A 40616-nucleotide genomic window follows, 5' to 3' on the forward strand; every position below is an offset into this window, starting at 1 on the left:
GATCTTCATGGAAAGACAATCCCGGTAAAAGGCCGGATGCTAGCCGACATCGGCCACGATCACCAGCATGGCGGCTTTGCCAAGGCGCTGCTAACGTGCTGTCAGGGGTGAACGAAGCGCCGTGGGGCACCTCCAAGGCACTGTATGCCCATTCCAGGAGGACATCCCGCAATGCCCGAAGCCACAGTCGCCCAGGCCCGCATCTGCACGCTCGACGATGGCTACAGCCGCGAGGCCCGCTCGCTGCTGTACCACGCCTACCGCCACGAACCTACCTTTGCCTACATCTTCGAAGCCCAGCGCCCAGGTTACGAGCGGCGCTTGCGGGTGATGGTGCGCGAGTGGGTGCGCCAGCATTTCTACCTGCAATTGCCCGCCATCGGCCTGCTGCTGGATGACCGCCTGATCGCCCTGGCCCTGATCGTGCCGCCGCAACGGCGCCTGGGCGTGGCCGACAGTTGGGCCTGGCGCCTGCGCATGCTGCTGGGCACCGGCCAGCGCTGTACCCGCCGCTACATGGACTACCAGGCGGCATTGGCCAGCTGCCTGCCCACAGGCCAGGTGCACATGTTGCCGCTGCTGGGCGTGCACCCGCAGTTTCGCGGCGGCCACTACGGCGAGCAATTGCTACAGGCTGTGCACGACTGGTGCGCGCAAGACCCCAACACCCAAGGCGTGGTGCTGGATTCTGGCAACGAGCATTACCTGGCCTTCTACGAGCGCCAGGGCTACGAAGAAATTGGCGAGGTGGCGGTAGGGCCGATCCGCGAGCGGGTGTTCTTCCACCCCAACCCATTGCCTTCCATGCCCACTTCTGCCTGATGCGCGCCAGACGGCTCCCTTGAGCGGCTGGCTCTGGTAGCATGCGCGGCATGACGTATTCAGGAAGACTGACCTGGGGCCTGGTTATCTGGGCCGCCAGTTTCGCAGCATGGGGCCAGAGCGAGTTGCTGGTGCAGGTAAAACCGGCCAACAAGGCGCTCAAGGCCAATGTCGAGGGCTATATCGGCAGCCTTGGAGACCGCGATGAGGAAGCGCTGCTGCGCTTCAGTCGCGGGGCACAGGAGCAGGCGCGCAAGGCCGCGCAGGCACTTGGCTACTATCAGGCGCAGATCGACACCGAGGTCAAGCCGCCGACCAAGGCCGACCAGCCCGCAAAGCTCATCATTCACATCGACCTGGGCGAGCCGGTGCGCCTGCGCAACGTGACCGTGCGCATCGAAGGCCCGGCCAGCGAGATGAAGGCCTTTCGCGTTCCCGACAGCAAGGCCCTGCGCCCAGGCGAGCCGCTCAACCATGGCCTGTACGAGGACGCCAAGCGGCTGATCCAGAACCAGGCATCACGTTACGGCTTCTTCAGCGGGCGTTTCAGCCGCCAGCGCCTTGCGGTCGACCCGCAAGCGGGCGTGGCCGACATCGAACTGGTCTACCAGAGCGGCCCGCGCTATCGCCTGGGCGCGGTCCAGTTCAGCGGCGATTCACCGCTGGACCAGGACCTGCTGCAACGCATGGTTTCCTTCAAGCCCGGCACGCCCTATGACTCGGAGCTGATCGCCGAACTCAACAACGACCTGCAGTCCAGCGGCTATTTCGAAGGTGTGCGGGTAGATGCCGCGCCCACCGCCGCGGTGGACGAACAAATCCCCGTGGATGTGCGCCTGGACATCCGCAAGCCACGGACCATGGGCCTGGGCCTGGGCTTTTCGACCGACGTCGGCCCGCGCGCCAAAGCCAACTGGACGCGCCACTGGGTCAATGCCCAGGGCCACAGCTATGGCTGGGAAACAGAGCTGTCGGCACCCCGGCAGAACGTCGGGCTGTGGTACGACGTGCCGCTGGATCCGCCGTTGACCGACAAGCTGCGCTTCGCCGGCGGCTACCAGAACGAAGAAATCGCCGGCACCGACACCCTCAGCAAGCTGCTCACCGTCGGCCCGGAATGGCACAGCAAGTTGCCCAGCGGCTGGCAGCGGGTCATTTCCCTGAAGTACCAGCGCGAAGAATATCGCCTGGGCGACGACTCGGGGCTGAGCAACCTGCTGATGCCCGGCGTGAGCTTTTCGTACCTGCGCAGTGACAACCGCATCGACCCGCACAATGGCTATCGCCTGCAGTTCGACACGCAGGTGGCCAAGGAAGGGCTGGTTTCCGACACCAACCTGCTGCACGGCAATGTCCTGCTCAAGGGCCTCACCACCCTGGGCCACAACCACCGATTCCTGGGCCGTGTGCAGTTCGGTGGCAGTGCCACTAACGGCTACAAGAACAACATCCCGCCCTCGCTGCGCTTCTTCGCCGGTGGCGACCAGAGCGTGCGCGGCTACGACTACCAGACGCTGTCGCCGAAGAACAGCGACGGCGACCGCATCGGTGGCCGCTACCTGGTGGCCGGCAGTGTCGAGTACCAGTATTCGCTGAGCGAAAAGTGGCGCGTGGCGACCTTCGTCGACCAGGGCAATTCGTTCAACACCCTGGAGCTGCCCAGCCTCAAGACCGGGGTCGGTTTCGGCGTGCGCTGGGTCTCGCCGGTCGGGCCACTGCGCCTGGACCTGGCCAAGGCGCTCGATGACGACGGCGGTATTCGCCTGCACTTCTCCATGGGGCCTGAGCTGTGATGCGTGTGTTGAAATTCATTGTGCTGGGCGTGCTGGGCAGTGTGCTGCTGGTGCTGCTGGGTGTGGGCCTGTTGCTCGGCACCGAAGGCGGCAGCCGCTGGGTACTGGGCAAGGTGCCGGGCCTTGCGGTCAGCGACTTCAAGGGCCGCCTGGCCGGTACCTGGCAGGCCAGCCAGTTGAGCTGGGTCGATGCAGGCACCCGCGTCGAGCTGCAGGCGCCCCTGTTGAACTGGTCGCCAGGCTGCCTGCTGCGGGCCAAGTTGTGCATCGAACAGCTGCACGCCGAACGCATCGACATGGCCTTTGCGCCGAGCGATCAGCCTGCCGCAAGCGGCCCGTTGCAGCTGCCGACGTTGCGCCTGCCACTGGCCATCGAGGTGGGTGAAGTCAAGGTCGGCCAGGTGCGCCTGGATGGCAGCGACCTGCTGGGTGACCTGCACCTGGCGGCGCACTGGACGGCCAGCGGCCTGCGCATCGACAGCCTGCAACTGCAGCGCGACGATTTGCAGGTGAGCCTGCAGGGCGACCTGCAGCCTGAAGGTGACTGGCCCGTGCAACTGCAGGGCCAGGTGCAGTTGCCCAAGGTAGAAGGGCAGGCCTGGCAACTGGCGTTGACCGCCAAGGGCGCGCTGCAAAAGACCCTGGACCTCGATGCCATCAGCACCGGCTACCTCGATGCGCACCTCACCGGCAACCTGCAGGCACTGGCCGAACACCTGCCGGCCAAGCTGCAGATCCGCTCCGAGGCGTTCAAGCCAAGCGCATCGCTGCCCGACACGCTGCAACTCAACCAGCTCAAGCTCGACGCCGAAGGCGACCTGCTCAAGGGCTATCAATTGTCCGGCAGTGCCAGCCTGCCCGCCGGGCAGGCGCCGATCGCCTTGGCGCTGACCGGCAAGGTCGATGCCAAGGGCGCGCAACTGCAGGCCCTGGATTTGACGGCCAGCGACAGCCAGCGCATCAAGTTGCAGGCCAGCGCCGATTGGCAGAACGGCCTGTTGGCCGACGCCCAGCTGGACTGGCAGGACTTCCCCTGGCTGCGCCTGTATCCGCTGGAAACACCGCCCCAGGTCACCCTCAAACGCTTCAACGCCCAGGTGCAGTACCGCGATGGCAACTACCAGGGCACCTTCAATGGCGACCTCGATGGCCCGGCCGGTGCCTTCAGCGTGGCCAGCCCGTTCGATGGCGACCTGAGCCAGGTACGCCTGCCGCAACTGGCCCTGGTTGCCGGGCAGGGCAAGGCGGCCGGCAGCGTGGCCGTGCGTTTCGCCGACACCCTGGCCTGGGATGTCGACCTGCAACTGTCGGCACTCGACCCGGCCTACTGGCTCGCCGAGCTGCCCGGTACCCTGGCGGGCCCGCTGCGCAGCAAAGGCGAGATGAAGGGCGAGCAGCTGACCCTGGACGCCCAGCTCGACCTCAAGGGCCGCCTGCGCGGCCAACCGGCGCTGCTTAAAGTCGAGGCCCAGGGCGCCGGGCAAGCCTGGACCCTGGGCGCGTTGTCGGTGCAGTTGGGTGACAACCGCATCAATGGCAGCGGCAGCCTGCAGCAGCGCCTGGCGGGCCGGGTCGACCTCGACTTGCCGCGCCTGGGGCAGCTGTGGCCCCGGCTGCAGGGGCAGGTCAAAGGCCGGCTGGATGTGAGCGGCACGCTGCAGGCGCCGCAAGGCAAGCTGAGCTTGCTTGGCCAGCAACTGGCGCAGGCGGAAAACCGCATCCAGCGCCTGGACCTGGACGCCAATCTGGACAGCGCCCAGCGTGGCCTGATCGAGCTCAAGGCCAACGGCATCCGCCTGGGCGATACCGTGCTGGGCACCTTGAGCGCCAATGGCAAGGGCGACATCCGCCAGCAGGCGCTGACCCTCGCCCTCGATGGCCCGCAGCTGAAACTCGACCTGGGCCTGGATGGCCAGCTGAGCAAGGGCGACTGGCGCGGCCGCCTGGCCAATGGCCGGGTCCAGGCCGGCGGCCAGGACTGGCAACTGCAGGCGCCGGCGCGCCTGCAGCGGCTGGCCAGCGGCCAACTGGACTTCGGCGCCCATTGCTGGCGCTCCGGCCAGGCCAGCCTGTGCGGCGAAGATCAACGCCTGGCGCCTGAACCGCGGCTGCGTTACCACCTCAAGCAGTTCCCGCTGCAGAGCCTGGCCCAGTGGCTGCCCAAGGACTTCGCCTGGCAGGGCCTGCTCAATGCCGACGTCAACCTGGACATCCCCGCCAGTGGCCCGAAAGGCACATTGAGCATCGATGCCAGTGGCGGCACCCTGCGGGTGCGCGACAAAGGCCGCTGGATCGACTTCCCCTACCAGACGCTGCGTATCGACAGCAGCCTGGCGCCACGGCGCATCGATACCCGCCTGGCGTTTCGCGGCGAGCGCCTGGGCGAGCTCAGCCTCAACACCCGGCTCGACCCGCTGGGCAAGAACAAACCGCTGTCGGGCGACTTCCGCCTGGCCGGCCTCGATGTGTCGATTGCCCGGCCCTTCGTGCCGATGGTCGAGCGCCTGGCGGGGCAGTTGAATGGCAGTGGCCAGCTGTCCGGCACTTTGATCAACCCGCAGGTCAACGGCAACCTGGTGCTCAGTGGCGGCGAAGTCAGTGGCGCCGAATTGCCGGTGAGCCTGCGAGAGCTGTCACTAAAGGCCGCGATTGCCGGCGAGCAGGTGCAGCTCAATGGCGGTTGGCGCAGTGGCGATGCCGGGCGTGGCCAGTTGACCGGCCAGCTGACCTGGGGCCAGGCCCTGGGCATGGACCTGCACTTGCAGGGCGAGCAGTTGCCGGTGACGGTCGAGCCTTACGCAACCCTGGAGGTGGCCCCGGACCTCAAGCTGCAGATGATCGACGACAAGCTGGCGGTGACCGGCAAGGTCCAAGTGCCCAAGGGCAAGATCACCATCCGCGAGTTGCCGCCCTCGACGGTCAAGGTTTCCGACGACACCGTGATCGTCGGCCACCAGACCGAAGAGGGCAAGGCGCCCATGGCCATGGCCATGGACATCGATGTGGAAGTGGGGCGTGACAAGCTGTCCTTCAGCGGCTTTGGTCTTACCGCCAACCTGCTCGGGCACGTGCACATCGGCGACAACATGGACACCCGCGGCGAGCTGAGCCTAGCCGATGGCCGCTACCGGGCCTATGGCCAGCGCCTGACCATCCGCCGCGCACGCCTGTTGTTCGCAGGGCCCATCGACCAGCCTTACCTGGATATCGAGGCGATCCGCCAGGTCGACGATGTGATCGCCGGCATTCGCCTGAGCGGCAGCGCCGAGCAACCGACCACCAAGGTGTTTTCCGAGCCGGCCATGAGCCAGGAGCAGGCCCTGTCCTACCTGGTGCTGGGGCGCCCGTTGGGCACGTCGGGGGAGGATAACAACATGCTTGCCGAGGCTGCGCTTGGCCTGGGCCTGGCCGGCAGCGCGGGGCTCACCGGCAGCTTGGCGTCGAGCCTGGGGATCGATGATTTCCAACTCGACACCGAAGGCTCCGGCAACACCACCAGCGTGGTGGCCAGCGGCAACCTGACCGAGAAGTTGAGCCTGCGCTATGGCGTCGGGGTGTTCGAGCCGGCCAACACCATCGCGCTGCGCTACAAGTTGAGCAAGAAGGTCTACCTGGAGGCGGCCAGCGGCTTGGCGAGCTCGCTGGATATCTTCTACAAACGCGATTTCTGAGGGCCGTCAGCGACAGGTGGCGGCCTCGATGAACTCGTTGGTTTCCGGTGGCGGGGGGGCGGGCGTGCGGGTGGGGGTGATCAGCTTGGTGTATTCCTCGATCAGGCGGTTGAGCGCCTCCGGCGGTTCGGTGGCCTGGAACTGGATGCGGATCTGCACTTCATCGGGGTCCCGCGCCTCGCCCTGACGGCCCTGGGCACCGATGGTGACCTTGAAGTTGGCGCTGCTGGCGCTCTGCGACTCGGCCTCCAGTTGCTGGCGCGCCTGCGTGCCGTTGACGCGCACCGAGAGGTCGACCTGCATGCGCTCCAGGGCAAGGCCCTTGGGGGCTATCAGGGCGAACAGGGGCACGCGCATCACGTGCTGATCGTCCATCGCCACCTCGACCATCCTGGCTTTCATCGGCGCGCCGAGGGCCTCGCTGTCGCAATCGAAGAACTGGTCGAACAGGTTGATGTACTGCTGGGCGATCAGGCTGTTGGCAGCGGCGGCAGCCTCTTGCAGGCCGCGGGTGATATCGCGCAGGTCAATGGCAGTCATTGGGGGCGGCTGGCTGTTCCAATCAACGGGCTCCTGGTTTTTCGGCACCCCGCTGAAACCAGTGGGGTGCGCAAGGGGAGGGCTTTTACGCTTGGCTCGGCGCTGCTTCGAGCGCGTTCACGGCAGGCTTGCTGCTTGCCGCCTCATCTTTGAGGGTGTCGGCTGACGAGATCGTGTCCGGGCTCTGCAGGGCCGTACCTTTGACCACAGTGGGCTTGACGGCGGCGTCGGTGAGGAAGTCGATCACCCGCATCATCGCCTCGGGTGGGTCCTGGCGCCGCAAGGTGGTGCGGAAGGCGTAGCGGGCGCGGGTGTCGGTCTTGCGGGTTTGCGTCGATTTATGGCTGATGCTGCCTTTGGCATCCAGCTTGAATGGCCCCCAACCCAGCGAAGCAGCAAGCTCGCCGCTTTTGTTCGATTCACTGGTGTCTTCGGCCATCTGACTGATGGTCAGCTCGAACTCGACAGTGCCCTCCTCGATGGTGATGTTGGGGTGGGTGATGGCCGCTACCAGCGGCACTTTCAGGGTCTTGCTGGCAATGCCCTGGTATTCGCCCTGTTCGTTGACGATGGTCTCGTCGTAGTCGAACTGGATGGCGACCGCCTTGCCATCCTGTATGCACACCTGCATGAGGAAGTCTGCATAGGATTTGCTGGCGGTCACCTGGGCCTGGACCATGGCTTGCAGGGGGCCGGCAATCATCCGGTCCATGGGCAGGGCATTGACGACGGAACCGATCAGGCTGGAGTCGATGGACATGGTGGGGGTTCTCTCTGTGGGGGGCTTGGGCATGACCGTGGGCGGTCATGGCCGGGCGCTCAGCGAACGCAAGGTTCCTGTCGTAGTTATTCAAAATTCTCCAAAATCGCCGCGTTGAAATCGCTTAATTTTTTTTTCGATGTTCAAATAAAGCTGGAAGATTTTTTCAAAAAAAATGAAATGTTGGATGGTTATGTCAATTAAGTCTGAACTGGGTACTCTCAGAGTGAGGCGCTGAGGGAGGCTCGGCTTCGCAATCATAAATTTCTTGCGTAGGATCTAGAGAATCTAATGGCGATTCCGCAGTGGAATCGTCAAAGCTCTGGATTTGAGACTGATGATTTATCTTGGGTGAGGCGGATATTATTGAGAGTGCCTGCGTGAGGGAAACCAGGGCAACACACAATGCGCACTCAGAATCATGAGGTGTAGTGGCATTGGGCCAGGCGTAGCGTGAGTGCTTTGAGGGGAAAGTGAAGTGCCATCATCGTCTGGCGACGCAACATACAGTCTATGGAGTAAGCTTGGTATTAGTGTTATCCATGGAAGCATGGTTTTGCAGTGAATGCGAACGGCTGTGAGTCCGATGGCGTTCGTGGGCTTTTTGTAATGCGTCTTTTGTAATCATGGTCTCGTAGCATTTTCCGCCTAACGGGAGTTTGGCAGCCTTGATGAAACCCATTGTGACAAGGTGGTGAATGTAACCTCTGGCAGCACCGATGATTGCCGTAGCTTCCGCTAATGTATAGTGTGTGCTGTAGAACTTTTTGATAATGTTGAAGTCATCTGGTGTGATGTAGATGGCTTTGTTTATTATGATGTGGAAAAGTTTTGTTGGCTTTATGAAGATGTAATAAATTTTTTTCTGTTCTAGATTCGTTATTCTTTCTAGCTTGGCGAGGGGCTTAAGGTTTTTGATGGCGTTCTCGGCGATCTCCACCTCGGTGGGGCTTAGGGTGGTCTGGAATGTCAAAGTTCGGAAATGCGCTGGGCGCGCCAAGATTAATTCGTCAGTTATTTTTCGTAATTCAGTTGGGTTGATTTTGTACTTTCGGCACAATGACATGCTTTTGGTGAGTTGATTCTTGTCCTGAAAGTTTTGGTAGTCTGAGTGGCGGGGTTGAGTAATGCAATAACTTCGGGGGTGAAGTCTTTGCGATAATAGATGCTAAAAAAATTAGGGGTGGTGTTTGTTGTCTCTATCGGGAAGATTTTTAGTTGGGCAAGTTGGGTCGACGCCTGGCTTTTCCTACTGCCCATTAGGAGTTTTAGTTCCCTGCTAAGTAATAGATTTTCACGGCACATTAAGACAGCGGATATCGGTACTTGTAGCTTGCCATTTTGTCCGGAATAGCATGGGGTCAGCAGGTTGGAGTGAATGAGAAAGCGTACTTCATCTTTTGTGCTTTCCAGATGATTCACGATTTCAACCAAATCCATGACCTGGCTTTGCATCTCGGGCGGTAATGGTATGATTTTAGCGAGGGAGGTCTTTAGGTCGCTGTTAGGCTTTGCAAATAGCGGATGTTGACTGGAAATCCTTTCGACAGTGCTAAGGTCGTCGCTCAAGATAAATGAAGGGGTCGGGGAAATATTCCGACGTGTGAGAGCAGTAAAGATGCACTCAAGGTTGAGGTAATTAGCTATTTTCCGTATGTAACGAGTTTCTTTGTGGAGGTTCGCAGCAATGGACCACACGGATGTATATTTCTCTAGGAACTTCTCTACCAGTTCTCGTTCAAGAAAAGCTTGTCCTGGCATAATTTTCGTGAGCCTTTTTCCAAAAAAACCTTGGCTGATAAGTTGCGCGAAGTGAGGTCTTGGCACTTTCAGCAACATTGCCGCTTCAGAATATGAAATCTGATTGGTCGGTGCTGTCACTATAGTTGTGCTGTGATGGGGAGAGATAACTTCATGTGCAATTGTTTTTATGAGGATGATCTCCTTGCGGTGGTATACAGGCTTGGTTCTTGATGAGTGTGGGAAAGCGGGGTGTTTACGTATTTTATGCCAGTTATGCGTGCTAATTTTCAGAAAGTTGCGTGTCTGTTCCGTCGTCAAGGTCAAGCTTGGCGGAGGTGAATTGTCCGAGCGCTCCAGTGGTCGTAATTGGTCAATGGTCGTGCAGAGTGTTGTGTAACTTTTGGCGCTCAAAATAGGCAGTAACTTCATCAGAAACATGCGTTTTCTAACTGTGGAGAGTGGCCCTATCAGATAGCGGAGTGAGGGCGTGCCTAGATCAAAGTGCTCTCCCGCAAGGCTGATGGCAGTGATAAAGATGTGCCTATTCTCAATTTCGGACTTTGAGGCTTCACTATGTCCCAGCGTATGCATGATCTCTGCGAACAAATCGAAGTGCTCCTGCTGTTGGTTTTGCATCCACTTCAAGAGTAATTGCTCGGGTATTGCGTCCATTGCTGTAACAGATGGCGATGCCAACTTTGCACCGCAAAGGCAGCGGTCCACGATCTGGTTGGACCAAGTAAATTGCCGGTTACAGGCCGGGCAGCGGGTCAGATAACGTCTAGCATGAACAGGACACACTGCAGTCCCTCTGATATCTTTGAAGGCTTTTTCAACGCCGGTCTCCCAGCACCGCGTGCAAATAGCACCCTCATTAAACTTTAGCAAGGCAAGGGGGACAACGAGCGCGCCGATCTGGGCGCACAGAGCTCTCGTTTTTGGGTGTAGTAAAGTCGAATAGAATCCGCTAGAAACGGTGATCCCATAGTTTGCCGCGATATGGTCCAGATGCTGGGCTAGGGCCTGTGAAGCAAATAGGCAGTTTTTCACATAGCTTCTGCTAAGTAGTCGGTCGATGTAGACGGTACAGCTGGAGAAACCGTTATTCAGAGCCGCCCGCCTAATTACACTAGAGGGAGACTCGCCGGCTTGCGGGATGGGTATGAAACCAAGCGTCAGCATGTGCATGCCTCCAGCATCTCATCTACACGGGAAGGAGAAAGTTTAAACGGACTATTATCGCCTGCCAGGTTTTCGGCAATGTACAATTCATCTGTTGCATCACTTAGGTCACTGATTCTCAGAATTCCATCGCCGCGAAGAAGACAGAACTCTAAGGCATTGCAGATGATCAGTTTCAAGTACTCGAGATTGCCTTTTGTTGCCAGATAGAGCTGTGCAGAGATCATGTGGTCGCTGAGGTGTAAGCCACCGTTCAATTCTCCAATCGTATAGAGTTTTTTGTCCAGCGTGCTGAGGAGCGCTTGATAGTCCGATTTAGGGTCGACGCTGAACGCAGGGTAGTGAAGTTCAACGCGGAAAGGGAAGCGCCTGGCGAGGACATCTCTGCTGTAAATTAAGTCTAGGCATTCATCGGTTCCGATGAGGACAAACGGAATATTTGTCAAGTTAATGAGTGTGACAAGACAGTCGATGACACCTTCCCGCATCAGCACGGCATTCGCACGGGCTAATCGTTGAAACTCATCGATGATGATTACTTCCACCCCTCTGACTAGCAAAAGTCGAGTACAACGGTGGATGAGGTCGACTGTATCGCCTCCCGTATCGCTATTACCTAAGTTGATCAACAAGGTTTTAAGAAACGATTTAACGGTCACTTGGGCTGGGATTGTACATAAAAAAGCCGGAGTGATGGTATACAGTCCGTCGTCACGAATAACGGTCGATGCTGGGGGAAATGAATCGTTGAAGAATTTGGCTAGAGTGGATTTTCCTGAGCCCGCCGGCCCTGTCACCACAGCGCAACTGGGAATATTCCTGTTTTTAGTACAGGCAACAGACTTCTTCATGATCGCATAAGCGTTTCGGTATTCGCTGTAAAATACGATCTGGTTGGAGAGTTTAAGGACCTTTTCTGGCATTTCAATGTTCATGGTCATCTCCGGTGGTGGGTGGCGGTACATCAACAAGTATCACTTCTACGACTTCCGCGTTGCTGGGTATGCTGTCAGTAAAAGGCAGTCTTGCAGGCGCGGGGCGGCTCTGTGCTCGAGCTATTGCTGGGGTGTGCTCTGGGGTAGCAGTTGCTTTAGTCGTCTTCGATGAGGTCTTGGGCTTGTGGGTCGCCTTTTTGCGTTTGGCTCGCATTTTGAGGTTGAGTAACCGACGTTGTTCTTTTGCTTTGGCGAAGCTAAAAGCTTTACGGCGTTCAGACATAGCGGCGCGAACCTCATCGTGCATGGACATTGTCAGCCCGACTTGGTAGTCGGGATCAACCGCCTCAGCGGCATACAATTTATTTGAGTCCTGAGGGTCACAGATCCAAATGGTACCCAGTTCGCTGACGTCATAGAAAAACGTCAGTGTTACTTCGCCCCGACTGCGAGTGGACAAATACGGAATTGCGGGACAGGTCCATTGCAGGTGGTGGTAGCGCACCCGCCCATTGACTGGCTTGGCAGTGGCTTTGCTCAGAAATATCTGGTGAATGTCTTCTAAACTGTAGGTCTTAGGCGGAAAACAAGGGTCGACGTTATTGTCCCAAGCATCATTGGGGCTGGTGTCATCCAGTGAGGAGTGTGGCGTGGCATGGTAGATGTTCTCCAGCCAATGCTCAAATAACTCTTTGAATTGCTCCAAGGTGTAAACAGCTTCTTTTTTCGATTCATAATCGCCACACTCGATGGGGTTTGAAAATGTGGTGCCAGGTAGATTATGAGTCAATTGGGTGTTAAGGGTCTTGAACCAACGCTCGACGTGGGGTTTCTGGTCAGGCACGGCAGGCTCACAGAAAATGACCTGAGCGCCAATCAACGCCAAGCTATCAGCCAACTTTTTTTTGATAAAGTCCGGCCCGTTGTCGCAGGTATAAGAGACTCCCGCGCCTCGTCGATCCCCTGGTGTCAATGACACCTTGATGGCACGGATTGTTTTTTCAATGCTCGGATGGTTTAGTGAAAGATCCCAGCCGATAATTCTTCGCGACTTCACTTCCAGCATCGCTGTAAGCCAAGCCCTTCCGATATTGCGCCCTTGGTCGTCGACCAGCTGCAAGTCCACTTGCTGGCTGTCACACTCCACGCGTTCCAGCAGATAGTTGGGCGACTTGGCTTTTTTGCTCCACTTTTGCCGCTGCTTGGCAAACTCTTTGCCATGCTGACAACTGTCAACACGAAACTGATCCAGTTCTTTGATGAGCCGGTAGAATGTGGAGAAGGAGGGGATGCGCACTTGCTGGTGCATTGGTCGCTTGCTGTTGTCGACTTTCAGTTGTGCAGTGATGCTGTCGATCACCTCAGAAATGGGCAGGGGAGTCCTCGTTAAGTAGAACAGATCGATGTTGTAGTTGAAGACCGATCGCACTTCTTCAGTCTGACGCGCGATCCGACATTGACCGCGTCTCGGACGAGGTACGAGGGCAATGGCGCTTCCACCAGCCAATCGATAAGCCCTGCACCAGCTATACAGCGTTGGATAGGTCGGAGCGACAGCGTCCTTGCGCTCTAACTTGATCTCGTTGATCAACTGCAGGGTCTCAGCCACTGGCAACTTCGTACCGAAACGGGCTTCAGCGGCCCTGACATAAGCCAGTCGCTTATTGTGTACATGCTGATGTGCTTCGGACAGGCCAGACACAATCGTATTGGGTTGGCCTTTCAAGGGCGCCTCGGCGACCTTGAAGTAGTAGCCGCGGCTGCAGGCAGCCTTGAATCGGTCGATTGACTTGCAGGTGATCATGCCGGTGCGGCGCAAGCTGCGCAGTTGCACAGTACCTTGTTCTACAGACGTGACCTGGTACTCTTCGTCGCCACAGCGATAGTGTTCGCCCGGGGTCACAGTGAAGCTGGCGAGCGTGCGCATTTGGTATCTCCGCTGATGATCAATGATTCACGCCGAGGGATGCGGTGAGTGTTCAGGGTCTGGAAGTAACGTTCGACGCAGAGTTTCGATTTAGGCGCGCGGGGTGCATAGAAAATGACCTGAACCCCGTTCAAAGCCAAGCGATCAGCCAGCACTTTGCTGTTGAATTCTGCGCCGTTATCAAGGGTGTAAGACATTCCCGTGCTCCGTCGATTCGTGCGGTTCATAACTGTGCCTTCCAATCTATAATTCCGAAATCCAGAATCCAGAATCCTCTGACTTATCTGATCGACTATTAGCCACAACGTGATACCGCGACGAGTCAGAGGACCGATGAGGCGTAGGGACAAGAGAAGGCTGTAAGGCGAGCCATGGCTTAATAGCCATGGATAGCTGTCCTTGTGACTTCTGAAATGTGGAGCGGATGCGGGTAAAGCCACTCGGCCCTTTGAGTCCGTTTGAGAACCTTTGATGAAGTGTTGCACCACGCAGATCTCATCTACAAAGACCCAAAGCTCGTGCGGCGAGACACAGTTGGGCAGGGCCACTGATGCAGTTATCTCCAGTTGCAGTCGTAGACTCTGACGACATTGTTTTGCCTGTCCTGGGTACAGCTGTTTACCTTTATTCGGGGCAAAGGGATAGCGGAGAGTCTGGTTCATAAGAGAGCCTCCCAATCAATCTGGATCAAGTGAAAGCCGTCAGTGACTGATGATTTTCGAACCTAAATGTACTGGCCCAGTATCCACTCTAAAAAGCATGCGGTAAAACAGTGCGTAAGCAATCTCTTGCATTCGATATCCTCGGCCGAGAAGCTCGCCAATTGTTCGGGCTTCCTCGGCAGTCGTGGGAAGAGATTTGGCCAAGAGGTTGGCTTGAGCGGCAACGGCTCCGAACGAGTACCAGTACAGTTTTTTTAAATCACTATCGGCGCCGGCTTGTTGTATTTCGGTTTGTTTGATTGTTTTCAGGAAAGAACCGCACTCCGTGAAGATTGGTTCGTACAGATGGCGGCGAGCTACGTTGCGCGAACTATTGTATTTATTATCATGTTTTATTTCGTAGTGTGCTATCTTGCCACTCTGATATATGACCTCAAAGTCTGGCGTATAGCGCGAGCGCGGTGTCAGTAGCTCGATGGTACAAGGCTGAGTGGTATAACTCCTGATATTCGGGTTTCGTTCCAGGAGGAGACAAAAATCTGCTTCGAGCAAGGAATCACACCCCATGACACGATCATTTTTCCGCGAAGGGAATTGGGTGACACGCCTACCGTGGCGCCCTCGACTCGGAGCGACAGCTACGGTCACCTGGAGATTCAACATTAGTTTCGGCGGCACAATGAGCATGATTTTGCTCCTAAGAAGTCACACCGGTCTTAACGACCTATAGTGTTTCGGATTCTATATATAAGGCATGGCTTTCCGGTGGTATGAACTGGCCCTCGCAAAATGCTGACCATCAGTTTTTCGCTAGCGAACAAATTGAGCCGTATCGATAGCTCTTTTCAAATTAGGGTGATCCATTCATTGAATCATCCTGAGTTCACGTTGAACAATGTAAGGGATTTAATTTTTGGCCAAGGCCATGGTTTATTTTGAGGGGGCCGCAACCTTCGTTATGCATAAACCATAAACCATAAACCATAAACCATAAACCATAAACCATAAACCATAAACCATAAACCATGGACTTGAACAGCGTTGATGTCTGTGACTTACCTTCTGAGAGGCTGCGCCTCGCCGAATATTATTTACCCACTCTCCATCTGGGGCCGATCCTTGGGCTTACAGCTCCTATCTTTTAAATCGGCTATGGATAATTGATAGAATGCATTTTTATTTCCTTGGTGATAGATATTTCACATTCCTTAATCCAGCGGGCCTGTCAAAGGCAGGTCCAGAGCGAAGTGTTGACACTTCAAACTGGTGCTTTCCTTGGCTTTCATTATGGGGTGTACTACAGGCTGGGCCAAGAGTTGAAAATTGACACCATCTATTTTTCCGCGCAAGGCTCTAATGCGAGGGTTTTGTGCAAGCTCTTGAGGGCTTAATTTACGCGCAAGGGAGATCGCGTACTGATCATCATACAGGTGTACAGCATGTCTACTCTGAAACCTGGATCTGCAGGCTCTGCGTTTCGCAGCAGAATATTGTTTCACGCTACGGCACAATCGATAGGCTGCCCGCCCAAGCCATCAAGCATGGCAAATTACTGGCACACGCTCCGCCCCTGGCACGATAGTGTGTCGCTATGGAGGAGTATGCGGAGCGGTGCGAAACCATGGTTGCATAATCAGAAATTCTTGTTCGATCACTTCCCTCATCTGCGCGCGCTGTATGACAATCCGTTGTTCACGTTCGTCTTTCACCCCGAATGGAGCGGCGAGTGGGATGACCTCGCAGATAGTATTCGAATAGGTGGAGAGCCGTTGGATGGTTACAATGGTAAGTTAACCCGGCTGTTATACGACCGTGTCGATTGGCCTAGCTTGGCCGTTCATCTGGTATTATATCAGACGCACGCTCCTCGATTTTGTTCTCACCGGCTGTGGTTGAAGGATAACTTATTGGCCATGGTGCGCCTTAGTGGCATGCAGCGACCTATTAGTTTTGTTCGCAGCGAGTTTTATGATTTTCTCACTCCGATAATACTCGGTGGGGACGCATCGCAAAGTAATTGGCAGTCCCGTGTAGCCAAGTGGATGCCAAGTGAAGACCTTTTTAATTGTTTGCAGCAAGGGCAGTGGCTGCATGGCGATGATCAAGCTCTCGCCATGCTTATCTGGAACTTTCGCGAGGAACTTCAGAGCGAGTTGGATATTGGCCCTCAACAGCCATTGGGAGAAGAAAGTTGTGGGGTGCCTCGGTCCTTACAGAAAAAATGGTGCCGAAAGCTGGCGCAATGGCGGGATCACCCGCTTAGCCTGAATGGTATATGCTGCGAATACACGCATCAATGAAGACCGCTGAGTCCTCCGCGGATAATTGGAGCGCCATGAGCAGGAGGAGCAATGTTTAGTGCAACCGACCAATCAGGGAGGCGCGTCATTCGGGTCTGTCCTTTGTAGAAATCCAATCCCGGCTCTGGGCAGGCGGTACAAGAGTTGGTGAACTTGATGCAATTGTTGCGTCAGGTCACGAAGATTCCGCCGGTCTTGGCGGCGATCCAGCAGATAGCGGTGAGCACGTTCACGTAAGCCCGCGGCTTCGAGTAGCAGCAACTGTTCACGCTGGTGGAACTGGTTGACAACTGTTTTCAGTTGTTCATGAGCGTAGTTGAGTTGCTGGAGCTGTTTCTGCTCTGCCTGCAGGGCGAGGCGTTGGGCCTGGTGATCGGCCGTCTTTCGTTCAAGCTCTCGATAGACCTGGGTCAGTTCCTCTTGTTTACTGTATAGCTGCTCCTGAAGACGGCGCTGTTCATGTTGGAGCTGCTGCAGTTGTGCTTTATTACTTTGGATCTCCGCGTCGCGTTGTTGGCGAGCATGTTCACGGAAATGCACTAAAGAATCGTGCGCCTGCTGATACTTTCCCTCCAGTGACTGCAACTGATCGGCGCGATCGCGCATGGCTTGTTGCAGATGGGCTTCTGTGGCGAGCAGACGCTGTCGGTCACCTTCCAGATGTTGCACCTGAGTTGAGAGAGTATGCTCCCGCTCGCGGGCCTCCAAGCGCTCGTCGAGCAGCAATTGGTGGGCTTTTTTCAGTTCGTCGTGGCGGGCGCTATCGACCTGACGTTGCTGTTCGTAGGCCGCCTTCTGCCGCTCAAGGCGGGCTCGGTCAGCGCTGACTGCATCTTGCGCGTCTGCCGCCAGGCGCTGGACCAGACTTTCTATATAAGCCTGTACCTCTTCGTTCAATGTGACGGCAGGCGGTCGGGGTTCCTCGTCCATCAGTTCGCGCAGATAGCGGTTGATCGTCGTCTTCGAACCTGTGTTACCCAGTTCGACTCGCACCGCCTCGATGCTCGGCGCCTCACCCCGGGAAAGCAGTGCATCGCGCGCTGCCTGCACCAGCGCTTTGTTGATTCCGTTTCGAGCCATGGCATTGATCCGACAAGGTGGTTCCTACACAGTATGGTGCAAACCGATTGCGCTGTTTCGGCCGCCGCAGGCGCACGGTCGTCGGCTCATATTTTGGGATAAATGATTCCCTGACGAGTGGCCACTCAGCTGGCGAGTAGCAGTTCCAGACGCGCGGGCAGCACCTGTCCAGATTCGCCCAGCAGCATCAGCTCCCGCGGCCCGTCCATGCTGACGTCAATGGGGTTAATGTGGATGACTACGGCGCCTGCCGTCAGGGCGAGGTCAGGCAGGCTGGCCGCCGGGATGACTACGCCAGAGGTGCCGATCGACAGCATCACATCGCAATGGCGTGCCGCCTGCGCGGCGGCTTTCCAGGCCCCGCCGGCAGGTCTTCGCCGAACCACACCACACCCGGACGCAGCCGGCCATTGCAGTGGCTACAGCGCGGCGGCTCGACCAGCTCGCCCTCCTGGCAGACGGTCTGCTCAACGTTGCTGAGGGCGGCGGTACGGTGGCAGGCGAAACACTTTGGAGTCATCAGACTACCATGCAGGTGGACGACGCCCTGGCTGCCGGCACGCTCATGCAGGTCATCGATATTCTGGGTTACAACCGTGACCTGCCGTCCACTGCCAGCCAGGCGGGCAATCGCTCGGTGCGCGGCATTGGGTTTTGCCTGCAGCATTTGCTGGCGACGCCAGAGGTACCAACCCCACACCAGTGCCGGGTTCATGCGAAGGGCTTTTGCCGTTTCCAGGCGCTGCGGATCGTGGCGTGCCCACAGGCCGGTCAGCTGATCGCGGAACGTCGGGATGCCGCTTTCAGCGGAGATCCCCGCGCCGCTAAATACTACGATGTGGCGTGCCTGCCGCAAGGCGGTGGCGGCGTCTGCGAGTACGTCCATCGACAGTGGCCTCCTTCGCTAGGGCCTAAGTCAACTCAGCGGGGCTCGCGGGTCATACCCACCCACAAAGTGGACTGTCTGACGTGTCGTACTCGTCAGCCACCGTTGCGGGACCAATCGTTCCGGCTGACCAGGCCCAGTTCCGCTTCGCTGGGGTTGGGGTCACTGTCGAACAGGTGCACGGTACGCCGCTCCTGTTTGAGGAAGGCGAGGGTGGTAAAGAAGCAGCGCTCGCACAGGTGCACTTCATAGCGCTCGCCGTCGTGCGCCGCCCCATAACCCCACCGTGCCTCCAGCGTCCCGTACTGCAGGTTGTCGTTCGCCAGCCGAGTGGACGCATCGCAGATATCGCAGCGCACATCGGTCACGGCTTGCTGTTCCACGCGACCCAGGATTTTCATGGGGCTGTCTCCATTTGCCAGCATTCCTTTAAGCGTAGAAGTCGGCGGCTTGCGCAATCGGCCATCGGTCGCGCGGGGTCAGGTTTTGCGGGTGGCACTGTGCAGGGGGCGCCGCGACCTTTGACTACACTGAGAAGTGGATGCGCTCCTGGCGGAGTGACAAATGCACGCAGACTGGAGCGACCCGAGCGTCAGTCCGGGTTCGGCGAAGGCCGCCGCCGATGACGTGCTACAGCAATCCCAGCGGTGTTACGGCCGATTATTTCGTACTGATTGAGCGGTACGAAATTACAGATGTACAGCCAGTCGTCCTGAGCGCTCAACGGGCAGAATTCTGAGGTGTGAGAAGCCCAGATTCTCGAACGTGATACCGCTATTAGCAGCCTTTTGGCCGAATGAGGGGTACAGCGGGAGGAAGGTGTGGACACTTCGCCCGAGCGCTATCTCCGGGCTGCGCGTCGCGCCAGTACCGAGCGGCGCTATGCCCAAGCCATTGCACACTTCGAGGCGGAGTGGGGCGGGTTGCTGCCGGCGTCCAGCGAAAGTGTGGTGCGCTATCTGGCCGCCTACGGGGCGCAACTGAGCAGCGGGACATTGCGCGTACACTTGGCGGCCTTGGCCCAGTGGCACCGGGCGCATGGTTTTAGCGATCCGACCAAGGCGGCGCAGGTGCACGATGTCCTGCGTGGCATCCAGGCGCTGCACCCGCAGCCGCAACAGCAGGCCGAGGCTCTGGCGTTAGAGGATTTGCAGGCTTGCGTCGACAGCCTCGAGGAAGCGCTGCTCAGTACCGAGAAGGCGGTGTGCCTGCGCGCCGCGCGGGATCGCGCGCTGCTTTTGCTGGGCTTTTGGCGGGCCTTACGCGGCGATGAACTGTGCCGGCTCCAGACTGAGCACGTACAGATACGCCGGGGGGAGGGGCTCGTGGCATTTTTGCCCAGCAGCAAGACTGACCGCAGTAATCGGGGGCGTCAGCTGAGTGTGCCGGCGCTGAAGCGACTGTGCCCGGTAATGGCCGTTGAGCAGTGGCTGGTGTGCAGTGGCATCCAGTACGGTCCACTGTTTCGCGCTGTCGATCGGTGGGGGCACCTCTCGGCACAGGCGCTGAATCCCAACAGTATTTCGCGGCTGCTGCGGCAAATCATGGTTAGCAGCAGCGTTGATCCGCAGGGCTATTCGGGGCACTCCTTGCGTCGAGGCTTTGCCACCTGGGCGAGTGCGAACCAGTGGAATAGCAAGGCTCTGATGGACTATGTCGGGTGGCGCGACATCCAAACGGCAGCCCGCTATATAGATAGCAAGGCGCCATTTGGCGTGTGGGCAGAGTAACGCGGTGCGGTACTCTGTTGCTGGGCCACTGGCCCATCATTTCAGTGAGCACCACCTGGACTGGGACGCGCAATCTGGTAGTCGCCCTGAACACGGCTGGCGGATATGCCTCGACCCAGGCCGGCAGTCTGGAAGCGTGCAACTGGGCCAGGGCCTGTATTGCTCGGCGCTGTCTGCGTGACGCTCTCGCGGCAGAAACCTCTTCCGTTCGCTTGCTCGAGTGCATCGTCCTCCGTGTGGCGCGCAGCAGGGTAATGGCCGTTTTAGCTGATCCAGCTACTTGCTCAGAGGCAAGGGGGAGGGGTCGCTGCAGCCTTCTATTGTTCGTATACTCCTCGGCATGATTGTGTGAAGCAGTGTGCGACACTCACCCCTTTAGTCTGGATGCCTTTATGAATACAGTGGAGTTCACCCGAGGAACCAATGGCAAACCCGCTGCGTCTGCCGCCCTTGAGGATTGTTTGGCAAATACTATTGGTCTTGATGGTAGTTGTTTCTTCGGTTACCCATTGATCGCAACTCCCGAAGGCAAGTATTTCGTGGATGCGACTTTTTTGAATCCCGATAAAGGCGTCATTCTCTTCGATATAGTAGAAGGGCAGAATCTAGGGGACTATGCTGACCGTCAAGATGATCTCGTCAACAAGATCGAGTCGAAGCTGAAACTGCATAAAGACCTGATGAAGGGGCGGAAGCTCCTGCCGCAGTTGCATGTCATCACCTTTGCACCGTCGTTGATCAATCTTGCAAGTCATGCGCAAGAAGATTACCCGCTGGCGAATGAGCACAATCTCGCATCGCTGATTCAGAGCTTCGAATGGGACAATGCGGATGATGAGATTTATCGCCTGACGACGTCGGCCATCGAGAGCCTGTCGTCAATTCGCAAGAGCCGCTCTAAGCGTGAAGTGACGCGCGTCGACTCGCTCGGTGCGAAGCTGAAAAAGCTGGAAGACTCCATTGCCACCCTGGATTACCGGCAGAATCGTGCTGTCGTGGAGACGGTTGAAGGGGTGCAGCGTATTCGCGGCCTGGCGGGCTCGGGTAAAACCATTGTCCTGGCGCTAAAAGCCGCTTACCTGCATACCCAACAGCCCGATTGGCGAATCGCCGTAACCTTTAACACCCGTTCTTTGAAGGGGCAGTTTAAACGGTTGATCAACAATTTCTGTATCGAGCAGAGTGGTGAAGAGCCCGATTGGACCAAGCTTCGGATCTTGAATGCTTGGGGCGCTCCTGGTGGGGCGGAACGAGATGGGATGTATTACGAAGCCTGCCGTCAAAGTGGCGCTGATTTCTACGATTTTCGCACTGCCAGTAGCCGCTTTGGTGGGGGCCATTATGCATTTGACGGCGCCTGTAAGGTCGCGCTTAGCAAAATCAACAAGTCGTTAGATGTCTACGACACTATCCTGGTTGATGAGGCGCAAGATTTTTCGCCGAGCTTCCTGCAGCTTTGCTATGCCATGCTTAAGGCGCCAAAGCGGTTGGTTTATGCGTACGATGAATTGCAAAACCTGTCCGGTACATCGCTGCCACCTCCTGAAGATCTGTTCGGAGCCGATGATAAAGGCAATGCCCTGGTCTCATTCGCCGGAGATCACCAGCACCGGCGAGACGTGATTCTGCAAAAATGCTATCGGAATTCACGGCCGGTCCTGGTCACCGCACATGCCCTGGGCTTCGGTGTTTACCGTGCTCCCCCCAGAATGGCGGAGACTGGTCTGGTGCAAATGTTTGAGCAGCCTGCTCTATGGGGGGAGATCGGTTATCGCGTTCACTCGGGTGACTTGCGAAAAGGCGCTCCGGTTTCATTGGAGCGAACCGATGAAACCAGTCCTCTGTTCCTCGAGACCCACTCGTCCATCGATGAGCTGGTGCAGATTATCAAGTTCAACAGTGAAACCGAGCAGAATGACTGGGTCGCCCAGCAGATCGAAAAAAACCTGAATGAGGATGAGTTGCGTTACGATGATGTCATCGTGATCAACCCTAATCCAATCAACGCTCGTGAGCGCTGTGCCGCAATACGAAAGACCTTATTTGGTCGAGGTATTCAAAGCCACTTGGCCGGCGTCGATACTGACCAAGATGTCTTCTTCCGCTCTGATTTGGGCTCGGTGACCTTCACCGGTATCTATCGGGCCAAGGGTAACGAGGCCGGGATGGTGTACGTCATTAATGCACAGGAATGTGATGGCGTGGGTGCTGGCTTGTCGACGCTGCGCAATCGACTGTTTACCGCAATTACCCGCAGCAAGGGTTGGGTACGGGTGGTTGGTCATGGACCGGGCATGGATGCGTTGGTGCAAGAGTATGCGCTGTTGAAGCAGCATCAATATCGATTGGACATGGTCTACCCCACCGACGCGCAACTGAGTAAATTGCGGATTGTTCATCGTGATTTGTCGGAGCATGACAAGCAGCGCTTGGAGCAAAAGAAGTACAATGCGCAGGAGCTGACTCACGCCCTAGAAACGGGCGAACTGAATCCTGAGGATCTTGACGGTGAAACGCGAGCGAAATTGCTTGCGCTGTTGAGTGGCAATAAATGAGTCGACATGCACCGGCGCGTGAGAAGGTGAGGCACGATCTGGAGTGTCTGACGGCTGAGCTCATAGGCCTCGGGCTAGCGGATGATCAAAATTTTCCTGCGATGAGACAAATCGGCGCTGATGTGTGGGAAGTTACTTTTCACGGAGCCGAGGCGATTTCTCTCGCCATGGGCGATATTGACTATGGTGATCTGTATCAGGAGCTTTTTGCCAACCGATCATATTGCCTGAAGCTTATCGATGGTGGCCTGCTGCAGTTGTCGTATAGGTTTGATAAGGACTCTTTAGTCAAGCATCGGCTCGCCTACTATCCCTCGCCGAGCTTGCGTCCGTTTCAAGATGATCCGGAGGTCTATTTGCGCGAGGAGTTGTACGTGGATATTGTCAGTCGTCGCTTGGTTCCCTTTCCCATACGTTTCGATTATGACTTGGGCGCCACAAAGGATGTAGCGCATCCCTCCTGTCACCTGACGCTTGGGGATGTTGAAGGATGCCGTATCCCCGTGCACTGCCCACTCACGCCACGACAATTCATTGAGTTCATTGTCAGGAATTTTTATCAAACCGATAAGCACGAATTCATTTCGCGGTTTCCTGATCACAAGCATTTTTTCGATGTCAGTATCAGTGCCAACGAACAAAAGCTGATTCACTTGAGCGTACCGGGAGCAGAATAATCCGAAGGTTTTACTGCCCGTAGATGCCGGCAGCGTTCAGTTAGCTCTGGCCGTCTTCGGGCAAGATCGCATTGAGGATCCTGGCGCAGAATGATGCCCGTGCTCGGTCTGTCCTCAGGTGAGTGCACACCCAGGCGTCCTCGATGGGAGGCAGGTGGTGCCAGTGAAACGCAACCGGCGACCAAGCTCAACGGCAGGTCCGGCACGAGGGCAGGGTGGCGGTGCTGTTGGGCCAGCCTGCGTGAGGCTGCACCAGCCTTTCATGAGGCTCATTCGAAGGACTGTTTGGGTGACCCGAAGCGGTCAACAGGGTACTATCGCCGGTCATCTTATTAGCGGACGACCTGCCCGGTCTAGTCATTGTCTCGGGGCAATCGGCTACCGCAGTTGCCAAATTTAAAAGCGAGAATTTTCAGTGGGTGATGTAAGCACTCCGAATCCTGCGTTGGCGTTGCTTGCCCCAGCTAAGCAACGTTTGACCATCCCTGCGCTAACCCTTGCTGAAGCTGACGAAATTCCAGTTGAGACACTGATACGCTTTGCCATGCGAGATGGTCGGCGTCCGCGTCCTATCTACACCGCCCATAAGTGGTTTGCCCGCCGCCTGCCCTCCGTGTTTCGAAGCTTGCTAATCGGAGTGACGAGTGCGCCGGGGGCTGACTTTGAATCGCTGTATTACGGCGCTGCTGACTTACAAGGGCTTACCGTATTGGACCCGTTTGTAGGTGGTGGCACCTCGGTATTTGAAGCCTTTCGCTTGGGGGCCAACGTCCACGGCTGTGATGTCGATCCAGTCGCGTGTGCAGTCAGTCAACTCGAGCTCGATGCTGCCGACATGCCGGATTTGCAACCGGCCCTGGAGCAACTCAAGGCACGCGTGGGACAAAAGGTGCTCGAGTTCCATCGCTCCGGGGATGATCTCGTACTGCATCATTTCTGGGTGCAGCATGTCAGTTGCCAGCAGTGTTCGACTACCTTCGATGCTCACCCCAGCTACATCCTCGCCGATGACGGAAAAGTGCGTCATGCCGTGTGCGCGCACTGTGATGAAGTCGCGACGCTAGCCTCTGGCACGCGGGCGTTTGATTGTACCTCCTGCGGTCAACACACAGTGTGTGACGACGGTCCGGGCAAAGGGGGGCGAGCGGCGTGTCCGAACTGTGGGCATGCGGAAGCGTTGATTGACCACGGTCGTCGTAGCGGTGTCCCCACTTGGCGGCTTTTTGCCGTCGAGACCATTCCCCGCACCGATGACCGCCGGGTAGTGCCGATTGCCAATCGGGTGCTCAGACGCGCCACTGACGATGACCGTCAGCAGTACGCGGAGGCTTCCATGGTATTGCGCCGCGGTCTGGCCGAGGGCAGTCTCGCCTTACCGGCGGATCCGGTTGAAGCTGAGGGTTGGTCGGATGAACGCTTGACCGCCTATGGCTACCGTCAATGGTCGCAGCTGTTCAATGACCGGCAACTTTTGCATTTGGCGTTGCTGCTGAAAGAAATTGACGTTTTGCCAGAGCCGGTTCGACCATTCATAGCCATGGCATTCAGCGACCATCTGACGACCAACTGCATGATGGCTTCCTATGCTTATGGCTGGCGCCGCCTGACGCCACTGTTTTCGGTCCGCGCGTTTCGCCACATCCAACGGCCAGTGGAGTTGAATCCTTGGGTCGAGCGGACTGGGCGAGGAAGCTTCCCCAACACGGTTCGTAAGTTGGGGCAGGCCGCCGCTTATGCTCGCTCCCCCAAAGAACCAAAGGCGACAGCGGAGTTCATTTCTGTTGCGCGTCGATTATCAAAGCGCCCAGGCCGCATCCACCTCGGCAGCGCACGCGCGCTGAGCTTTCTCAAGAGTGGCTCTGTCGACGTGGTCATGACAGACCCGCCATACTTCGACAACATTGCCTATTCCGAGCTTGCACAGTTCTTCACGCCTTGGCTGAAGGCGTTAGGAGTGATCGGCAGCTTGTCCCGTGATCATGTCATGAGCGAGAGCCTGGTCGCACGCAAGCACCAGCCGCAGAGTGTTCAACACTTCATCACCGGGCTGGGCGAGGCGTTCGCAGAGATTGAACGAGTACTGCGCCCCAAAGGAGTGGTAGCATTTAGCTATCGGCATACCGAAGCACCTGCGTGGTTAGCGCTAGCAGAAGCCATTGCTGTTACCGGCTTACACGTTACTCGTGTTCTGCCAATGCCTGGTGAAGTGGGTATGGGCTTGCATGGGCAGGGCGAGCGCGGACTGTGGGATGCCATTTTCATTCTTCGTCGTGGCCGGCGTCCAGCAGGCGAGGCGCAGGAACTCTTTGTCTCGCCAACTGACCTTTTGGCCGCAGATGTGGCGGTTGCTGAATGGCGCGAACGATATGGATGCCTGTCGATAGCCTTTAATGCAATTGACGCGATTGCTCTGAGGAGGGCCTTTCTTGTGGGGCAAGCCTTGGCCAAGAGTAAAAAAATCAGGCTTGATCACGTACCGCTCAAGGAGGCGTTGCGTTAGTCAGCTCAATTGGAGTGGAAGGGAACGCCAGTGCCATATCTCAGTAAGCGGGTTATCAGCAACTATTTTCGAACCGATTGTCCGCGCCAACTGGCGTTGATGCTCTACCCCCACAACAAGCAGTACGAGCCTGCGCGCAGCTTGCTCGAAATGCCACCCAAAGCAGTGGGGCGCACGGGTATGAATGCGCTGACTGAAGAGGGGGGGCGCTGGGAGCAGGCCAAGCTACATGATCTCGAGGTAACCTTTGGCGGTAGGTCGGTGCTGGGTGAGAAGACCAAAGAAGACTACCAAAACCAAAAATTGTCGACGGTCATTGCGCGCGCACAGCCCGGAATGTTCCTCGTACGGCCGGAGTACCAAGTTGGTGAGACGTTCACGCGAGCGTTGACCATTGACGAGATGAGCACTACCTATGAGCTCGCCTTCGCCAGCCTCATACCTGATCTAATCCAGGTGATCGCAGCGGAGGACATTGAGCGGATCGTTCACGCTGACGGCACAGTACATGCTGCCGATGGTCGGGTAGGGCTTCGGGTCATCGACATCAAAATGACGGCCGAGCCCAGTGCCTCGTATTTTGCCGAGATCACATATTATTCGCTTGCGCTTGCCGGTTGGCTGGAGGATCAGGGGTTCGCTGACAGATTCGCCGTGGTTGCGGAGGCGGCGATCTGGCCTGGCTCGCACGATGCAGCGGAGATCGTCAAGCTGCAAGCGGCCAGGCGCGAGGAGGGAAGGCAAGCCACGGAAGCGGAGCTCCGAGCAGCACTGAGGCTGGACATCGAAACCCTTGAGATCGAAGTGTTCGCTCCGCGGCTGCGTTACTTTTTTAACGTCGAATTGCGCGCCGCCCTTGATAAACCTTGGCGTGGCCAGGACTATCACGTCAGTACCGCCTGCAGTGGTTGTGAATATTTAGGGTACAGCTGGAATCCGGATGTTAAGCCTCATGCCGAGCATTGCATTCCGCGCGCCGCAGCGGATGGTCACCTGAGTTCGATTGCTTTTTTGCCTCGCGGCGCACGACGGGCTTTGGGAGATCGGGCGGTGACCCAGGCTGAAACCTTAGCGGGTTTATCTGCTGATGATGAAGCGTTCGATTGCCACCCGCGGTTACGGGCGGCGCGCACCGTCGTGGCGGGCAGGGCGCAGGCCCTCGCAACTAACGTGAGTAGTATCCCACTAGGGTCGGGTACCTCCGCAGTGCTGCCCAGTTGGTCGGACCTCAGCCTGTACCTCTCCGCAGATTTTGACGTTGGAAGTGGTTTGACGCTGGCGTTCGGCATAGCCGGTTTCTCCAGGATCAATGGCGAAGTTGATCGCGTCGAGGCGCAGGTGTTCGTCAATGATACTCGGAGCATTGAGAGCGAGCGCCGAGAGCTGCTGAGCTTCCTGAGCTACCTGAACAAAGCACTGAGCGCGGCGTTGAAGGTGGACCCGAAGGCCACTGTGCAGATCTATATCTGGGACTCGGTGACGTATGAACACCTGATCCGGGTCATTGGCCGCAACCTGCAATACATCATGGCCGACAGCAACCTTAAAAAGTTAGCCTGGTTGTTCCCAGCCGACGAATTGATCGAAAACGCAAACTATCGTTCCGCCAATGCGCCCATCACGATTGTGCGAAATGCGGTGCAAGCCCTGGTCGCGGCCCCGATTCCCCATTACTACTCACTGTTGGCCCTGGCGCGCGAGTTCCGGCCGCCGATCAAGCCCGGCAGCACACCTTTCGAATTCCGTGTCCCCACCATTTTTGAAGATCCCTTATCCGACCAGGTGCCATCAGAGCGGGCTCATGAAATTTGGACCAGGATGGGTGCACCGCGTCCCTGGAGCCAGCAGGTTAGTCAGCTCAGATCAACTGTGACCACAAAGTTGCGGGCGACGGCCTCGATCGTAAATCGCTTGCGCTTGGAATTAAAAGGGGCATTGCGCAGCCGCTCGCCGAAGATCGCCGACATCAAGGCACCTTCTATGTTAGACAAGGTCAGCGCGGATGGGCAGGTATGGTTTGCCTACGCCAAGCTGAACGCCCAGGTGGCGGCACTTGAGCAAACCATCACCATGGCCACTCCGGTACACGAGCGCGAGGCTCGCTATCTGGCAGCCCGGCTTGAGCGCGAACTGGTGGGGGCTGAGGCCAGCCAAGCAGCAATGTCGCTGGGGGTGGATCAAGCGCCTGGCGTAAGGATTTATCGACTCGGTCAACACTCTCTGGAAGCGAAGTTCGAAGCGGGGGACTTCCTTTGCGCGCTGTCTCCGGCGTCCATGGCTGATTTCCATACGATGCAGGTGAGGGACGTGATCGGCGGTCAACCGCTGCCGTCCGCAATCAAGAGTCCCTACCTTTACGCAACTTCGTTAACCAAGGCTACGGTTCTGGCGATTGATCGTGACAAGCGCTGTATTGCCGTGTATCTGGACCCGGAGATTGATGATTTCCTGCGCTCGATCGAGCGGGATCTGGACCTGAGTCAAGATGTTGTATTGGACAAGTTGGTGACTGACTTCTTGACCAAACGCTTGGAAAAGGCACTAAAAGCGATTGGAAATCCCCCGCTAGCCGTGGAGGCGGGAGTATCGACATTGCAAGTACTGGGCAAATCCGCCGTCAAGAAAGTCAGCGCTTCGGTCCCGGTCGAAGAGGTGTTGTGGAATACCGCAGTGCTAGCACAAACCCCAACGGAACGAAGCGTTGGCAGGATTCGGCCGCGACTCGAAGGCTATGGCGTCAAGTTGAATGACAGCCAATGGGATGCCTTGCGCCAAGCGGTAGAGCAGCGTCTGGCGTTGATCTGGGGACCACCGGGCACCGGAAAGTCCGAGACGTTGCGGGCGATTCTCCTCGGATTACTGGTGGACTCTCAGCAAACGGATAATCCGATACGCATTCTGGTCACCAGCAATACCTACGATGCTACTGACAACGTCGTGGTGAAAGGCTTCCAAAAGATCTTGGCGTTAGGGGCGCAGGAGACCGGGGCGGTGCAGCTGGTGCGTTTGCGCTCTGGTGCTAAAGCGGCGTCAAAGGAACTGGCGCCGGAGATTAACCTGCTGAATGATCAGTCGGATCCCAAGGTTGCCGAGCTTCATGCGACGCTGCGGGCGAAACTCTGTAGTGTGATCGTTTCAGCACCGCCGCAGCAGGTCACCAAGTTCGCTGCTGTAAACGGAAATGCGGCAGAACCACTGTTTGATGTTGTGTTGATCGATGAGGCTTCACAGATGGACATGGCGAATGCCGTCCTCGCCTTGGCTCCAATCGCAGCCAAAGGCTCTGTGATCGTTGTGGGTGACCCCAAACAATTACCACCTATTCAGCAAGTTGAACCGCCCGTTGGGCTCGAGAAGCTGGTGGGTTCAGTTTATGACTTTGTGGCCGACCATCGCGGTGTTAAGCCGGTCAGTTTGCTGGAAAACTATCGTTCAAACTCCGCTATTGTCGGGTTTAGCCGCTTTGCAGGGTACCCTGCACAATTGAGTGCATTCTTCCCTGATTTGCGGATTGCTACCGACGTACCACTGCCGAAGCTCCGTCCCCAGGATTGGCCACCTAGTATTGAGTTTGCCGAAGAACTGGCGGTCCTTCTGGATCCGACGCAGCCTATTTCCGCATTTATCTACCCCGAGGGTAGAAGCAGTCAATGGAACGACTTCGAGGCACAAACGGTGGCTGCATTGCTCGTGCTGCTACGGCGCCATCTCATGAAGGATTTGGCCAACTTGCCGGACGCAGTCGGCAGCGGTCTGCATGATGCGGAGAGTTTCTGGAAAAGCGGCGTTGGCGTGGTGACCCCCCACCGGGCACACAAGGCGCTGGTGGTATCTCGCTTGCAAGCCTTATTCGGACCCCTTGGGGACGACGCTCAGCTAATTCGTGATGCCGTGAACACCGTCGAGCGTTTCCAGGGTCAGCAACGAGATGTCATCATTGCCAGCTATGCTTTGGGAGACCCCGACGCCATTGCCGACGAAGATGAATTTCTATTGTCGCTCAATCGCTTCAATGTTATGTCCTCCCGGCCACGGGCGAAACTGATCGTGTTGGCCAGCCAGGAGGTCATTAACCACCTGCCGGGTGATATCAAGATCATGCGGGACTCGCGCTTGCTCAAGTACTTTGCCGAAACCTTCCTTGACAGCCGTACGGACATGTCGATCCCGTTTCAAGACGGGAATGGGATCGTCAACAGACGGCAGGGCTCGTTCCGTTGCAAACAGCCCCAGTCATAATCTCTCCGGGCAGGCGGAGTTGTTCTCCCTCTGCCCGGAGTGGCTCGCGCAGGGAATTCAGAGGCTAGCCAATTGCAGGCAGTGTGGGATGATTGAACTCTGCCAGCAATACATTGAACTGGGCATTGATGGCGTTTCGCTGGGCATCGAAAGCCGTACCCGCCTGAGCCGTTTGGAACTGGCATCGGTTGGCGTCAAGGTCAATTTCGCCAGAAATGACATGTTGACGGAAAAGCTGTCGAAGCAGGCGTAGTTGAGTGTAGATTGCATCCATCCGATTAGCCGTAGTTTTGTCGCTGTAGGCAAATCTAGGCTTCGTGACTAGCGCGCCGTTGATATGACCCGTGTTGATGGCGGTGATTAAATCAGTAATGGCATCTTGGAATGACCTGAAGTTAGCCTCCCATTGCCACAGGTCTTGTAGTGCAGGGCGGTCCATTAGGTTTCGGAGTTCAAGAATGGCATCTTCATCAGACATTTTCTCGACCGCTGAGATATGCTGGCTGTAGGTAATCTCTCGCTCCATCACCTCTACGATGGCCTCTAGGGCAGATGTGGATTGTTTTGCGATGTCTTTGACCAGTGAAGCGTTATCAATGACGTCTACTTTTCCATTAAAAGTAACACCTGGTGGGACTGAAACTGTGCTGTAACTACCTGTTCGCTTTCCTATAATAACTACTTTCAGGGTGGTGTACGTACCGCCCAACCCATGCTTAGCGTAGTTATCTACGGTTTTTTGGATCTTTGTGGCGTTGCGTTGTGTTGTAACTTGAATCGCCAATTTGCGCTGAGGGTCGCAGAGGTCAATGGCGGCAGCATTAAGTCTGACGTGGTTAGCATTCGTGAGCTGGTAGCCATAGACTTGGTTAAGGAACTGTTGAAAGAAATGTTCGGATGCAATGTGGTGGTCAAAGAAATGAACTTTACCCAGGAGTTCTGCATGCGCGCTGATTCTCGCCAGGTGCTCTATGATGCGTTTCAATAATTTTTCGTGAATAAGCATGGACTACCTAAAGTATACTTTTGAGCTACGCTCAGGTTGAGATTGCTCCAACCTGGTGTACAGCCTTGGTTGGAGTGATTTTCATTGGATGGCTCTGGTTCTTCAACTGGATGGAAGTTCGAAGGTAAGTGGTGCCGACGCCTGCTCAAGCCCTATGTCCAGACATTGACGGTTAAGGCGCGCGTCGGCCGTAGCCCAGGCGCTCATTTTTGGATTTCTGTTTTCCGAGGCTGGTCTCATCCAATAGCGGTATTCATGTGGGGAAAGTCGACCGCCTGGGCCGAACATTAAGCGTTCTGTAAAACGTTCGAGGTACGCCAACGCCTCTTGCTGCACGTGACAGTGGTAGTAGGCCCGTAGTGCCCGCGGAACTCTTGCTCGTTCCTCTAGGCATGACCTCACCAGCTCCGCCAAAATAGAGCCGCGCACGTCATAGCACTTGTCGACAGCTTTGATAACGGGTAATAGCAATAATGGAAAACAAGTCCTTGAGGTTCACTGCTTAGGGGCGCCTTCTGAAAGCTCATCTTTATTGTCTGCGATTTTGCCAGGTATGATTGCATTGGGGTCAATGGTGTAGAGGACGGATAAGCCGAGCGCATTCTGCAGACGCATCTGTTGAAAGTCTTTGAAAATATCCGATCTTGATCGATTTTTGCCTGAGGGGTCGATTTCAAAACGATCGTCCGGCAAGCCCGGATTCAGGGCAAACAGCATCTGACTGAATCCCTGAGCCGGGAGGAGGCAGCGATGCATTTCAGGTGTAAACATCGTACTCAAGTCGGTATAGAAAATCGCACACCTGTGCATAGCTTCCGTGATCAGCCGGTAAGGAGCATGGTGCGCATTACCCTAAGCCTATTGCGGGGTGGAAAAGCCAATTCTCGGCGATGTCTGTGCTTCCGAGCACCTCTGTCGCTTTCTGCAGTACTCGTTGACGGCGCGCTAAGAAAGCGCCATGACAAAAGGTCCAGAACTGTGAGGGAGTCCCGGCACACCTCTCGTAAACACGTGGACGGTTCATTGCTATTAACTCCGGCTGTGCATCAACGCTTAGCTATTCTTGCTTACGACTGTTTTTTGCATGCAAGTGCGCTGCCCACACCATTCTACGCGAATGGCATTTGCCACAGGGTAAAGCCATAACCGGTTCGGCAGTACACGGGGCCGTTTGCTCGCAACGCGAATTCAACTGCGGGATGAGGATGAGGATGAGAGCCGAATGGGAAAGCACAGAAAACGCTAAACTCCGGCGCGATCACCCGAGCTACGTCATCGTGCCAACTGGACTTAGCGCCATGGTGCATGACCTGGAACACCTTGATAGAGTCAATGCGGGGTTGGCCAAGGTAGTCCACAAGCTGCTCAAGCTGCCGGCTTGAACTTAACGATCCGTCACCGGTGAGTAGCAGTGATTTCGGCCCGCTCACTCTGGCCGGTAAGAGGAACCAGTACCAATAATAGGGATAGCCGATTTTATTGAGCATTTCCCAATCAGCCGAAGTCAATTCATTTGACGTATTGTAGGTATACCGTGCGTTGGTACTACCGTTTATGGGCCCTGCATATACGAATAAGGAAATCAAGTTCCTTAGGCGGGGAGAGGCCCCGAAGGTCTTGTTATAAATCCGCTCCATAGAAGCTTTGATCGCTCCGCGATCGCCCTTGTATGCAGTGTCGAGAAGAGTGGCCGTGAGCTTCCCGATGGCTTTCTGAAAAGGCGCGGAGGCATGTGGTTTCAGCGAGGAATCGTTGTAAGGGACAAACTCCCAGATGTCCTTAATATTGAACCGTGTGTAGGGGCTAAGCCATTCGACTGGATAGCTGCCAGCCAGGTAGCCTTCTTCCACAATGGTAGGTCTTCGGAGTGGCGGTGGCTCTATGAAAACGCCATCGTCTGAAGTGTTGGGTAGTATGTCCTGGTTATCAGGCATTAGCGTACTGGCTGGTAGGACCAGTGCTACCCTTTCAACATTCAAATTTTGCGCCGAGGCGATATACTTGACGGGATCAATGACGAACAGTTGCCATTCGCTAAACGTACTTGTCCTCACCTCCATCGCGATGCTTATTCGCAGATGCAGAGGGATGTACGGGAGCACTAGGCGACTGACCTCGAATTTGACTAAAAGTTCTAAGAGACCGTTTATATGATCTCTATCAAAGTGAGAGATGAACACCATATCCAATCTCGGTTTCCCATTGAAGCGAGATTTCTCCACCGAGTGACGCAGCTGGTCAAGCTCCTTAGTAAGATCGACCTGATGCTTTTTTAGATAAGTTCCACAGTCAAAAACCCACCAATACGGTTCAGCTCCTTCGAGTTGAAAAACGCCACTGGTGAAGAGGCCTTGTCCGACAGGATGGAAGTTGTAACCCGAGTACCAATTTTTCACCGTTCTTCCCTGAAATTGCCTTCCATGATGTCATTTTGCCATAATTTAAGGCCCAGTAAAGCCTGTTTCACGTTGCCAATGAGCATGCTGCGCATCAATTGCTTGGGTCATTGAGGCTTCCCAGAATGGCAACCCAAAGCTCTGAGCTGATACTCATTAACAGCTCGAAACTGGGATTCTGCAATTTGACGCAGCCGCTCGATTTCTTCAGCCGTGCTGCCAGAGACCTGAGCTTCGTGGTACCGCTTCATCGCCTCTACAGCGTCGGCATACATAGGGTGATCCGGGTAAAGGACTGGCGTTTTCTGCGTCATTTGTTCAGTTGTAGCGCCTTAGTGAACGGTCGACGGCGGATTGCCTGCTTTGACAAGCTGGACATCAATCACAGCTTGGTAAAGCGAGTCGGCCAAACGCTGGAGCCGAGTCACCTCATGCTCTGGCAATCCAGAAGCTTCCGCCTCCTGGGCCTTTCGAATGGCCTCAAGCGCCTGCCGCAGCAGCGGCTCGCCTGCTTCGACCATTCCAATAAACGTGCGCTTCACAGTTACGGCGCTCCAACCAGATGATGCTGAATTATAGGACGCTGAGGTTACACCTCGTGCTCGGCCAAACCAGAGGACTCACCTTTATGGACCTAAGGAATGGACTAAAACGCTTGCCGTATCAGCGGCTCGCTTGCGTCGATTATTCCAATGAATGTGCGGTTCAGTTTATGTATAAACACAGTGCTCAATTCGGCATAGATAATTATAAACTTGAGTATAGCCCTCGTTAGTGACCAAGATCGTGCAAGGCGCCCGATGTCCAAGCCCCAGAGCGGGATGGGTAAGCCACCGCTCGGCAGCCTCATGGCTTCCCAGTACCTCGGTAGCTTTCCGGACGATCCAGTTACACCTAGTCAAGAAGGCGTGATGGGCAGTGGTCCAGCAGTGAGCCGAAGGCTGATCGGCGATTCCGTAAATGACTTGACCAATCATGGAGACGCTCCGAGGGGCGCAAGTACACCTCAACACTATGAACTCGCTAAGCGTTCAGCGCCATCCCCATACCTACTAGGACGAAGGACGGTAAGTGCGGCTTCATTTTACTTTTGAGTGAAAAACTTTTTGGTCAAGTTGAAAAACTACGCCTGGCGGCGGATATTGCCGATTTGCCGCAGGCTCAGGCCGTACTTGTCGGCCAGCAGGCTGCGGGACAGGCCATCGGCGCTTTCTTTCTGGATCTGCAGGTTGCGCAGCTGGCGCACGAAATGGTCAGCCTTGGGGATTTCCAGGGCCACGCCGGCAAAACGCTTGATCAGCGCGTCCAGCGCTTCGCCTGGCAGCAGTTCGGCGAGCTTGCTGCGCTCTCGGTGCTTGGGGATGTACTTGGGCCTGCCGCCATAGGCGCAGGTCAGCTGGTAGGCGTTCTCGATGCCGATGCATTCGATCAGCGCCTGCAGCGAATGCGGCAGCTGGCTGATGTCGATGGCAGAGAGGTCTGGAAATTCCATGTGAGGATTCCTCGCGGTGGATGGGGCGCGAATGCTTCGAAGGTCCGTGATGGCGGGTCGGTGGTCGCCAGCGGTGTGGTGTCGCTGGCGTGGGTTGATTCTCAGTGACCGACGAAGGCTGTCGCTAGGCGCCAAGTGGTGTGGTGCTTGTAGCCTTGGTGAGCGCAAGTTGCAGGCAGCGATTTCTCAGCGTGTAGGACATGCCCTCAAAGAGGCGCTGCAAGCCTTGATTTTTCGTGAGGTGCTTCTGCAAAAACCACATGGGTACCTGAACCTCTAGTTACCTGCAGGGATAGCTGCCCAGCAGGCGTGCGCTGGCGAGGTAGGCGTGCGGCAGGTCGGCCATGCCCAGTGGCAGCGTGCGCCAGTCGACCTCCAGGCAAAGGGCGTAAAGCACCTGTTCACCGCGCAAGCCGATGGGTTGATCGGGGAAGTGGCGTCGATAGCGTGCCACGCTGTCGCTCAGGGCCTGGACCTGGTCGGCCCTGGCCAGGGTGAGCAGGGCCAGTTTCGGCAACCGCGCCTGCTCAATGACGAAATGCGCCAGCGTGGCCTGCGCCTGGAAGTGGCCGGCCGCGCGGGTGCGCTGCCACATCTGTTGCCACTGGCTGGCGCCCGCGCTGGCCGCCAGTTGCTCGCCCAGCTTGAGCAGTCGCTCGGGCGCGGTGTGTCGGGGGTCGAGGGCGTGAACGGGCAGGGTGGGGAGCAGCAGCAGGATGAACAGCGCCGGTTTGAGCATGGTGGCTCCAGCATGGGTAGGGGGAAACCCATGCTTTCAGCTCGGCCGCGCCACGCTAAGCAGGAAATGCAGCGCCGGTGGCCGTGGCCGTTGTATCATTGCCGCGGCTCGCGGCGAGCCATCTGACTCCGATGTTGCAAGGACCTTTCAATGACACACGTGCAGCGCCTCAAATACTCAGTTCTGATCATCCTGGTGGTGCTGGGCCTCATGCTGGGCCTCTCCCATCTGCAAAAGCAGGGCACCATCAGCGAGCAGACCTTCCAGATGCTGGCCATCGCCATTGCCGTGGTCGTGGTGGTGATCAACGGGATTCTGCGGCGCAAGGTCAAGCCTTGACGCCTACCGGCCGGCCAGCATTGGCCGGCCGTGCCGTCAGCGCGCGCAGGGTTGCTCGAGCATGGCCCGCGCCTGGGGGTCGAGGCTGTAGCACTTGTCGCTGCCCAGGCTGATCACCCCTTCCGCGCAAAGGCGCTTGAGCACCTCGCGCACGCTGAGAAACGACAGTGGGATGTCCAGTTGCTCGAGCTGTGCGTGCACCCCGCGTACACCAATGCTGCGGCCGGTGCGGTCGGCGCTGTGCAAGGCATCGATGACCTTCAGGCGTATCAGGCTGGTACGCAGGCCATAGGCACGCAGCAACTCGCGAATCAGCTCGTTGCCGACACGCTCGTCGCCGCCGCTGTCCTTGCCCAGGGTCGCTTTTGCCGGTGCCTGCCCGGTGTGCATCGAGGGTTGCGGGTTGTACATGTGAATGCTCCTTTTCGTGGACTGTCCCGAAACATGGGTGCCTCACTTAGTAGGACGAATGAGATCGGCAAATCTGCAGCCTTGGTGAAAAAAAAGATGCTTTGCCGTCTGCATAAAGACGATTGTCCTGCCTGCCCTGCGTAAAATTTTCATCCAGCCATTCGTCTGATCGGAAATGACCCCTGAATCCGAGGAATGCCCGTGTTGTCGATTTCGCGTCCCTTGACCTGTGCAGGCCTGGCGGCTGCCCTGGTCACCTCCAGCCTTGCCGCCCACGCGCGGGAAGCCAGCGCCGATGCCAGCGCACAGATCCGCCGCACCAGTTTCGGCGTCCCGCATATCGTGGCCAAGGATGAGCGCGGCCTGGGCTACGGCATCGGCTATGCCTATGGCCAGGACAACCTGTGCCTGCTGGCCAACGAAGTGTTGACGGTCAACGGCGAGCGCTCGCGCTTTTTCGGTGCCCAGGCCAAGACCCTCGAGCAGCGTGACAACCTGGCCAGTGACCTGTTCTTCACCTGGCTCAATAGCCCCGTTGCCGTGAACGCCTTCCTCCAGGCCCAGCCGGCGCCGGTGCGTGATTTGCTCGAAGGTTATGCCAGCGGCTTCAACCGGGCCCTGGGCGAGCGTCGCAGCCAGGGCCTGCCAGCCGAGTGCGGGACGGGCGAATGGCTGCGGCCCATCACCAGCCTGGACCTGGTGAAACTGACGCGCCGGCTGTTGGCCGAGGGCGGCGTCGGCCAGTTTGCCGAGGCGGTGGCGGCAGCGCAGCCGCCGCAGCTGGCCAGCCAGCACTCAGCGGCCAGCTTTGGGGCGGCCTTGGCGCAACAACAGCGTTTTGCCGCCGAGCGCGGCAGCAACGCCGTGGCGGTCGGGGGGCAACGCTCGGCCAATGGCCGCGGCCTGTTGCTGGCCAACCCGCACTTCCCGTGGATGGGCGGGATGCGTTTCTACCAGATGCAACTGACCATTCCCGGCCAGCTGGACGTGATGGGCGCCGCACTGCCCGGCCTGCCGGTGGTGAACATCGGTTTCAACCGGCACCTGGCGTGGACGCACACGGTCGATACGTCCAAGCACTTCACTCTTTACCGCCTGCAACTGGACCCGAAGGACCCGACCCGCTACCTGCTCGATGGCCAGTCGCTGCCGCTGGCACGCCAGGCCGTCAGCGTGACCGTGAAGGCCGCCGACGGCAGCCTCAGCCAGGTGCAGCGCCAGGTCTACAGTTCGCAGTTCGGGCCCGTGGTGCAGTGGCCGGGGCGCCTGGACTGGGACACCCAAGCCGCCTACAGCCTGCGCGATGCCAACCTGGACAACACCCGCGTGCTGCAGCAGTGGTACCGCATCAACCGGGCCGACAGCCTCGATGCCTTGAAGGGTTCCATCTCGCAGCTGCAAGGCATCCCCTGGGTCAATACCCTGGCGGTGGACGAGGGCGGCCGGGCGCTGTACCTGAACCAGTCGGTGGTGCCTTACGTCGACCAGCAACTGTTGAGCCAGTGCAGCAACCCGGCCGCGCAAGGGCCACTGGTGGTGCTCGATGGCTCGCGCAGCGCGTGCCAGTGGAAGGTCGATGCCCAAGCCGCGCAGCCGGGTATCTTCCCGGCGCACATGCTGCCTCAGCTGGAGCGCAGCGACTTCGTGCAGAACTCCAACGACCCCGCGCGCATGGCCAACCCGGCCCAACCGCTGACCGGTTTTTCGCCGCTGATCAGCCGCGATGACCAGCCGCTGGGCATGCGCGGGCGCTTTGCCCTGCAGCGCCTGCAGGGCAACGCCAAGCTGGGCGTCGACGACCTGCAGCGCATGGTGCTGGATGACGAGGTATACCTGGCAAGCCTGGTGCTGCCAGACCTGCTGCAGTGGTGCAAGGGCGCCCAGGCGGATGTGCAGGCGGTGTGCGCAAGCCTGGCGGCATGGAATGGCAAGGCTGACCTGAACAGCGGCATTGGCCTGGTGCACTTTGGCAACATGGTCGAGGCGCTGGCCAAGCAGCCACAAAGCTGGCGGGTTGCATTCGACCCGGCAGACCCGCAGCACACCCCGCGTGGCCTGGCGTTCGAACAGGCGGCCGTGGGCAAGTTGCTGCATGAAGCAGCGCTGGCTTCACTGCAGCAGGTGGCCAAGTCCGGGGTGGAGCAGGGCAGCCAGTGGGGGCAGATCCAGCAGGCGGCCGATGGCACGCCGGTGCCGGGTGGCCCGCAGGGGCTTGGGGTGTACAACGCGATCTTCAGCGTGCCGCAGGGGCCGGGCAAGCGTCTGGTGGTCAGTGGTACCAGCTACTTGCAGCTGGTCAGCTTCACCGATCAGGGGCCGCAGGCGCGAGGTTTGCTGGCGTTTTCGCAGTCCAGCGAAGCGGGTTCGGCGCATGCCAGCGACCAGACCAAGGCCTTCTCGGCCAAGCAACTGGCGCCGATGCCGTTTACCGAGGCGCAGATCAAGGCTGACCCTGAGTACCGCCAGTATGTGATCAGCGAGCGGGACAAGGGGGTTGTGGCGAGCCAGCCTTGAGCTGAGTGCCGCACAGGCCTCATCGCCGGCAAGCCGGCTCCCACAGGTTCGCCGCAGGTTTAAGGCATGCGGTGTATCTGTGGGAGCCGGCTTGCCGGCGATGGGGGCTTCAGGAGAACTCGAACGGCTCCAGGGCAAAGCCCTGGCCATCCACCTGCAGGGTCCAACCCCGCCGGTCCCAGTCCCCCAGCACGATGCGCCGCGCCGGCTCACCGTCCACCACCAGCTTGTGGATCGCCGGGCGGTGGGTATGGCCGTGCACCAGCGTGCGCACACCGTGCGCCGCCATCACCTTGGGCACTTCCTCAGGCGTGACATCGACGATTTCATTGGCCTTCATCTGTACCTTGGCGCGGCTTTCGCTGCGCAGCTTGCGCGCCAGCTTGTGGCGCGTGGCCAGCGGCAAGTGGCGCAGCACCCACAGGGTCAGCGGGTTACGCAGGTAACGGCGCATCTTCATGTAGCCGACATCGCGGGTACACAAGGTGTCGCCATGCATCAGCAGCACCTGCTCGCCGCCCAGGGTGATCACGCTGGGGTCCGCGAGCAGGGTGCAGCCGGCCGCCTTGCAGAAGTCCTGGCCAATCAGGAAATCCCGGTTGCCGTGCATCAGGTAGATGGCCGTGCCGCTGTCGCTGAGCTGGCGCAGGGCCTGGCAGATCGACTGCTGGAAGGGCGTCATGGCATCGTCGCCGATCCAGGCTTCGAAGAAGTCGCCGAGGATGTACAAGGCCGTTGCATGCCGCGCGCGGCCGTCGAGCAGATCAAGAAACGCCCGGGTAATGTCCGGGCGTTCTTCTTGCAGGTGCAGATCAGAGATCAGCAGGATCACTCAATGATCTCGGCTTTCTCGATGATCACGTCGTCTTTCGGTACGTCCTGGTGGCCGGCCTTGGAACCGGTGGCGACTTTTTCGATGGCATCGACGATTTCACGGCCTTCGGTCACTTCGCCGAACACGGCGTAGCCCCAGCCCTGCACGTTCTTGCCGCTGTGGTTGAGGAAGTCGTTGTCGGAGGCGTTGATGAAGAACTGCGCCGAAGCCGAGTGCGGCTCCATGGTGCGGGCCATGGCGATGCTGTACTTGGTGTTCTTCAGGCCGTTGTCGGCTTCGTTCTGGATGCTGGCGCGGGTTTTCTTCTGGTTCATGCCAGCTTCGAAACCGCCGCCCTGGATCATGAAGCCCTTGATCACACGGTGAAACACGGTGCCGTCGTAGTGGCCTTCCTTGACGTACTGAACGAAGTTTTCGGTGGTCAGCGGCGCCTTTTCGGCGTTCAGTTGAATGACGATGTCGCCGTGGTTGGTGGTCAGTTTGACTTTGGACATGCTGAAACTCGCTCTTTCAAGGCAATCGAAATAGGGGGCGCAGTGCGCGGGTTAACACCTGACGCAGGATCTGGCGGGCGCGACACATGGTGCGCATCGGCCATTTTGCACGGCTTGCAAGAAAACGCACCAGTTTGTCGGTGCCCGGCTGTCAGCAGCTTGACTGCTTCGGCTATGATAGGCCCTTTGATTCAATCGGCCTACCCAGGCCGGACACGTGCATTCAAGGATCCTATGAGCAAGCCCACTGCCGACAACGCGCCCAACGCCGCTGCCAAAGGCGCTCCCGCCGTCCCTGCGAACTTCCTGCGGCCGATCATCCAGGCCGACCTGGACTCGGGCAAGCACAGCAGCATCGTCACCCGCTTCCCGCCGGAGCCCAACGGCT

General features: G+C 57.5%; 33 protein-coding genes and 1 pseudogene. 12 read left to right on the forward strand and 22 right to left on the reverse strand.

Annotated features, from left to right (window positions below; translation table 11 throughout):
* Positions 1–171 precede the first annotated feature (171 nt).
* The 3 genes from B3E94_RS13875 to B3E94_RS13885 are packed head-to-tail and all read left to right on the forward strand — an operon-like array spanning position 172 to position 6286.
* Positions 172–822 (forward strand): GNAT family N-acetyltransferase, encoded by a 651-nt coding sequence (locus tag B3E94_RS13875; RefSeq protein ID WP_286913934.1) that lies wholly within the window; start codon positions 172–174, stop codon positions 820–822.
* 50 nt (positions 823–872) lie between these two features.
* Complete coding sequence (locus B3E94_RS13880; RefSeq protein WP_286913935.1) at positions 873–2615, forward strand: autotransporter assembly complex protein TamA; 1743 nt, start codon at positions 873–875, stop codon at positions 2613–2615.
* Entirely contained in the window at positions 2612–6286 is a 3675-nt protein-coding gene (locus B3E94_RS13885; RefSeq protein WP_286913936.1) for a translocation/assembly module TamB domain-containing protein, read from the forward strand. The genes B3E94_RS13880 and B3E94_RS13885 overlap by 4 nt, the downstream gene beginning before the upstream one ends.
* Before the next feature lie 6 nt (positions 6287–6292).
* Here B3E94_RS13885 and B3E94_RS13890 read toward each other — a convergent pair whose 3' ends face one another.
* The 8 genes from B3E94_RS13890 to B3E94_RS13925 all read right to left on the reverse strand — a co-directional run bounded on the left by B3E94_RS13890 (position 6293) and on the right by B3E94_RS13925 (position 14722).
* Positions 6293–6826: a DUF2589 domain-containing protein gene (locus tag B3E94_RS13890; protein ID WP_286913938.1), complete on the reverse strand. Its 534-nt coding sequence runs from the start codon at positions 6824–6826 to the stop codon at positions 6293–6295.
* 85 nt (positions 6827–6911) lie between these two features.
* Complete coding sequence (locus tag B3E94_RS13895) at positions 6912–7586, reverse strand: DUF2589 domain-containing protein (protein WP_286913939.1); 675 nt, start codon at positions 7584–7586, stop codon at positions 6912–6914.
* 511 nt (positions 7587–8097) lie between these two features.
* Positions 8098–8586 carry a hypothetical protein gene (locus B3E94_RS13900; protein ID WP_286913940.1) on the reverse strand — a complete coding sequence of 163 codons (489 nt, stop codon included), beginning with the start codon at positions 8584–8586 and terminating at the stop codon, positions 8098–8100.
* Between the two features lie 14 nt (positions 8587–8600).
* The gene (locus B3E94_RS13905) at positions 8601–10511 is read right to left on the reverse strand and encodes a hypothetical protein (protein ID WP_286913941.1); all 1911 of its coding nucleotides are present in this window, start codon (positions 10509–10511) and stop codon (positions 8601–8603) included.
* The gene (locus tag B3E94_RS13910) at positions 10505–11446 is read right to left on the reverse strand and encodes an ATP-binding protein (protein ID WP_286913943.1); all 942 of its coding nucleotides are present in this window, start codon (positions 11444–11446) and stop codon (positions 10505–10507) included. Before B3E94_RS13910 ends, B3E94_RS13905 begins: the two co-directional genes overlap by 7 nt.
* Positions 11436–13373 carry a hypothetical protein gene (locus tag B3E94_RS13915; protein WP_286913944.1) on the reverse strand — a complete coding sequence of 646 codons (1938 nt, stop codon included), beginning with the start codon at positions 13371–13373 and terminating at the stop codon, positions 11436–11438. Before B3E94_RS13915 ends, B3E94_RS13910 begins: the two co-directional genes overlap by 11 nt.
* Positions 13346–13570: a hypothetical protein gene (locus B3E94_RS13920; RefSeq protein WP_286913945.1), complete on the reverse strand. Its 225-nt coding sequence runs from the start codon at positions 13568–13570 to the stop codon at positions 13346–13348. The genes B3E94_RS13915 and B3E94_RS13920 overlap by 28 nt, the downstream gene beginning before the upstream one ends.
* A 504-nt stretch (positions 13571–14074) precedes the next feature.
* Positions 14075–14722: a hypothetical protein gene (locus B3E94_RS13925; protein ID WP_286913946.1), complete on the reverse strand. Its 648-nt coding sequence runs from the start codon at positions 14720–14722 to the stop codon at positions 14075–14077.
* A 752-nt stretch (positions 14723–15474) separates the two neighbouring features.
* On the opposite strand from B3E94_RS13925, the gene B3E94_RS13930 reads away from it, so the two are divergent.
* Positions 15475–16335 (forward strand): hypothetical protein, encoded by an 861-nt coding sequence (locus B3E94_RS13930; protein WP_286913947.1) that lies wholly within the window; start codon positions 15475–15477, stop codon positions 16333–16335.
* A gap of 72 nt (positions 16336–16407) precedes the next feature.
* Here the strand turns inward: B3E94_RS13930 and B3E94_RS13935 are convergent, their stop codons facing one another.
* From B3E94_RS13935 to B3E94_RS13945, 3 genes and pseudogenes are all read right to left on the reverse strand, one after another.
* Positions 16408–17415, reverse strand: coding sequence for a DNA-binding protein (locus B3E94_RS13935; protein WP_286913948.1), 1008 nt, complete (start codon positions 17413–17415; stop codon positions 16408–16410).
* 125 nt (positions 17416–17540) lie between these two features.
* Positions 17541–18301, reverse strand: a pseudogene (locus tag B3E94_RS13940) (SIR2 family NAD-dependent protein deacylase).
* Positions 18302–18396: 95 nt separating this feature from the next.
* Positions 18397–18702, reverse strand: a complete 306-nt coding sequence (locus B3E94_RS13945; protein WP_286913949.1) for a hypothetical protein — start codon at positions 18700–18702, stop codon at positions 18397–18399.
* A gap of 420 nt (positions 18703–19122) precedes the next feature.
* On the opposite strand from B3E94_RS13945, the gene B3E94_RS13950 reads away from it, so the two are divergent.
* From B3E94_RS13950 to B3E94_RS13970, 5 genes are all read left to right on the forward strand, one after another.
* Complete coding sequence (locus tag B3E94_RS13950; RefSeq protein WP_286913951.1) at positions 19123–20031, forward strand: site-specific integrase; 909 nt, start codon at positions 19123–19125, stop codon at positions 20029–20031.
* 392 nt (positions 20032–20423) lie between these two features.
* Positions 20424–22586, forward strand: coding sequence for a DEAD/DEAH box helicase (locus tag B3E94_RS13955; protein WP_286913956.1), 2163 nt, complete (start codon positions 20424–20426; stop codon positions 22584–22586).
* The gene (locus B3E94_RS13960) at positions 22583–23263 is read left to right on the forward strand and encodes a DUF2290 domain-containing protein (protein WP_286913957.1); all 681 of its coding nucleotides are present in this window, start codon (positions 22583–22585) and stop codon (positions 23261–23263) included. Before B3E94_RS13955 ends, B3E94_RS13960 begins: the two co-directional genes overlap by 4 nt.
* A 415-nt stretch (positions 23264–23678) precedes the next feature.
* Positions 23679–25763 carry a hypothetical protein gene (locus tag B3E94_RS13965; RefSeq protein WP_286913958.1) on the forward strand — a complete coding sequence of 695 codons (2085 nt, stop codon included), beginning with the start codon at positions 23679–23681 and terminating at the stop codon, positions 25761–25763.
* A 30-nt stretch (positions 25764–25793) separates the two neighbouring features.
* Positions 25794–30002: a bifunctional RecB family nuclease/DEAD/DEAH box helicase gene (locus B3E94_RS13970; protein ID WP_286913959.1), complete on the forward strand. Its 4209-nt coding sequence runs from the start codon at positions 25794–25796 to the stop codon at positions 30000–30002.
* A gap of 64 nt (positions 30003–30066) precedes the next feature.
* On the opposite strand, the gene B3E94_RS13975 is transcribed toward B3E94_RS13970, so the two are convergent.
* The 8 genes from B3E94_RS13975 to B3E94_RS14005 form a co-directional block, all read right to left on the reverse strand.
* Positions 30067–31008 (reverse strand): SMEK domain-containing protein, encoded by a 942-nt coding sequence (locus tag B3E94_RS13975; RefSeq protein WP_286913961.1) that lies wholly within the window; start codon positions 31006–31008, stop codon positions 30067–30069.
* 495 nt (positions 31009–31503) lie between these two features.
* Positions 31504–31725 carry a hypothetical protein gene (locus B3E94_RS13980; protein WP_286913962.1) on the reverse strand — a complete coding sequence of 74 codons (222 nt, stop codon included), beginning with the start codon at positions 31723–31725 and terminating at the stop codon, positions 31504–31506.
* Positions 31726–32117: 392 nt separating this feature from the next.
* Positions 32118–33404: a hypothetical protein gene (locus B3E94_RS13985; RefSeq protein ID WP_286913963.1), complete on the reverse strand. Its 1287-nt coding sequence runs from the start codon at positions 33402–33404 to the stop codon at positions 32118–32120.
* 107 nt (positions 33405–33511) lie between these two features.
* Positions 33512–33718 carry a hypothetical protein gene (locus B3E94_RS13990; RefSeq protein WP_286913964.1) on the reverse strand — a complete coding sequence of 69 codons (207 nt, stop codon included), beginning with the start codon at positions 33716–33718 and terminating at the stop codon, positions 33512–33514.
* Between the two features lie 18 nt (positions 33719–33736).
* Positions 33737–33946, reverse strand: coding sequence for a hypothetical protein (locus B3E94_RS13995; RefSeq protein WP_286913965.1), 210 nt, complete (start codon positions 33944–33946; stop codon positions 33737–33739).
* A gap of 168 nt (positions 33947–34114) precedes the next feature.
* The gene (locus B3E94_RS25605; protein ID WP_409521223.1) at positions 34115–34381 is read right to left on the reverse strand and encodes an antitoxin Xre/MbcA/ParS toxin-binding domain-containing protein; all 267 of its coding nucleotides are present in this window, start codon (positions 34379–34381) and stop codon (positions 34115–34117) included.
* Between the two features lie 146 nt (positions 34382–34527).
* Complete coding sequence (locus tag B3E94_RS14000; RefSeq protein WP_286913966.1) at positions 34528–34896, reverse strand: Mor transcription activator family protein; 369 nt, start codon at positions 34894–34896, stop codon at positions 34528–34530.
* Between the two features lie 280 nt (positions 34897–35176).
* Positions 35177–35635, reverse strand: a complete 459-nt coding sequence (locus B3E94_RS14005; protein WP_286913967.1) for a hypothetical protein — start codon at positions 35633–35635, stop codon at positions 35177–35179.
* Positions 35636–35785: 150 nt separating this feature from the next.
* Here B3E94_RS14005 and B3E94_RS14010 point away from each other — a divergent pair, with 150 nt between their 5' ends.
* Entirely contained in the window at positions 35786–35974 is a 189-nt protein-coding gene (locus B3E94_RS14010) for a hypothetical protein (RefSeq protein ID WP_172229109.1), read from the forward strand.
* 36 nt (positions 35975–36010) lie between these two features.
* Here the strand turns inward: B3E94_RS14010 and B3E94_RS14015 are convergent, their stop codons facing one another.
* Positions 36011–36385 carry a fe2+ zn2+ uptake regulation protein gene (locus B3E94_RS14015; RefSeq protein ID WP_236235807.1) on the reverse strand — a complete coding sequence of 125 codons (375 nt, stop codon included), beginning with the start codon at positions 36383–36385 and terminating at the stop codon, positions 36011–36013.
* A gap of 195 nt (positions 36386–36580) precedes the next feature.
* Here B3E94_RS14015 and B3E94_RS14020 point away from each other — a divergent pair, with 195 nt between their 5' ends.
* Positions 36581–38899: an acylase gene (locus tag B3E94_RS14020; RefSeq protein ID WP_286913970.1), complete on the forward strand. Its 2319-nt coding sequence runs from the start codon at positions 36581–36583 to the stop codon at positions 38897–38899.
* A gap of 109 nt (positions 38900–39008) precedes the next feature.
* Here the strand turns inward: B3E94_RS14020 and lpxH are convergent, their stop codons facing one another.
* Entirely contained in the window at positions 39009–39731 is a 723-nt protein-coding gene (gene lpxH / locus B3E94_RS14025; RefSeq protein WP_236193272.1) for a UDP-2,3-diacylglucosamine diphosphatase, read from the reverse strand.
* Positions 39728–40228 carry a peptidylprolyl isomerase gene (locus B3E94_RS14030; protein WP_286913972.1) on the reverse strand — a complete coding sequence of 167 codons (501 nt, stop codon included), beginning with the start codon at positions 40226–40228 and terminating at the stop codon, positions 39728–39730. Before B3E94_RS14030 ends, lpxH begins: the two co-directional genes overlap by 4 nt.
* A 234-nt stretch (positions 40229–40462) precedes the next feature.
* Between B3E94_RS14030 and B3E94_RS25610 the strand changes: the two genes are divergently transcribed.
* The coding region (locus tag B3E94_RS25610) for a hypothetical protein (RefSeq protein WP_414708151.1) at positions 40463–40616 on the forward strand (154 nt) is incomplete at its 3' end.

The organism is Pseudomonas sp. UBA6315 (assembly GCF_002438125.1).
Lineage (GTDB): Bacteria > Pseudomonadota > Gammaproteobacteria > Pseudomonadales > Pseudomonadaceae > Aquipseudomonas > Aquipseudomonas faucium.

Coding starts and splice junctions, on each gene's coding strand:
- B3E94_RS13930 (WP_286913947.1), top strand. CDS start 15,475: ATGTCTACTCTGAAACCTGGATCTGCAGGCTCTGCGTTTCGCAGCAGA.
- B3E94_RS13990 (WP_286913964.1), bottom strand. CDS start 33,718: ATGACGCAGAAAACGCCAGTCCTTTACCCGGATCACCCTATGTATGCC.
- B3E94_RS14005 (WP_286913967.1), bottom strand. CDS start 35,635: ATGCTCAAACCGGCGCTGTTCATCCTGCTGCTGCTCCCCACCCTGCCC.
- B3E94_RS13895 (WP_286913939.1), bottom strand. CDS start 7,586: ATGTCCATCGACTCCAGCCTGATCGGTTCCGTCGTCAATGCCCTGCCC.
- B3E94_RS14020 (WP_286913970.1), top strand. CDS start 36,581: ATGCCCGTGTTGTCGATTTCGCGTCCCTTGACCTGTGCAGGCCTGGCG.
- B3E94_RS13880 (WP_286913935.1), top strand. CDS start 873: ATGACGTATTCAGGAAGACTGACCTGGGGCCTGGTTATCTGGGCCGCC.
- B3E94_RS13905 (WP_286913941.1), bottom strand. CDS start 10,511: ATGCTGACGCTTGGTTTCATACCCATCCCGCAAGCCGGCGAGTCTCCC.
- B3E94_RS13915 (WP_286913944.1), bottom strand. CDS start 13,373: ATGCGCACGCTCGCCAGCTTCACTGTGACCCCGGGCGAACACTATCGC.
- B3E94_RS13945 (WP_286913949.1), bottom strand. CDS start 18,702: ATGAAAATCCTGGGTCGCGTGGAACAGCAAGCCGTGACCGATGTGCGC.
- B3E94_RS13890 (WP_286913938.1), bottom strand. CDS start 6,826: ATGACTGCCATTGACCTGCGCGATATCACCCGCGGCCTGCAAGAGGCT.
- B3E94_RS13975 (WP_286913961.1), bottom strand. CDS start 31,008: ATGCTTATTCACGAAAAATTATTGAAACGCATCATAGAGCACCTGGCG.
- B3E94_RS13960 (WP_286913957.1), top strand. CDS start 22,583: ATGAGTCGACATGCACCGGCGCGTGAGAAGGTGAGGCACGATCTGGAG.
- B3E94_RS13980 (WP_286913962.1), bottom strand. CDS start 31,725: ATGCTGTTTGCCCTGAATCCGGGCTTGCCGGACGATCGTTTTGAAATC.
- B3E94_RS14015 (WP_236235807.1), bottom strand. CDS start 36,385: ATGTACAACCCGCAACCCTCGATGCACACCGGGCAGGCACCGGCAAAA.
- B3E94_RS25605 (WP_409521223.1), bottom strand. CDS start 34,381: ATGATTGGTCAAGTCATTTACGGAATCGCCGATCAGCCTTCGGCTCAC.
- B3E94_RS14000 (WP_286913966.1), bottom strand. CDS start 34,896: ATGGAATTTCCAGACCTCTCTGCCATCGACATCAGCCAGCTGCCGCAT.
- B3E94_RS13935 (WP_286913948.1), bottom strand. CDS start 17,415: ATGGCTCGAAACGGAATCAACAAAGCGCTGGTGCAGGCAGCGCGCGAT.
- B3E94_RS13920 (WP_286913945.1), bottom strand. CDS start 13,570: ATGTCTTACACCCTTGATAACGGCGCAGAATTCAACAGCAAAGTGCTG.
- B3E94_RS13910 (WP_286913943.1), bottom strand. CDS start 11,446: ATGAACATTGAAATGCCAGAAAAGGTCCTTAAACTCTCCAACCAGATC.
- B3E94_RS14010 (WP_172229109.1), top strand. CDS start 35,786: ATGACACACGTGCAGCGCCTCAAATACTCAGTTCTGATCATCCTGGTG.
- B3E94_RS13875 (WP_286913934.1), top strand. CDS start 172: ATGCCCGAAGCCACAGTCGCCCAGGCCCGCATCTGCACGCTCGACGAT.
- B3E94_RS13925 (WP_286913946.1), bottom strand. CDS start 14,722: ATGCTCATTGTGCCGCCGAAACTAATGTTGAATCTCCAGGTGACCGTA.
- B3E94_RS13955 (WP_286913956.1), top strand. CDS start 20,424: ATGAATACAGTGGAGTTCACCCGAGGAACCAATGGCAAACCCGCTGCG.
- B3E94_RS14030 (WP_286913972.1), bottom strand. CDS start 40,228: ATGTCCAAAGTCAAACTGACCACCAACCACGGCGACATCGTCATTCAA.